Annotated in this window: 59 protein-coding genes (1 of these 59 running past the window's edge); 54 read left to right on the top strand and 5 right to left on the bottom strand. The window is 70.4% G+C overall.

Features of this window, described 5'->3' with window-relative positions; translation table 11 throughout:
• The 12 genes from ACIPKM_RS06065 to ACIPKM_RS06010 all read left to right on the top strand — a co-directional run.
• On the top strand, window positions 1–817 hold the 3' portion of the coding sequence (locus tag ACIPKM_RS06065) for an A24 family peptidase (RefSeq protein ID WP_254789424.1). It extends 59 nt beyond the left edge of the window; 817 of the gene's 876 nt are visible here — the last part of the coding sequence; its start codon lies off the left edge, out of view; it ends in the stop codon at window positions 815–817.
• 39 nt (window positions 818–856) lie between these two features.
• The gene (pilM, locus tag ACIPKM_RS06060) at window positions 857–1,909 is read left to right on the top strand and encodes a type IV pilus assembly protein PilM (RefSeq protein WP_070417672.1); all 1,053 of its coding nucleotides are present in this window, start codon (window positions 857–859) and stop codon (window positions 1,907–1,909) included.
• Window positions 1,906–2,643, top strand: a complete 738-nt coding sequence (locus ACIPKM_RS06055) for a hypothetical protein (RefSeq protein WP_402736366.1) — start codon at window positions 1,906–1,908, stop codon at window positions 2,641–2,643. The genes pilM and ACIPKM_RS06055 overlap by 4 nt, the downstream gene beginning before the upstream one ends.
• Complete coding sequence (gene pilO / locus ACIPKM_RS06050; protein WP_071295206.1) at window positions 2,640–3,332, top strand: type 4a pilus biogenesis protein PilO; 693 nt, start codon at window positions 2,640–2,642, stop codon at window positions 3,330–3,332. Before ACIPKM_RS06055 ends, pilO begins: the two co-directional genes overlap by 4 nt.
• 176 nt (window positions 3,333–3,508) lie before the next feature.
• The gene (locus ACIPKM_RS06045) at window positions 3,509–4,252 is read left to right on the top strand and encodes a hypothetical protein (RefSeq protein WP_402736365.1); all 744 of its coding nucleotides are present in this window, start codon (window positions 3,509–3,511) and stop codon (window positions 4,250–4,252) included.
• 25 nt (window positions 4,253–4,277) lie between these two features.
• Entirely contained in the window at window positions 4,278–4,736 is a 459-nt protein-coding gene (locus tag ACIPKM_RS06040) for a DUF6121 family protein (RefSeq protein WP_070417675.1), read from the top strand.
• 34 nt (window positions 4,737–4,770) lie between these two features.
• Complete coding sequence (locus tag ACIPKM_RS06035) at window positions 4,771–5,907, top strand: hypothetical protein (RefSeq protein WP_402736364.1); 1,137 nt, start codon at window positions 4,771–4,773, stop codon at window positions 5,905–5,907.
• A gap of 451 nt (window positions 5,908–6,358) precedes the next feature.
• On the top strand, window positions 6,359–6,727 hold the full coding sequence (gene rpsL / locus ACIPKM_RS06030; RefSeq protein WP_017885540.1) for a 30S ribosomal protein S12: 369 nt from the start codon (window positions 6,359–6,361) through the stop codon (window positions 6,725–6,727).
• A gap of 4 nt (window positions 6,728–6,731) precedes the next feature.
• Window positions 6,732–7,202: a 30S ribosomal protein S7 gene (rpsG, locus tag ACIPKM_RS06025; RefSeq protein WP_022903294.1), complete on the top strand. Its 471-nt coding sequence runs from the start codon at window positions 6,732–6,734 to the stop codon at window positions 7,200–7,202.
• An 87-nt stretch (window positions 7,203–7,289) separates the two neighbouring features.
• Window positions 7,290–9,404, top strand: coding sequence for an elongation factor G (fusA, locus tag ACIPKM_RS06020; protein WP_070417677.1), 2,115 nt, complete (start codon window positions 7,290–7,292; stop codon window positions 9,402–9,404).
• 134 nt (window positions 9,405–9,538) lie between these two features.
• Complete coding sequence (tuf, locus tag ACIPKM_RS06015; RefSeq protein WP_070417678.1) at window positions 9,539–10,726, top strand: elongation factor Tu; 1,188 nt, start codon at window positions 9,539–9,541, stop codon at window positions 10,724–10,726.
• A gap of 178 nt (window positions 10,727–10,904) precedes the next feature.
• Window positions 10,905–11,162: an Rv0909 family putative TA system antitoxin gene (locus ACIPKM_RS06010; protein WP_071295208.1), complete on the top strand. Its 258-nt coding sequence runs from the start codon at window positions 10,905–10,907 to the stop codon at window positions 11,160–11,162.
• A gap of 131 nt (window positions 11,163–11,293) precedes the next feature.
• On the opposite strand, the gene ACIPKM_RS06005 is transcribed toward ACIPKM_RS06010, so the two are convergent.
• Window positions 11,294–11,860, bottom strand: a complete 567-nt coding sequence (locus ACIPKM_RS06005) for a GNAT family N-acetyltransferase (protein ID WP_402736363.1) — start codon at window positions 11,858–11,860, stop codon at window positions 11,294–11,296.
• Between the two features lie 255 nt (window positions 11,861–12,115).
• Here ACIPKM_RS06005 and ACIPKM_RS06000 point away from each other — a divergent pair, with 255 nt between their 5' ends.
• The 26 genes from ACIPKM_RS06000 to map all read left to right on the top strand — a co-directional run bounded on the left by ACIPKM_RS06000 (window position 12,116) and on the right by map (window position 35,763).
• Window positions 12,116–20,725, top strand: coding sequence for a hypothetical protein (locus ACIPKM_RS06000; protein WP_402736362.1), 8,610 nt, complete (start codon window positions 12,116–12,118; stop codon window positions 20,723–20,725).
• A 155-nt stretch (window positions 20,726–20,880) separates the two neighbouring features.
• The gene (locus ACIPKM_RS05995; RefSeq protein WP_071295234.1) at window positions 20,881–21,858 is read left to right on the top strand and encodes a DNA topoisomerase IB; all 978 of its coding nucleotides are present in this window, start codon (window positions 20,881–20,883) and stop codon (window positions 21,856–21,858) included.
• A gap of 80 nt (window positions 21,859–21,938) precedes the next feature.
• Entirely contained in the window at window positions 21,939–22,751 is an 813-nt protein-coding gene (locus ACIPKM_RS05990; RefSeq protein WP_070417683.1) for a DarT ssDNA thymidine ADP-ribosyltransferase family protein, read from the top strand.
• A 521-nt stretch (window positions 22,752–23,272) separates the two neighbouring features.
• The gene (gene rpsJ / locus ACIPKM_RS05985) at window positions 23,273–23,581 is read left to right on the top strand and encodes a 30S ribosomal protein S10 (RefSeq protein WP_022903286.1); all 309 of its coding nucleotides are present in this window, start codon (window positions 23,273–23,275) and stop codon (window positions 23,579–23,581) included.
• Window positions 23,582–23,594: 13 nt separating this feature from the next.
• Window positions 23,595–24,248, top strand: a complete 654-nt coding sequence (rplC, locus tag ACIPKM_RS05980) for a 50S ribosomal protein L3 (protein ID WP_070417684.1) — start codon at window positions 23,595–23,597, stop codon at window positions 24,246–24,248.
• 2 nt (window positions 24,249–24,250) lie between these two features.
• Entirely contained in the window at window positions 24,251–24,910 is a 660-nt protein-coding gene (gene rplD, locus ACIPKM_RS05975) for a 50S ribosomal protein L4 (RefSeq protein WP_071302489.1), read from the top strand.
• Window positions 24,907–25,206: a 50S ribosomal protein L23 gene (gene rplW / locus ACIPKM_RS05970; protein ID WP_022903283.1), complete on the top strand. Its 300-nt coding sequence runs from the start codon at window positions 24,907–24,909 to the stop codon at window positions 25,204–25,206. The genes rplD and rplW overlap by 4 nt, the downstream gene beginning before the upstream one ends.
• An 18-nt stretch (window positions 25,207–25,224) precedes the next feature.
• The gene (rplB, locus tag ACIPKM_RS05965; RefSeq protein WP_070417686.1) at window positions 25,225–26,064 is read left to right on the top strand and encodes a 50S ribosomal protein L2; all 840 of its coding nucleotides are present in this window, start codon (window positions 25,225–25,227) and stop codon (window positions 26,062–26,064) included.
• A gap of 11 nt (window positions 26,065–26,075) precedes the next feature.
• Entirely contained in the window at window positions 26,076–26,357 is a 282-nt protein-coding gene (gene rpsS, locus ACIPKM_RS05960) for a 30S ribosomal protein S19 (protein WP_022906343.1), read from the top strand.
• Between the two features lie 25 nt (window positions 26,358–26,382).
• Window positions 26,383–26,775 carry a 50S ribosomal protein L22 gene (gene rplV, locus ACIPKM_RS05955; RefSeq protein ID WP_022906344.1) on the top strand — a complete coding sequence of 131 codons (393 nt, stop codon included), beginning with the start codon at window positions 26,383–26,385 and terminating at the stop codon, window positions 26,773–26,775.
• Window positions 26,775–27,572, top strand: a complete 798-nt coding sequence (rpsC, locus tag ACIPKM_RS05950) for a 30S ribosomal protein S3 (RefSeq protein ID WP_022906345.1) — start codon at window positions 26,775–26,777, stop codon at window positions 27,570–27,572. Before rplV ends, rpsC begins: the two co-directional genes overlap by 1 nt.
• Window positions 27,573–27,574: 2 nt before the next feature.
• Window positions 27,575–27,994, top strand: coding sequence for a 50S ribosomal protein L16 (gene rplP / locus ACIPKM_RS05945; RefSeq protein WP_022906346.1), 420 nt, complete (start codon window positions 27,575–27,577; stop codon window positions 27,992–27,994).
• Window positions 27,994–28,314, top strand: coding sequence for a 50S ribosomal protein L29 (rpmC, locus tag ACIPKM_RS05940; protein ID WP_022906347.1), 321 nt, complete (start codon window positions 27,994–27,996; stop codon window positions 28,312–28,314). The genes rplP and rpmC overlap by 1 nt, the downstream gene beginning before the upstream one ends.
• Window positions 28,314–28,598: a 30S ribosomal protein S17 gene (gene rpsQ, locus ACIPKM_RS05935; protein WP_022906348.1), complete on the top strand. Its 285-nt coding sequence runs from the start codon at window positions 28,314–28,316 to the stop codon at window positions 28,596–28,598. Before rpmC ends, rpsQ begins: the two co-directional genes overlap by 1 nt.
• Before the next feature lie 31 nt (window positions 28,599–28,629).
• Window positions 28,630–28,998 carry a 50S ribosomal protein L14 gene (gene rplN, locus ACIPKM_RS05930; protein WP_017885523.1) on the top strand — a complete coding sequence of 123 codons (369 nt, stop codon included), beginning with the start codon at window positions 28,630–28,632 and terminating at the stop codon, window positions 28,996–28,998.
• Window positions 28,999–29,001: 3 nt separating this feature from the next.
• Window positions 29,002–29,361 (top strand): 50S ribosomal protein L24, encoded by a 360-nt coding sequence (rplX, locus tag ACIPKM_RS05925; RefSeq protein ID WP_022906349.1) that lies wholly within the window; start codon window positions 29,002–29,004, stop codon window positions 29,359–29,361.
• Complete coding sequence (rplE, locus tag ACIPKM_RS05920) at window positions 29,361–29,951, top strand: 50S ribosomal protein L5 (RefSeq protein ID WP_022906350.1); 591 nt, start codon at window positions 29,361–29,363, stop codon at window positions 29,949–29,951. The genes rplX and rplE overlap by 1 nt, the downstream gene beginning before the upstream one ends.
• A gap of 153 nt (window positions 29,952–30,104) precedes the next feature.
• Window positions 30,105–30,503 carry a 30S ribosomal protein S8 gene (gene rpsH, locus ACIPKM_RS05915; protein WP_022906351.1) on the top strand — a complete coding sequence of 133 codons (399 nt, stop codon included), beginning with the start codon at window positions 30,105–30,107 and terminating at the stop codon, window positions 30,501–30,503.
• Window positions 30,504–30,509: 6 nt separating this feature from the next.
• Window positions 30,510–31,046 carry a 50S ribosomal protein L6 gene (gene rplF, locus ACIPKM_RS05910; RefSeq protein ID WP_031261772.1) on the top strand — a complete coding sequence of 179 codons (537 nt, stop codon included), beginning with the start codon at window positions 30,510–30,512 and terminating at the stop codon, window positions 31,044–31,046.
• A 2-nt stretch (window positions 31,047–31,048) separates the two neighbouring features.
• Window positions 31,049–31,423, top strand: coding sequence for a 50S ribosomal protein L18 (rplR, locus tag ACIPKM_RS05905; protein WP_031261773.1), 375 nt, complete (start codon window positions 31,049–31,051; stop codon window positions 31,421–31,423).
• Window positions 31,420–32,220 (top strand): 30S ribosomal protein S5, encoded by an 801-nt coding sequence (rpsE, locus tag ACIPKM_RS05900; RefSeq protein ID WP_070417687.1) that lies wholly within the window; start codon window positions 31,420–31,422, stop codon window positions 32,218–32,220. The genes rplR and rpsE overlap by 4 nt, the downstream gene beginning before the upstream one ends.
• Window positions 32,220–32,405 (top strand): 50S ribosomal protein L30, encoded by a 186-nt coding sequence (rpmD, locus tag ACIPKM_RS05895; protein WP_022906355.1) that lies wholly within the window; start codon window positions 32,220–32,222, stop codon window positions 32,403–32,405. The genes rpsE and rpmD overlap by 1 nt, the downstream gene beginning before the upstream one ends.
• Window positions 32,402–32,866: a 50S ribosomal protein L15 gene (gene rplO, locus ACIPKM_RS05890; protein WP_022906356.1), complete on the top strand. Its 465-nt coding sequence runs from the start codon at window positions 32,402–32,404 to the stop codon at window positions 32,864–32,866. The genes rpmD and rplO overlap by 4 nt, the downstream gene beginning before the upstream one ends.
• Window positions 32,867–33,012: 146 nt before the next feature.
• Window positions 33,013–34,335, top strand: coding sequence for a preprotein translocase subunit SecY (gene secY / locus ACIPKM_RS05885; protein WP_022906357.1), 1,323 nt, complete (start codon window positions 33,013–33,015; stop codon window positions 34,333–34,335).
• The gene (locus tag ACIPKM_RS05880; protein ID WP_070417689.1) at window positions 34,332–34,922 is read left to right on the top strand and encodes an adenylate kinase; all 591 of its coding nucleotides are present in this window, start codon (window positions 34,332–34,334) and stop codon (window positions 34,920–34,922) included. The genes secY and ACIPKM_RS05880 overlap by 4 nt, the downstream gene beginning before the upstream one ends.
• Window positions 34,923–34,983: 61 nt before the next feature.
• The gene (map, locus tag ACIPKM_RS05875) at window positions 34,984–35,763 is read left to right on the top strand and encodes a type I methionyl aminopeptidase (RefSeq protein WP_070419353.1); all 780 of its coding nucleotides are present in this window, start codon (window positions 34,984–34,986) and stop codon (window positions 35,761–35,763) included.
• A gap of 229 nt (window positions 35,764–35,992) precedes the next feature.
• On the opposite strand, the gene ACIPKM_RS05870 is transcribed toward map, so the two are convergent.
• Window positions 35,993–37,309: an LCP family protein gene (locus tag ACIPKM_RS05870; protein ID WP_092385287.1), complete on the bottom strand. Its 1,317-nt coding sequence runs from the start codon at window positions 37,307–37,309 to the stop codon at window positions 35,993–35,995.
• Between the two features lie 288 nt (window positions 37,310–37,597).
• Here ACIPKM_RS05870 and infA point away from each other — a divergent pair, with 288 nt between their 5' ends.
• From infA to ACIPKM_RS05820, 10 genes are all read left to right on the top strand, one after another.
• A complete protein-coding gene (gene infA, locus ACIPKM_RS05865) occupies window positions 37,598–37,819 on the top strand; it encodes a translation initiation factor IF-1 (protein WP_017885509.1) in 222 nt (73 codons plus the stop codon).
• 70 nt (window positions 37,820–37,889) lie between these two features.
• Window positions 37,890–38,006 (top strand): 50S ribosomal protein L36, encoded by a 117-nt coding sequence (rpmJ, locus tag ACIPKM_RS05860; protein ID WP_022903266.1) that lies wholly within the window; start codon window positions 37,890–37,892, stop codon window positions 38,004–38,006.
• 162 nt (window positions 38,007–38,168) lie between these two features.
• Window positions 38,169–38,543, top strand: coding sequence for a 30S ribosomal protein S13 (rpsM, locus tag ACIPKM_RS05855; protein ID WP_058728274.1), 375 nt, complete (start codon window positions 38,169–38,171; stop codon window positions 38,541–38,543).
• A gap of 9 nt (window positions 38,544–38,552) precedes the next feature.
• Window positions 38,553–38,951, top strand: a complete 399-nt coding sequence (gene rpsK, locus ACIPKM_RS05850) for a 30S ribosomal protein S11 (protein ID WP_017885507.1) — start codon at window positions 38,553–38,555, stop codon at window positions 38,949–38,951.
• A gap of 208 nt (window positions 38,952–39,159) precedes the next feature.
• Window positions 39,160–40,155, top strand: coding sequence for a DNA-directed RNA polymerase subunit alpha (locus ACIPKM_RS05845; RefSeq protein WP_022906362.1), 996 nt, complete (start codon window positions 39,160–39,162; stop codon window positions 40,153–40,155).
• Between the two features lie 66 nt (window positions 40,156–40,221).
• A complete protein-coding gene (rplQ, locus tag ACIPKM_RS05840; RefSeq protein WP_070417691.1) occupies window positions 40,222–40,788 on the top strand; it encodes a 50S ribosomal protein L17 in 567 nt (188 codons plus the stop codon).
• Window positions 40,789–40,996: 208 nt separating this feature from the next.
• Window positions 40,997–42,115 (top strand): aromatic acid exporter family protein, encoded by a 1,119-nt coding sequence (locus ACIPKM_RS05835; protein ID WP_402736361.1) that lies wholly within the window; start codon window positions 40,997–40,999, stop codon window positions 42,113–42,115.
• A gap of 38 nt (window positions 42,116–42,153) precedes the next feature.
• Complete coding sequence (locus tag ACIPKM_RS05830) at window positions 42,154–42,510, top strand: ArsR/SmtB family transcription factor (RefSeq protein WP_402736360.1); 357 nt, start codon at window positions 42,154–42,156, stop codon at window positions 42,508–42,510.
• 1 nt (window position 42,511) lies between these two features.
• Window positions 42,512–43,000, top strand: coding sequence for an SRPBCC domain-containing protein (locus ACIPKM_RS05825; RefSeq protein ID WP_402736359.1), 489 nt, complete (start codon window positions 42,512–42,514; stop codon window positions 42,998–43,000).
• 40 nt (window positions 43,001–43,040) lie between these two features.
• Window positions 43,041–46,250 (top strand): BTAD domain-containing putative transcriptional regulator, encoded by a 3,210-nt coding sequence (locus ACIPKM_RS05820; protein WP_402736358.1) that lies wholly within the window; start codon window positions 43,041–43,043, stop codon window positions 46,248–46,250.
• Here ACIPKM_RS05820 and ACIPKM_RS05815 read toward each other — a convergent pair.
• Window positions 46,232–47,062 (bottom strand): ABC transporter permease, encoded by an 831-nt coding sequence (locus ACIPKM_RS05815; RefSeq protein ID WP_070417694.1) that lies wholly within the window; start codon window positions 47,060–47,062, stop codon window positions 46,232–46,234. The genes ACIPKM_RS05820 and ACIPKM_RS05815 overlap by 19 nt on opposite strands.
• The gene (locus tag ACIPKM_RS05810) at window positions 47,059–48,048 is read right to left on the bottom strand and encodes an ATP-binding cassette domain-containing protein (protein ID WP_071295214.1); all 990 of its coding nucleotides are present in this window, start codon (window positions 48,046–48,048) and stop codon (window positions 47,059–47,061) included. The genes ACIPKM_RS05815 and ACIPKM_RS05810 overlap by 4 nt, the downstream gene beginning before the upstream one ends.
• Window positions 48,049–48,209: 161 nt before the next feature.
• Between ACIPKM_RS05810 and ACIPKM_RS05805 the strand changes: the two genes are divergently transcribed.
• The 6 genes from ACIPKM_RS05805 (at window position 48,210) to glmM (ending at window position 55,283) form a co-directional block, all read left to right on the top strand.
• Entirely contained in the window at window positions 48,210–49,127 is a 918-nt protein-coding gene (locus ACIPKM_RS05805) for a tRNA pseudouridine synthase A (protein ID WP_402736357.1), read from the top strand.
• Entirely contained in the window at window positions 49,124–49,870 is a 747-nt protein-coding gene (locus ACIPKM_RS05800) for an MBL fold metallo-hydrolase (RefSeq protein WP_071302495.1), read from the top strand. The genes ACIPKM_RS05805 and ACIPKM_RS05800 overlap by 4 nt, the downstream gene beginning before the upstream one ends.
• Before the next feature lie 103 nt (window positions 49,871–49,973).
• Window positions 49,974–52,679, top strand: a complete 2,706-nt coding sequence (locus ACIPKM_RS05795; RefSeq protein WP_402736356.1) for an ExeM/NucH family extracellular endonuclease — start codon at window positions 49,974–49,976, stop codon at window positions 52,677–52,679.
• A 237-nt stretch (window positions 52,680–52,916) separates the two neighbouring features.
• Window positions 52,917–53,363 carry a 50S ribosomal protein L13 gene (rplM, locus tag ACIPKM_RS05790; protein ID WP_022906970.1) on the top strand — a complete coding sequence of 149 codons (447 nt, stop codon included), beginning with the start codon at window positions 52,917–52,919 and terminating at the stop codon, window positions 53,361–53,363.
• A gap of 38 nt (window positions 53,364–53,401) precedes the next feature.
• Window positions 53,402–53,887, top strand: a complete 486-nt coding sequence (gene rpsI, locus ACIPKM_RS05785; protein ID WP_022906971.1) for a 30S ribosomal protein S9 — start codon at window positions 53,402–53,404, stop codon at window positions 53,885–53,887.
• A gap of 22 nt (window positions 53,888–53,909) precedes the next feature.
• Complete coding sequence (gene glmM, locus ACIPKM_RS05780) at window positions 53,910–55,283, top strand: phosphoglucosamine mutase (protein WP_071295217.1); 1,374 nt, start codon at window positions 53,910–53,912, stop codon at window positions 55,281–55,283.
• Between the two features lie 323 nt (window positions 55,284–55,606).
• On the opposite strand, the gene coaA is transcribed toward glmM, so the two are convergent.
• Window positions 55,607–56,551 carry a type I pantothenate kinase gene (gene coaA, locus ACIPKM_RS05775; RefSeq protein WP_071295218.1) on the bottom strand — a complete coding sequence of 315 codons (945 nt, stop codon included), beginning with the start codon at window positions 56,549–56,551 and terminating at the stop codon, window positions 55,607–55,609.
• Window positions 56,552–56,729 lie beyond the last annotated feature (178 nt).

Here is a 56,729-nt window from a genome sequence, read left to right as displayed (position 1 = left end):
CGTCGTCGTCCTCGCCGGCGTGCTCGGCCTGCTCGTCGGCTCATTCCTGAACGTCGTCGTCCACCGCGTCCCCGCCGGCCTCTCGGTGGTGTCGCCGCCGAGCTCCTGCCCCGGGTGCGGACACGCCATCCGGCGTCGGGACAACGTGCCGGTGCTCTCATGGGTGCTCCTGCGCGGACGGTGCCGGGACTGCGCGGAGCCGATCTCGCCTCGGTACCCGATCGTCGAGCTGTCGACCGCACTGCTGTTCGTCGCGGTCGCGGCCGTCGCGGTCTCCGGACCCGTGGTGATCGGACCCGTCCGTGTCCCTGCAGCCCAGGCGGTCCTCCTCGCGGCTCTGCTGTACCTCATGGCGGTCTCCGTCGCCCTCGCGCTGATCGACCTCGAGACGCACACCCTGCCGAACGCGATCGTCTACCCGTCCGCCGTGGTCCTCGCCGTCCTCCTGGTCGTCGTCTCGGTGCTGAGCGGAGACCTCGCGGCCCTCGGCCGGGCCGGGATCGGGGCGGTGGTCCTCGGCGGCGCCTACCTCGCGCTGGCCGTCGCGGTCCCGGGCGGGATGGGGCTCGGCGACGTGAAACTCGCCGTCGTCCTCGGGCTCGTCCTCGCGTACCTCGGATGGGGACCCCTCGCAGTGGGTGCTTTCGGCGCCTTCGTGGTCGGAGGTACCGTCGCGATCGCGCTGGTCACCACACGACGTGCGCGATGGCGCGGTGGCGTGCCGTTCGGGCCGTCGATGCTGATCGGCGCGTGGATCGGCATCGTCTTCGGACACGCTCTCTGGACCGCCTACCTCGGGGTCCTCGGACTCGCCTGACGCCTCCTCCACCGACCACTCCTCGACGAAAGCAGCAACATGGGCAAGAGCATCGTGGGCATCGACATCGCGGGATCCTCGATCCGCGCGGTCGAGGTCGCGAACGCCGACCGCGCACGCCCGACCGTCCTGCGGTTCGCCGAGGTCCCGACCCCGCCGGACGCCGTCAGCCGTGGCGAGGTGCTCGAGCCCAACACGGTCGCGTCGGCACTGCGCTCCCTGTGGTCCATCGGCCGGTTCCGCTCGAAGGACGTCGTGCTCGGCATGGGCAACCAACGCGTGCTCTCCCGCGACCTGACCGTCCCGGCCGCACCGTTGGCGCAGATCCGCGAGAGCCTGCCGTTCCAGGTGCAGGACATGCTCCCCGTTCCCGTCGGCGACGCGATCCTCGACTTCTACCCGACCGCCGAGGCGATGAGCGACAACGGTCCCGTCGTGCACGGCCTGCTCGTCGCGGCGATCAAGGACGCGGTGCTCGCGAACGTCAAGGCCGCGCAGCTCGCTGGCCTCAACCCGGTCGGCGTCGACCTCATCCCCTTCGCCCTGACCCGCGTCCTCGTGGGCCGGCCGGGGCTGCACGGCACCACGGCGCTGGTCCAGCTCGGCGCCGACACGACGACCGTCGTCCTCGTGAGCGACGGCGTCCCCCAGTTCGTCCGCATCATCCCGACGGGCGGGAACGACGTCACCAAGACGCTCGCGGCCGCGCTCGACATCGAGTTCGGACAAGCCGAGGTCGTGAAGCGGCACCTCGGCATCGGTACGGGCGCTCGCACGCCGGACGACGCGCGCGCCGTCTCCGTCATCGCCGACGCCGTCACGGAGCTCATCGCGAGCCTGCGGAACACGATCAGCTACTTCGTCAACACGCGCCCGGGCGACCACGTCGAGCGCATCGTCCTCGTGGGCGGTGGCGCTCGCCTCGTCGGCCTGCCGGAGGCGCTCGCCGCGCACACCCACCTCCCGGTGCAGCGCGGCTCGGCATTCGCGGGGGTCGACCTCGCGCGGTCGATCCCGGTGCAGGACGTGACGGACCACGAGGACGCGATCGCCGTCGCCTACGGGCTGGCAGTGGGGAGTCGAGCAGCATGACCGCCACCGACATCCGGGCCGCAGCGCCCGAGGACACCACCGGACCCGGACGGGGTCGCGCTCCGCGCGGCCCGCGCACGACGGCGTCCACCTCGATCGCGGGGCGTGAGCCGCGAGTCGACCTCCTCCCGCCCGAGGTCCACACGGAGCGCCGCGAACGGGCCATCGCGCGGCGCGCCTGGCTCGGCGTGATCGTCGCCGCCGCGGTCGCGGCCCTGGGCTCCGGCGGCGCGTACGTACACCAGCTCGACACGGCGCAGTCGTACCTGTCCGCGCAGAACGAGACCACCTCGCTCCTACAGCAGCAGCAGCGCTACTCGGAGGTCCGTTCGGCCGAGAACGACACGGCCCTGCTCGAAGCTGCCCAGTCCGTCGGTGGCTCCACCGAGATCGACTGGAGTTCGACACTCGCGCAGCTGAAGTCGGTGCTCCCCGCCGGCGTCTCCATCACCGCGATGACGATCGACTCGGCGGACTCCACCGAGTCCTTCGCGCAGTCGACCGTCCCGTTGCAGGGGTCACGCGCAGCGACGATGCAGCTGACGATCCAGAGCCCGAGCATCCCCTCGGTCCCGGACTGGACCGCACGCCTCTCGCAGCTCCGTGGCTACGTCGACTCGACGATCACCTCGGTCGCGCTCGAGGAGGACACGGGGCAGTACTCGGCGACCATCCAGGCGCACCTCGGCGCAAAGGCGTTCGACGGCAAGTACACGAAGGACGGATCGAAGTGAACAAGAACCGTCTCTCCCTCATCATCGCGTTGGCCGCGACGCTGGCCGTCCTCGCGGGCGGGTGGTTCCTCGGCGCACAGCCGCAGCTCGCACAGGCGTCCGACAACAGCGCTCAGCAGGCTGACATCGACGCGACGAACGCCCGGAACCGCGCCGAACTCCACCGACTCGAGGAGGCGTACACGTCGCTCGACGCGACGAAGGCCGAGCTGGCTGCCCTGCGGGCCTCGGTCCCGTCCTCGACCGACACCGCCTCGCTGCTGAACCAGCTGAACGGCGCGGGCGCTGCCAGCGGCGTCACGGTCACGTCGATCACCATCGGTGACCCCAAGGCGTACGCCCCAGTGGCCGCGGCGGAACCGGCCCCGTCCGCGAGTGCGTCCCCGTCGTCGACGGCGTCCGCGTCGGCAGCGCCGACAGCCGCAGCGACGCCCGAGGCGCCGGCCCCGCACAGCGACGCCCAGATCACGAGCGCGAACTTCGTGGTCGTGCCCGTGACGGCGGCCGTCAAGGGGTCGTACGACCAGGCACTCGCCTTCACGAAGAACGTGCAGAACGGTCAGCGGCTGTTCCTCGTGAACGGGGTCGCGGCGACGAGTTCCGACTCGGGAGGCGACCCGATGGCCGACCAGTCGTGGTCGCTCTCCGGGTACGTCTACGTGCTCGCGGACCCCGCCACGAACGGCTGATCCGACCCCCACCAACTGGGGTCCGACGCGCCACGCCGCACCCTCTTCCGCACGGCCTCCAGCTGTGCTTACGATGCTCCTGAGCCCGCGCTCGCGGCTGCTCGTCCCTCTCTCGAACGGTCGCTCGAAACGGCCGTTCCTCGTCGTGCCCGGAGTCGCGCGTGTTGGCTGGAATCGTGGAGTTCCTCGGTTGGTTCGGAGCGGTAACCGTCCTTGCCGGTTACCTGCTCTTCTCGATGGGCAAGCTCCCGAACGGCCCGGTGTACCAGCTGTTCAACCTCGTGGGCGGGCTCGCCGTGGCGATCAACGTCGCGGCGCACCACGCCGTCCCGTCGACGATCGTGAACGGCATCTGGGCGATCGTCGCGGTCGTCGTGCTCGTCAAGATGGCGAAGGCCCGTCGTGCGGCGAAGCGGGGTGCCCCGTCGACCGAGACGCCGGTGCTCCACGCCGAGCCGCCGGCGACCACGGCGGTCCTGCCGATCGTCGGACCCGCGCTGCGCGACCACGGGGCGGCGGCGACGCTCGCCGTGGCACCCGCGCCGCGCCTCCAGGGCCCGGACGCCGACGGCGACGCGACCAGCACGCCCGACGCGACGCACGCGACCGACGCGACGCACGCGACCGACGCGACGCACGCGACCGACGCGACGCACGCGACCGACGCGACGCACGCGACAAGCACGCCCGACGCGACCAGCACGACCGACGCCCCGACCGTAGCCGCGCCGATGACCGAGTCCATCCCGGTGATCACGGCCACGATCGCCCTCGCGCTCGTCGCCGCAGCGCAGGAGCACGCCGACCAGGCGACCCACGCCGACCCGACCCACGCCGACCCGACCCACGCCGACCCGACCCACGCCGACCAGCAGACGCACGCGAACGAGCCGCAGCGCGCAGACGCCACCCCCGCCTGAGCCCCGCCAGCGATACGATCACCGCATGTCCCGGTGGTTGATCGCGACGATGACGTCGATCCTGTTCATCGCGCTCGTCATCGCGGTGACCGGCTTCGAGGCCCTCCTCGCCGACGTCGAGGTCATCTCCCAGCCCGACGCCACCCCGTACCTCGGCCCCGCGATGGTGCTCGGCGGTGCCGTGGTGGTGTTCCTCGCGACCGCGGTCGGCTCCCGCGAGGGCAACCCCGGCGTCACCGGCCTCGTCGCCGCGGCGACCTGCTACCTGGTGATGCTCGGCGTCGGGGCGGTCGGCTACAGCCTGGTCCGCAGCGACCTCACCGAGCTGCTCGTGTTCCCGGCCGGCTACGCACTCGGCCCGTTCGTCGTCGGTTCGGTGGTCGTGGCACTCCTGTGCGTCGTCGGCGGGATCGCCGCGGCACGGCACCAGTCGCGCGCGTCGGGGGTGCGCCCGGAGCCCGGCGATGACGGTGCCCGCCGGTAGTCTTCCTGCAGCACCACAGGACGACGGGGGACCGATGACCGACCAGCACCAGGCCGACGGATGGGGATCCGTCCCGGCCGTGGACTCGATCCGCGGCACGCGGGACGCACCACCGGCGGGGGCGTCCGGACCGCAGCCCCGGCCCCGTCGTCGACTCGGTCGCGGGCGGCTCGTCAGCATCGTCGCGGGTGGCGCGGCCGTCGTGCTGCTCCTGGTCGCGGGCGTGGTCGGCTACTCGGTCGGCACGTCGACGCACGCCGCCGATCGTCCGGTCCGTGCCTTCCTCGACGACCTCACGGCGGGTCGGGTGGGCGCCGCGCTCGACGTGGCGGGCATCGAGCACGACGAACGCGACCTGCTCCTCACCAAGGCCGCCTACGCGAAGGCGAAGGACCGCGTCACGGGCTACCGGATCGCCGCCACGCGTGCGGACGGCGACACCGCCACGGTCACGGCCTACCTGCGGCAGGCGGGGCGCGACGTCTCGTCCACCTTCACCCTCGACAAGACGGGCACCGACTGGGGTGTGTTCCCGGTCTGGCAGCTCGAGGCACCGCGGCTCGGTGCGGTGGACGTCAGCCTGCGCGGCCCCACGGGCACGAAGGTGTCGGTCGCCGGGCAGTCCGTGGTCACGTCGAAGGACGGCACGGCGACGCTCACGGCCCTCCCCGGCACGTACGACGTCGCGGTGGACGGTGGCGAGTGGTACTCCGCCAAGGCCGCGACGGCGACGGTCACCGGGTTCGGGGGCACCGCCTCGAGCCCCGTCTCGATGACGACGGAGCTCACCGCAGCGGGCAAGCGGTCCGCCCAGGCGGCGGTGGACGCATGGGTCGACGGCTGCATCGCCTCGACCGAGGCGGCACCGGCCGGGTGCAGCTTCTACGCCTACGGGCAGGACGCCGCCTACACGTACACGAACCAGAAGTGGACGCTGGACACCCGCCCCACCGTGTCGATCGGCGGGTGGGTGTCGAACGGCTGGCTCGTCACGACGACGTCCTTCGGCCGGGCCACGTTCACGGCGGACATCTCCGGCCCGGGCGGGGTGGGCACGGCGTCCGCCGGGCCGATGAACGTCAACGCCAGCGGGTACGTCACCGAGTTCACGGACGCGGGGGCGACGTTCCGCTCGGCGGTGGGCAACGGCTCGTCCGACACGGGCTCCTGACGCCGCGCACGACGGCGCCCGGTGCGTCCAGGAGGCGCGGTGCCGGCCCGCCACGTCCGTCCAGCGGCCGTGGGTCCGGTCCACCGCGCCCGGCCAGCGGCCGTGGGTCCGGTCCACCGCGCCCGGCCGGCGGCCGTGTGTCCGGTCCACCGCGCCCGGCCGGGCGGAGCGCCCCGCGCCCCGCGCGACCACCCACGCGACGCCTGTTCGCCCAGGGCACTCGTCACGCGCCTCCAGGGCGACGCGCCCGGATTGATTTCGCCGGGTTACGCGGGTAATCTCTTCCGGGTGTGCGCCTTCGGGCGTGCCCGAAAAGTCCGGTCCGACCAACGGTCGGCCGGAACACTCCGTCCCCCACTCGTCATCCGCCGTCAGGCGGTGATCAGCGTGGGACGAGGAAGTCGGCGGACCGCGCCGGCCGGAGAACACGAGCGAAGAACCAGGAGAACAGTTGCCTACTATTCAGCAGCTGGTTCGCAAGGGTCGTACGCCGAAGGTCACCAAGACCAAGGCGCCCGCCCTGAAGGCGAACCCCCAGCAGCGTGGTGTGTGCACCCGCGTCTACACCACCACCCCGAAGAAGCCGAACTCGGCACTGCGCAAGGTCGCTCGTGTCAAGCTCTCGAACGGCACCGAGGTCACGGCCTACATCCCCGGTGAGGGCCACAACCTCCAGGAGCACTCGATGGTGCTCGTGCGCGGCGGTCGTGTGAAGGACCTCCCCGGTGTCCGCTACAAGATCATCCGCGGTGCGCTCGACACGCAGGCCGTGAAGAACCGTAAGCAGGCACGTAGCCGCTACGGCGCGAAGAAGGGTTGAGCCAATGCCTCGTAAGGGTCCCGCCCCCAAGCGTCCCGTCGTCGCAGACCCGGTCTACGGCGCACCGATCGTCTCGCAGCTCGTGAACAAGATCCTGCTCGACGGCAAGAAGGGCCTCGCAGAGCGCATCGTCTACGGTGCCCTCGAAGGCGTTTCCGCCAAGAACCAGCAGGACGCCGTCGCGACGCTCAAGAAGGCGCTCGACAACGTCCGTCCCACCCTCGAGGTCCGTAGCCGCCGCGTCGGTGGCTCGACCTACCAGGTCCCGGTCGAGGTCAAGCCGCACCGCGCGAACACCCTCGCGCTCCGCTGGCTGACCTCGTACGCCAAGGCCCGTCGCGAGAAGACGATGACCGAGCGTCTCATGAACGAGATCCTCGACGCGTCGAACGGTCTCGGTGCCGCGGTCAAGCGCCGTGAGGACACGCACAAGATGGCCGAGTCGAACAAGGCCTTCGCCCACTACCGCTGGTAGTCCCGGCACCGTCCGGGCGCCGGTGGTCATGAACCCCGGCGCCCGCACGGACGCCAACCTCTCCTACAACTCTTCCGGAGGAACCCTGTGGCACAGGACGTGCTCACCGACCTGAACAAGGTCCGCAACATCGGCATCATGGCGCACATCGATGCCGGCAAGACCACGACGACCGAGCGCATCCTGTTCTACACGGGCATCACGCACAAGATCGGTGAGGTCCACGACGGCGCTGCCACGATGGACTGGATGGCGCAGGAGCAGGAGCGCGGCATCACGATCACGTCGGCCGCGACGACCTGCTTCTGGGACAACAACCAGATCAACATCATCGACACCCCCGGTCACGTGGACTTCACGGTCGAGGTGGAGCGTTCGCTCCGCGTGCTCGACGGTGCGGTCGCCGTCTTCGACGGCAAGGAGGGCGTCGAGCCCCAGTCCGAGACCGTCTGGCGTCAGGCCGACAAGTACGACGTCCCGCGCATCTGCTTCGTCAACAAGATGGACAAGCTGGGCGCCGACTTCTACTTCACGGTCGACACCATCATCAACCGCCTCGGCGCGGAGCCCCTCGTGCTCCAGCTCCCGATCGGCGCCGAGAACGACTTCGTCGGGATCGTCGACCTCATCGAGATGCACGCCAAGGTCTGGCCGGGCGACTCCAAGGGTGATGTCACCATGGGCGCCCAGTACGAGGTCCAGGAGATCCCCGCGGACCTCAAGGACCGTGCGGACGAGTACCGCGCCAAGCTGATCGAGCGCGTCGCCGAGACCGACGACGCCCTGCTCGAGAAGTACTTCGGCGGCGAGGAGCTCACCAAGGACGAGATCAAGGCTGCGATCCGCAAGCTCACGATCGCGTCCGAGGTCTACCCCGTCCTGTGCGGCTCGGCCTTCAAGAACCGCGGTGTCCAGCCGATGCTCGACGCCGTCATCGACTACCTCCCGTCCCCGCTCGACGTGCCGCCGATGATCGGCCACGACGTCAAGGACGAGGAGAAGGAGATCATCCGCAAGCCCGACGCGTCGGAGCCGTTCTCGGCCCTCGCGTTCAAGGTCGCGGTGCACCCCTTCTTCGGTCGTCTCACCTACGTCCGCGTCTACTCGGGCTCGATCGAGTCGGGTGCCCAGGTCATCAACTCGACCAAGGGCAAGAAGGAGCGCATCGGGAAGATCTTCCAGATGCACTCCAACAAGGAGAACCCGGTCGACAACGTGACCGCCGGCCACATCTACGCGGTCATCGGCCTCAAGGACACCACCACCGGTGACACCCTGTGCGACCCGACCAACCAGGTCGTCCTCGAGTCGATGACGTTCCCGGAGCCGGTCATCGAGGTCGCCATCGAGCCGAACACGAAGGCCGACCAGGAGAAGCTCTCCACGGCCATCCAGAAGCTCGCCGAAGAGGACCCGACGTTCCGCGTCGAGCTCAACGCCGAGACCGGTCAGACGACGATCAAGGGCATGGGCGAGCTCCACCTCGACATCCTCGTCGACCGCATGAAGCGCGAGTTCAAGGTCGAGGCGTCGGTCGGCAAGCCCCAGGTGGCCTACCGCGAGACCCTGACCAAGGTCGTCGAGCGTTACGACTACACGCACAAGAAGCAGACCGGTGGTTCCGGCCAGTTCGCGAAGGTGCAGATCGCCCTCGAGCCGATGGAAGTCACGGCCGAGAAGGTCTACGAGTTCGAGAACGCCGTCACCGGTGGTCGCGTCCCGCGTGAGTACATCCCGTCGGTCGACGCCGGTATCCAGGACGCCATGCAGGTCGGCATCCTGGCCGGGTACCCGACCGTCGGCGTGAAGGCCATCCTCAAGGACGGCGCGGCGCACGACGTCGACTCGTCCGAGATGGCGTTCAAGATCGCCGGTTCGATCGCCTACAAGGAAGCGGCCCGCAAGGCCGGTCCGGCGATCCTCGAGCCGATCATGGCCGTCGAGGTCCGTACTCCGGAGGAGTACATGGGCGACGTCATCGGTGACCTGAACTCCCGTCGTGGCCAGATCGCCTCGATGGAGGACGCCTCGGGCGTCAAGGTGGTCCGCGCGAGCGTGCCGCTGTCCGAGATGTTCGGCTACGTCGGCGACCTGCGGTCGAAGACCTCTGGTCGTGCGGTCTACTCGATGACCTTCGAGACCTACAGCCAGGTCCCGGCCAAGGTCGCCGAGGAGATCATCGCGAAGAACGCGGGGGAGTGACGCTCAAGCGTCTCTCCACAGGCGGGGGTGCCCGGCGACGGGCCCCTCGCCACCAAGTACAGTAAAGACACACACTGCACGCCAACGGTTCACGAACCGGGGGCATGCTCTCCGAGTCCTGAGGAGGACCCACAGTGGCCAAGGCCAAGTTCGAGCGGACCAAGCCGCACGTCAACATCGGAACCATCGGTCACGTCGACCACGGCAAGACCACGCTCACGGCGGCGATCACCAAGGTTCTGCACGACCAGTACCCGGACCTCAACGAGGCCCGTGACTTCGCTCAGATCGACAACGCTCCCGAGGAGCGCGAGCGCGGCATCACGATCAACATCTCGCACGTCGAGTACCAGACCGAGAAGCGCCACTACGCGCACGTCGACGCTCCTGGTCACGCTGACTACGTGAAGAACATGATCACGGGTGCGGCGCAGATGGACGGCGCGATCCTCGTGGTCGCCGCCACCGACGGTCCGATGCCCCAGACGCGTGAGCACGTGCTGCTCGCCCGCCAGGTCGGCGTCCCCTACATCGTCGTCGCGCTGAACAAGTCCGACATGGTGGACGACGAGGAGATCCTGGAGCTCGTCGAGCTCGAGGTCCGTGAGCTCCTCGGCTCGCAGGAGTTCGACGAGGACGCCCCCGTCGTGCAGGTCTCGGCGCTCAAGGCGCTCGAGGGCGACGAGAAGTGGGTCAAGTCCGTCCAGGACCTCATGGCCCAGGTCGACGAGCACGTGCCGGACCCGGTGCGCGCCACCGACCAGCCGTTCCTGATGCCGATCGAGGACGTCTTCACGATCACCGGTCGTGGCACGGTCGTCACCGGTCGTGTCGAGCGTGGCACGCTCGACCTCAACTCCGAGGTCGAGATCGTCGGCATCCGCCCGACGCAGAAGACCACGGTCACGGGCATCGAGATGTTCCGCAAGCTGCTCGACAAGGCCGAGGCTGGTGACAACACCGGTCTGCTCATCCGTGGCCTCAAGCGCGAGGACGTGGAGCGCGGCCAGGTCGTCGTGAAGCCGGGTTCGGTCACGCCGCACACCGAGTTCAAGGCGAACGCCTACATCCTGACCAAGGAAGAGGGCGGGCGTCACAACCCGTTCTACGCGAACTACCGTCCGCAGTTCTACTTCCGCACCACGGACGTCACCGGCGTCATCACGCTGCCCGAGGGCACCGAGATGGTCATGCCCGGCGACACCGTGTCGATGGCCGTCGAGCTGATCCAGCCGATCGCCATGGAGCCGGGTCTCCGTTTCGCCATCCGTGAGGGTGGTCGCACGGTCGGCGCCGGTACGGTCGAGGAGATCGTCAAGTAACTCCGGTTACCACGCGTCAGCGGGGTCGGACCTTCGGGTCCGGCCCCGCTTTCCGTTTCCCGGGAGTTCGCTCGCGTTCGGCGGACAGGTCGCGGGGATCGGAGCACGATGTGGGCCAAGCGGCCGGATCGACCGGCCATCGAACGGCCGGGTCACCTCCGGCCGGCAGGGAGGCAGCATGGCCGGCTTCGACGACATCCAGAAGAACGTCTCCGCCAAGGCGGAGGAGGTCACCGACCGCGCGAAGGCGTTCGTGGACGAGAACAAGGACAAGATCGAGGAGGCGCTGCAGAGCGACAAGGCGGAGGACGTCTCCGACAAGATCATCCACGGCCTGGCCGACGGCATCAAGAAGGTCACGGGCGGCAAGTTCGACGAGCAGATCGACAAGACCGCGCAGGACCTGGACGACAAGATCGGCAACAACGGCGAGTAGGTCCGACGCCGACGGCGGACTGGAGGCGCGGGGGGCCCCCGGGGGCGCCCCCCCCCCCCCGGGGGGGGGGGCGGGGGGGGGCCCCGGCGGGGCCCCCCGCCTCCAGTGCCGTCTCGGGGCCGGCCCGATCGTCAGGCCGGTTCGACCGTCGTGGTGACGACCCAGCGGTGCTTGCCGATCGCACGCTGGCGCGCGAACCCGAACCGCTCGAACGTCGAGAGCGCGCCGTGGAAGAGGAAGCCGGCCGGCACCGTCCCGGCGGGTTCCGGGTAGCCCTCGACGGTCCCGCCGCCGGCGGCGGCGATGAGCGCGAGCGCACCGCCGAGCGCCTCGGTGGCGACCCCCTGTCGGCGGTACCCGGCGCGGACGTAGGTGCAGCCGATGCGCCAGGCGGGATCCGGACCGACCTGCGTCCGGTCGTACACGCGACGGTTCTTGATGCGGACGACCTCGGGGACCGGCCCGTACTGGCACCAGCCGACGCACCGCTTCCCGTCGAGGACGAGCGCAGCGTGGGTGGTGCCGGCGAGGACGCGGGCGCGCTTGCGCTCCCGGTTGCACGCGGCGTCCCGTGTCGGCCCCTCGTCGTGGAAGCCGATGCAGAAGCAGCCGCTCGGGAAGCCGTCGCTCGTGCGGCAGAGCTCGTCGAAGGCGTCCCACGTGGACGCGTCGAGAGGACGTACGGTGTACGGCGCCATGGCGGCAGCGTAGACGTGCCGGAGGCCTCCTGGGAGGACCGCCGCAGTTGTCCCCACAAGGTGGGACGCGATGTACCCCACTCGGGGTGTTGTTGCGGTTTCCCGCGACTCGATACCGTGGAGTCGCGAGGCCGACCCGGCCTCTCGTGGTGACCCGAACACCCACGCACGCGCGCCCAGGGATCCCTGCCCGGACGGTGCCGCATCGCTGCGCTGTGCTCGGCGTCGCCCGACGACGACCCGAGAGCACACCCGATGCGTCCTGCCCTGTTCCCCGCCCGTCCGCGCGCCCTGGCGATGCTCGTCGTGACGGCGCTCCTCGCCGGACTCCTCGCGGTCCTGGCGGTCGCGCAGCCCGCGGCGGCGGACTCGGTCGTGACGGTCACCGCGAAGGCTCCGGCCACGGCGCTGAGCGGGGACCCGGTGAACGTCACGCTCACCGCGACGAACAGCACGCCGGCGTCGGGCGGGACACCGCTCTACAACCTCGGGTACTCCTACCTGCTGCCGGCCGGGGTCACCTACGTCGCCGGTTCGGCGAAGGCATCGGGCGTCGCGCTGCCGGACCCGACCACGAGCACCCCGACGGCAGGCGGGCTGCTCCTGGTCTTCTCGAACGTGTCCGACCTCGTCGCGGGTGACGAGAAGTCGATCACCTTCCAGGTCCAGCCCTCCACGATGACCTACCCGGTGGGTTCGTCGTTCGCCGGGACGGTCCAGGTCGCCGGCAGCGGGAACGCGCGGAACGTGCCGACGTTCGACCCGACGACCGGTGCCCCGGCGACCAACGCGACGAACGCCGCCACGGCGAAGTCGACCACGACCGCGATCGCCGCGATCAAGGTCACGAAGGCCGAGGCCAGCCCGGAGAACGAGCTGGTCCGCGGCGTCCACGACCACCCGACGGTCTACACGCTGACGGTGCAGAACACCTCGACCGCACCGAGCAACGGCGTGACCGTCACGGACTACCTGCCGGCGGGCCTCGAGTTCCTGCAGTGCGGCGCGGTCGACAACACGACCTCCGGGCCGGAGTACGCGGGAGCGCCCGACCTCACGGCAGCGACCGCGGCGAAGGCGTCCGGGACCCTGACGCCGGCGAACTGCCTCACGCCCCAGAGCGTCACGACCGTGAACAACGTCCCGGGCAAGGGGACGGCCGTCTTCACGAAGGTGGTCTGGAACCTCGGCCAGCTGACGAACGCGCCCGTGACGATCCAGTACCTCGCCGCCGTGCCGCTGCGCGAGAACACCATGACCTTCGCCACCGGCAGCCAGACGCCTGCCGCTCCGACCACGGCGGCGCTGGCCAGCACGGCGAACCTCGACAACAACACCGGCGCGTCGACCAGGCAGAACACCTCGGACACGACGTCGAACGGCCGCGGCCAGACGAACACGGTCACCGCTGCCGGCACGTACACCGGCAAGGTCGACGGAACGGCGACGCCGGCGCAGAGCTCGACGGCGTCGATGACCGTCGAGGCGATGGACCTCGCGGTGGCGAAGTCCGTGACCACGCCCGTCGACGGGAACGTCTTCGCCGCGGGCCAGCAGGCCACGTACTCGCTCTTGATCCGCACGAGCGAGTACGAGTCGTCCGCCGGCATCACGCTGACCGACACGATCCCGGACGGACTCTGCCCGGCGTTCCCCGCCGGGACGAAGACCACCGGGACCATCCCCGCGGACTGCGACCCGAACACCGTCAGCGCGCTGAACCAGCCGATGACGAACGGGACCGTCGACCAGGTCGCCTACGACGCCGCGGCGGGCACGTTCACGATGACGTTCCACGTCGCGGACCTGGCCACCGACGGTTCGGTCACGGTCTCGTACAAGGCGCTCATGCGGGACAAGTACTCGGTCACCGGCTCGGGCGGCCCGACCGCCGCCGGCGACGACTTCACGAACAAGGTCCGGATCGCGGGGACCTCGACCGGTGTCCACGGTGACACCGGCTCGACGGCGGTCGTCGACGACTCCGCGGCGACGATCGTGTCGAACTCCCCGAGCATCGCGAAGTCCGTGCTGCCGCGCGCTTCGAGCGACGGCGTGCAGAAGTCCACCGACTGCACCGCGACGACGCGCACCGGGTACCAGACGACGACCCCCACCGCCCCGTTCCAGCTCGGCGACGTCGTCTGCTTCCGACTGCAGGTGGACTTCCCGGCCGGTGTCCAGAGCCGCAACGCGACGATCACCGACATGCTCCCGGTCGGCACCACCGCGGCCGGTGCGACGTGGACGGAGGGCACCGACTGGACCTACGGGTCGGAGAGCTCCGTCCCCGCATCGGACGTCACGCTGAAGTCGTCGAGCGCGACCACGGCGTCGTTCGCGGTCGGTCACACGATGTCCGGCGCGAGTGGCACCTACGTCGACGGTGACGGCCAGGCGGTGCGCCTCGTCCTCTACGTCGCGGCGACCATCAGCACCCAGGGCTCGAGCAGCACGAAGGTCGACCTCGTCGACAACCTCATGAAGTTCGCGCAGCAGAACACGAAGGGCTCCGTGACGAGCCTGCGGTCCTCGGTCGGCTACACGGTCGCCGGCACCCCGACCGCGACGCTCGCGAAGGACATCGTCAAGGCGGACGGCACCACGGTGTCCAACCCCACCACCACCACCGAGGGCCAGGTGCTCAGCTACCGGCTGAACGTCGGCAACACCCCGGCCACGGGGACGACGTCGGCCATCGGGAGCGTCACCGTCTGGGACGCCCTGCCGTCGAAGGTGACCTGTGCGATGGTCACGAACATCTCCGACCAAGGCGCCTGCGGTGCGGCGCCCACCGGGGCGGCGACCAAGTTCACGGGTGTGCAGTACCTCACCTGGACGATCCCGTCGATCGCCGCGAGCACGACGAAGAGCCTGACGTACGACGTCCAGACCCCGTCACCGGGCTACGTCGGGACCACGTTCCCCAACTACTCCTCCGTCGTCTCCTTCACGACCGCGACGGACTCCGGTGCCACGACCACGTGGATCCCGAAGCGCGGGACCAACGCCACCGCGTCCTCCACCCCGGCGGCCGGTCAGGGCACCGCACCGCAGGCCGACGCGAACCGTTCGGTCGCGATCCCCGCTGTCACGGTCGCGAAGTCCGGGGCAGCGGTCGCGGACTCGACGCTGACGAACCTGTCCGGTGACGCGGCCGCCCCCGGTCAGACGCTCGGGTACAAGTACTCGGCGACGATCGCGGACCGCACGAGCGCCGCGAACGCGACCCTCACCGACCCGCTGCCGACGGGCGTCGGCCGGACGGCTGCCACCTCGTGGACCCTCACCTTCCCGGATGCGACGACCATCACGGTGCCGGCGAGTGCGCAGGGCACCGACGTCACCGGGACGTACGGCGGGCAGACGTTCACGCTCACCGGGACCGGCAACGCCAACGGTGCCGGCGCCGTCCTCTTCCCGGCGACGTTCGACAACACGACCGGTGCGCCGGTGAAGTTCGAGGTCGTCGTCACCGGGCTCCGCGCGACCGCGGGCGTCGGGACGTACCCGGCGTCGGACGGCACGGGCTTCACGACCGCGGCACCGAAGAACACGGCCACCTTCACCTCGAAGCCCTCCGGCGTCACGGCGTACACCGCGACCGCGTCGAAGACGGTGACCGTGCAGGCCCCGGCCGTCGCGATCGACAAGTCCGACGACCTCGGTGGCCGCACGGTCGCCGGTGGCGACACCGTCACGTGGACCCTGAGGACGACGAACACGGCCACGAGCGCGGACGCACGGTCCACCCTCGTCGGCGACTGCTTCCCGGACGCGTTGACGCTCACGTCGAGCTCGGCGGCCGAGACCACCCCGACCTCCGCGCAGCGCGCAGCGTTCGGCAGCTGCCCGACCGGCACCACGCTGCACGTGTGGAACGCGACGAGCGACGGCGTCCTCGCCGCCGGAGCGTCCGCCACCATCACGGTCGTCGCGACGGTCAAGCAGGACGCTCCCGCCGGCCAGACCTACCGGAACACCGCGCGCGTGCTGGCGTCGAGCCTGACGACCGACTACGCGACGGCGAACAGCTCGTACGTGCAGCTCGCGAGCGACACGGACGACGTCACCGTCACCGGTCCCTCCGTCACCAAGCGGCTGACGGCACCGACGTGGAACCCCGGGACGGGGGCGTCGACCGGCACCGCCAGCACGGACCCGTCGGACACCGCTGCGCTGCAGGTCCGCCCCGGTGACGGCGCGACCTACACGATCACGACCACCATCCCGGCGAACGTCGCGCTCTACGACGCCCGGATCACGGACGTCCTGCCCGCGGGCACCGCCGCGACCGGCACGCCGACCGCGACGAGCTCCGACGACGCCGTGACCGCGACCCCCTCGGTCGACGGTGCCTCCGTCGTGGTCCGGCTGTCGGACATCCCGACCGGCATCGACCACCCGGTGACGATCACGACGGCGATCCCGGTCACGGTCGGCACCGACCAGGTCGCGGGCACGGGGCTCGCGAACACCGCCACGCTCGCGTGGAACCGGACGAGCAAGGGCGCGGCGCCGACCGACGCGTCGGTCACGTCGAACGCTGCGAACGGCAGTGTCGTCGCGCCGTCGCTCGCGATCGCGAAGACCGCGACGGTGGGCTCGCAGACGTCCACGACGATGAACGTCGAGCCGGGCCAGACGATCACCTACCGGGTGACCGTGACGAACTCGGGCTCGCCGGCCTACGGCACCCCGGTCACCGACTGCGTGCCGAACGGCATCACGGTCGACCCCGCGTCGCTCACCGCCGACGGCGCGGAGATCGCCGCCGACGCGGACTGCGGCGGCGGGCGGATCACCTGGCCGACGGCGGTCATCGGTGCCGGCGCGACGGTCACCCACACCTACACGGCGAAGCTCGCCGAGGACGCCACCCTCTCCGGCAGCCCGCTGGTGAACACGGCGTCGACCGGCGTCTACCACTCGCTCGCCGCGGGCGGAGCGGACTACGCCGCAGCGCGGGCGACCGCGAGCGTCACGCCGTCGTTCCCCCGCGTGGCCGTGACGAAGTCGAACGACACGATCGGCGGACTGTCCTACGTGGGCGTCGCCTCGGACTTCAGCGTGACGTTCTCGAACACCGGGAGCGCTGCCGCGTCGGTGCGCGTGCAGGACGTCCTGCCGGCGAACTGGTCGTACGTGTCCGGCAGCGCGACGGTCGCACGTGACGGTGGTGCCGCGTCCGCCGTGGCCGACCCGACGCGCAGCGGCGGCGGGACGACCCTCACGTGGGCGGACCTCGGCGCGCTCGGTGCCGACCGGTCCCTCGTGCTGCACTACCGCGCCGTCCCCGGCACCGGTGCGACGACGGACCCCGGCGCCGGTACCTCGATCGCCCACACGAACCACGTGACGGCGACGGTGACGAGCGCATCGGGCGGTACCGGTTCGGCGAAGGGCTCCTTCGTCTCGTACCCGAACGGCGGTGACGACGCCACCGCGACCGCACGGATCGCGGCGGCCGACCTCGCCCTGACGAAGACCGCCACGACGTCGAAGGTCGTCGCCGGTGCCACCACCGCGAAGGCCTGGACCATCCGGGTGACCAACACGGGCCCCGACGCCGCGCACGGCACGACCGTCGTGGACGCCCCGACGGGCCTGGCCACCGGTGCGACGCTGGCCTTCACGGGCAGCGGCTGGACCTGCACGCCGGACGACGGCACGTGGTCCTGCGTCAACGGCGCCACCGTCGCGGCGGGCGACTCGTTCCCCGAGCTCGACGTCGCGCTGACGCTGCCGGCCAACGCGCCGCTCACCGCCGTCCGGAACACCGCCACGATCCACCAGGGCACGGGCCAGACCTTCGACCCGGAGAGCGGGAACGACAGCGACACCGCGAGCGTGACCCCGGTCGCGATCGCCGACCTCGCGATCACGAAGACCGGTCCCTCCGGGACGGTGCAGGCCGGCCGGACGATCTCGTGGAACCTCTCCGTCGAGAACCGCAGCGACCCGACGACCCAGAGCGTCTCGGACGCACGTGGCACGGTGACCGTCACGGACACGCTGCCCGACACGGTGACCCTCGTGGGTGCGACCTCGGACGACCCCGCGTGGACCTGCGCCACGGACGACGACACCGTGACCTGCACGCGCGACGGCCTCGCGAACGGCACCACCGCCGGCGCGATCACCGTCACCGCGACCGTGCACCCGGACGTCACCGCCTCGCAGTCGATCGTGAACACCGCGGGCGTCGCGGTCGACCCGACGCGCACGACGGACCCGACCTCGTCGAACGACGACGCGGAGGCGACCACCGGCGTGGACGACACGACCTCGCTGACGATCGCCAAGGCGTTCGGCTCGACGGCGCAGACCGCGCCGGACGCGACCGAGCGCGCGGCCCTGGTCGCGGGCGAGTCCGCGGACTGGACCATCCGGGTCACCAACACCGGCACGGCCGATGCACGCACGGTCCGGGTCTCGGACACGCTCGAGTCCGGCACGCGGCTCCGCGCCGACGGGCCGGTCGACGAGGCGACCGACACGATCACCCAGACGGACGGCGCCTGGACCTGCACCGCACCCGCCGCCGACGGGAACGACGTGACCTGTGTGCTCGACGGCACCCTGGCCGCCGGGAAGAGCACGACGTTCACCATCACGGTGACGACCCCGTCGTCGATGTCCGGCACCCTGCTGAACACGGCCGTGGTGACCGCCGACAACGCGGCGCCCGCCGAGGCGCAGGGCCGCAGCGACGCCACCCAGACCGCCGGCCTGTCGGTGACGAAGACCGCGGACGTCGAGACGGTCGACGCCGGGAAGGACGTCACCTACACGATCACGGTCGCGAACCCGACCGGCCCGTCCGACCTGCCCGCCGGTGACGGCACCTCGCCGAGCGTCCGCGTCCAGGACACCCTCCCGGCCGGCGTGGAGTTCCGCGGGCTGACCGCGGCGACCCAGCAGCACTGGACGCTCGAGTCGAACGAGGACGGCGTGCTCACCCTGTCGAGCGCCGACGGGATCGCGGCGGGCGCGACCGACCCGAACACGATCGTCCTGACCGTGCACGTGCCGGCGTCCTTCCGCGGATCGTCGATCGTCAACACCGCGACCGCGGCGCCCGTCACGGCCACCGGCCCGACCGCGCACGACGAGGCGACCGTCGACGTCACCACGCACGCCGACCTGTCGATCACGAAGCAGCGCACGAGCGCCCCGAGCGCCGACGCCGGCACGACCGTCACCTACGACGTCACCGTGACGAACGACGGCCCCTCGGACGCGCAGGACGTCACGTGGACCGACACACCGCCCGCGGGGATGACGGTCACGAAGGTCACGACGGACGACACGGCCTGGGAACAGGGCGCGGATCCGAGCACCTGGTCGACCGACGTGGTCGCGAACGGTGCGACCACGGTGTTCCACGTGACCGCCTCGATCGCGTCCGGCACTCCGGCCGGCACGCTCCGCAACACCGCGGTCGTGTCGAGTGCGACGCCCGACACGGACCCGACGAACGACACCGCCGGTGACGACGTCACGGTGACGACGCACGCTGCGCTCCGCCTGACCAAGACCCCGGTCGAGAAGCCCGGGTCGACGACGGCCGCGAAGCGCGTCACCGCCGGCGCCGAGCAGACCTGGTTGCTCCAGGTCAGCAACGAGGGTCCGTCGGACGAGCAGCCCACCACGGTCGTCACCGACCAGCTGCCCGAGGGGCTGACGTTCACCGGCGCCTCGAGCGACGGAGCGGTGTGGACCTGCGACGGCACGACCGACCCGACCCTGGTGACGTGCTCGCTCCCGACGACGATCGTCGCCGGGACGGACGCCCCCGGCCTGTGGATCACCACGAAGCTCGCGTCCGGCCACACCGCCGGCACGATCGAGAACCGCGCGGTGATCACCGGCCAGGGCACCACCCCGCCGGTCGGGACGAACGACGAGCCGGTGACGAGCCCCCTCGACGTCGACGAGGTGGCGAACGTGGCCATCACGATCGGGCACGACGGCACCGCGGTGATCGGCAAGGACCTGCCGGAGACGATCCGGGTCCGGAACGTCGGCCTCTCCGACGCCGCGGCGGTCACCGCGACCTACACGCTGCCGAAGGGCCTGACGTACGTCGGGGCCGAGGCCGACCCCGCGTGGACCGTCACGTCCGTCACGAAGAACGCCGACGGCTCGACCACGGTGTCGTTCGCCCTCGCGGGCACGCTGCCGGCGGGCTCGCTCGCCCCGGCGATCACGGTGCACCAGACGCCGACGGCCGCCGCCTACCCGGGCGTGCAGCCGAGCGCGACCGTGGCGACGAGCACGACCGAGACGACGCTCGCCGACAACGACGACTCGGACGAGCTGGCCGTCGACCCCGCGTCGAGCCTGGCGGTCACGAAGACGCACACCGGGCAGCTGGTCCGCGGGGAGACCGTCGGGTACACCATCACGGTGCGCAACGACGGCCCCACCGAGGACCCGGGCCCCGTGGTCGTCACGGACCGTCTGCCGGCCGGCCTCACCCTGGTGAGCGTGAACGACGCGAAGGCGGCGACCTGCACCACCGGGCAGACCGTCACCTGCACCCTGACGGGTCCGCTCGCCGTCGACGGGAAGGTCGCGTTCCAGGTCACGGCGAAGGTCGCGACGGACGCACCGGACCGCATCACGAACGTCGCCATGGTCGAGTCGCCGACGACGCAGGTGGTGCCGGTCGCGGGATCCGCCAGCCCGACGGACCCGATGCGCGCCAGCGACCCGGCCCCGGTGCGCGACGCACCGGAGTCGGCGAGCGAGCTCGCCTTCACGGGTGCGGCCGGACTCGGCATCGGTGCGCTGATCGCGCTCCTCGCGATGGCGGCCGGTGGCGTCCTGCTGGTGACGCGCCGACGTCGCCGAGCGTGACCACCTGACGGACGGGAGGCGCGGTGCCGGCTGGCACCGTCCCTCCCGTCTCGGCCGTCACCCCGCTGGCGCGGTGCGCCGGAACCGGCGGGTGGGGCCCACCTCCCGTCCGTCGCCGGGCCGGGTCACAGGCGGTGGCGAGTTGCATCGAGAGCGTGACCCGTCTCCGCCGCTCCGCGACCAACGGTCGCGGCTACCACCGCGTCCGCAGCGGGCGTGGCTTCTCCTACCGCGACCCGGACGGCACCACCGTCACCGACGCCGCGGTCCGGCAGCGTCTCGAGGACCTCGTCATCCCGCCCGCGTGGGACGACGTGTGGATCTCGCCGTACGACAACGGGCACGTGCTCGCGACCGGCGTCGACGGCGCCGGTCGGCGGCAGTACATGTACCACCCGTCCTGGCGCGAACGGATGGACCGCATCAAGTACGACCGTGCCCTGGCGCTCGCCGAATCGCTGCCGGTCGCACGACGCGGGGTCACGATGGACCTCCGGCGGCCGGAGCCCGACCGGCAGCGTGCCCTCGCGGCGGCCTTCCGGATGCTCGACCAGGGGTCCCTGCGGGTCGGGTCGGAGCGGTACGCCACCGAGCACGGCAGCCGCGGCCTGTCCACCCTGCTGTGCGCGCACGCCCACGTCTCCGGCGACGACATCGAGCTCGACTTCCCGGGCAAGAGCGGCCAGGAGTGGTCGTCCTCGATCCACGACCCCGACCTCGCGACCGTCATCGCGGGCATGAAGCGGCGCGGACCGAACGCCCGGCTGCTCTCGTTCCGTGCACGCCGCGGCGCCGAGTGGGAGCCCCTCTCCGCCGAGGACATCAACGAGTACGTGAAGGAACGTGCCGGTGACGAGTTCACCGCGAAGGACTTCCGCACCCTGCACGGCACCGTCGCCGCCGCGGTCGACCTCGCGGCGACCGGACCGCAGTCGTCCGTGGCGAAACGGAAGAAGGCGGTGTCGCACGCGGTGAAGGTCGCGAGCGAGGAACTCGGCAACACCCCGACGGTGTGCCGGCAGAGCTACATCGACCCGCGCCTGCTCGACGCCTACGACCACGGCGAGACCATCGACCCCGACCGCACGCACGCGGCCGAGTCGGAGGTCCGCGCACTGCTCTACCGACAGTGACCGGGAAGGGGCCGGGATGACGTACCGTTGGACCTCGTGCCCGAACACCCCCACCCGGGCACGGAAGGACCCCACCAGTCGTGACTGACGAGTGCATCCACGGATTCCCCACCGAACTCTGCGACATCTGCGCGCCACGGCAGCGCGAGGCCGCAGAACTCCCCACCACCCCGACCCCGCGCCGCACCCGGATCACCACCTCGCTCCGGACCGTGCCCGGCCAGGCGGCGACCCCGGCGTCCTCGCTGCGGTCCCCGGTGCCCGACCTGCCCGAGGCGCGTGACTTCGCCTCGCTCCGCGCGCACCACGTGACGCACGTGGACAACCTCGACGACATCGTGGGGTCCGGTGCGATCCTCGCGTCGGACGCCGTGACGCCGGTCGTCGACGTCGCCTCCGCCGCTGCCCGGGCCGCCCGCGCCGAGGCACACGCCCCCGACGGCTCCCCGGTCGCTGCGCACGTGCCGTTCACGCTGTCGCCCGACGCGACCCGCTGGGACGAGCTGCGCACCGGCGCCGAGGGCGAGCGGTGGTCCGACGCGGCCCGCCGGACCCGGGCGACGGAGTACATCATGCTCGTCGTGCCGGTGTCGGCCTTCGGGGCGTCGGTCATCGTCGCCGACCAGGACGCCGACGCCGAGGACGTCCGGTTCGCGGTCGGGCCCGAGGCCGCGACGAACCTCATCCGTCGCACGGACTTCACCGACCCGGAGATGCTCGGCCTCGAGCTGCTCGCCGGCCCGAGCGTGCCGTTCTCCGCCGTCGCGGTCATCGGTGTCCCCAACGACCGCGTCCGCCAGACGGTCAAGGCCGTGCTCAAGGACCACGGCGGACACGCTCCCCGGGTCGCGGTCTTCCCCCCGTGGTTCGTCCCCCCGGTCGTCGCGGAGTAGCCCCGACCGACCCCTGCGACGTGCCCTCCGGACCGGCTCCGGAGGGCACGTCGTGCGTCGGGGGCGACCCGCGCCTCCTGGCCCTCGATCCGCGTGGATCCGGGGAAGCGGGCCGATCCCGACACGCCCGTGATTCGCGACACGCCCGGGTTGCACGGATGCCGTGCCTATGCGAGACTTGTCCGGTTCCGAAATTCCGCGCGCGTTCGCGTGCGCAGGATCACTGCTCTGGCAGTGCACAACCCCCCTGTCCAGCAGGGCTGGGTTGGGCCGCAGGCAGCAGAACACGATCGACTCCCCACCAAGCGTGACGGGCACTGCTGTGCCCAGAGCGTGCGGGAGACGACATGCCCACGCTGAACGGCCCAGGTCGCTCCGCGCGGTTGACACGAGAACAGCGGTCATCCCCAGCGGATGCGGCCGGTTGGTTCACAGAAAACAGCCAAGCCTTGCAGGAATGCACGGTGGCGGCGGCGTCAGGCGGCCCGAGGGTGCGCGGCGCAGAGAGGACAAAGAGACACATGGCGGGACAGAAGATCCGCATCCGGCTCAAGTCGTACGACCACGAGGTCATCGACACGTCGGCCCGGAAGATCGTCGACACGGTGACCCGTGCCGGTGCGACCGTGGTCGGCCCGGTGCCGCTCCCCACCGAGAAGAACGTGGTCACCGTGATCCGTTCTCCCCACAAGTACAAGGACTCGCGCGAGCACTTCGAGAAGCGCACGCACAAGCGGGTCATCGACATCGTCGACCCGACGCCGAAGGCCGTCGACTCGCTCATGCGACTCGACCTCCCGGCCGACGTCAACATCGAGATCAAGCTGTAAGGGGGCTGGACTGATGGCGAACTCAACCAAGACCGTCAAGGGCCTCCTCGGCAAGAAGCTCGGGATGACCCAGGTGTGGGACGAGAACAACAAGTTCATCCCCGTCACCGTGATCGAGGTCGGCCCGAACGTGGTCACCCAGATCCGCAACGTCGAGCGCGACGGCTACGAGGCGATCCAGATCGCCGCCGGCGCCATCGACCCGCGCAAGGTCAACAAGCCGGCCGCCGGCCACTTCGAGGCAGCCGGGGTCACCCCGCGCCGCACCCTCACGGAGATCCGCACCAACGACTCCGCTGAGTACACGCTCGGCCAGGAGCTCACCGTCGACACGTTCGAGGCGGGCCAGAAGGTCGACGTCGTCGGCACCTCCAAGGGCAAGGGCTTCGCCGGTGTCATGAAGCGCCACGGCTTCGCCGGTGTGTCCGCTTCGCACGGTGCCCACCGCAACCACCGCAAGCCCGGTTCGATCGGTGCTTCGTCGACCCCGTCGCGTGTCTTCAAGGGCATGCGCATGGCGGGTCGCATGGGTGGCGAGCGTGTGACCGTCCTCAACCTCACGGTGCACGCCGTCGACGCCGAGAAGGGTCTGCTGCTCGTCAAGGGCGCGATCCCCGGTGCTCGCGGTCGCTCCGTCTTCGTCCGCACCGCCGTGAAGGGTAAGTGATCATGGCCACCACGACCGCAACCACGATCGACGTCCTCGACGCATCGGGCGTCAAGTCCGGCACCGTCGAGCTCCCCGCCGAGCTCTTCGACGTCGAGACCAACGTCCCGCTGATCCACCAGGTCGTCACCGCGCAGCTCGCAGCCGCGCGTCAGGGCACCCACAAGACCAAGAACCGCGGCGAGGTCCGCGGTGCTGGTCGCAAGCCGTTCAAGCAGAAGGGCACCGGCCGCTCCCGTCAGGGTTCGGTCCGCGCTCCGGAGCACACCGGCGGTGGCGTCGTCCACGGACCGACCCCGCGCGACTACTCGCAGCGCACCCCGAAGAAGATGATCGCCGCTGCTCTGCTCGGCTCGCTCTCGGACCGCGCCCGCGGTGGCCGCATCTCCGCTGTGGAGGGCTTCGTCTCGGCCGAGGTGCCGTCGACCAAGACCGCCCGCACGCTCATCGAGAAGGTCGCGCCCGTCAAGCACGTGCTCGTCGTGCTCGAGCAGGACGACGAGCTCACGCTCAAGTCGATCCGCAACCTGCCGAACGTCCACGCGCTCTCGTACGGCCAGCTCAACGCCTACGACGTGCTCAAGGCCGACGCGCTCGTCTTCAGCAAGAGCGCACTCGACGCCTTCATCGCGTCGAAGACCGCGAAGGAGATCTCCGCATGAGCGGCTTCAACAAGGACCCGCGCGACATCATCATCTCGCCGGTCGTCTCGGAGAAGAGCTACGGCCTGATCGACCAGGGCAAGTACACGTTCATCGTGGACCCCCGTTCGAACAAGACCGAGATCAAGCTCGCCATCGAGAAGATCTTCGACGTCAAGGTCGCGAGCATCAACACGCTGAACCGTCCGGGCAAGACCCGTCGCACGCGCTTCGGCATGGGCAAGCGCAAGGACACCAAGCGTGCCATCGTGACGCTCAAGTCCGGTTCGATCGACATCTTCACGGCTGTCGGCTGAGGACCAGAGGGATAAATCATGGCTATTCGTAACTACAAGCCGACGACCCCCGGTCGTCGCGGCTCGTCGGTCGCCGACTTCGCTGAGATCACCCGTTCGACGCCGGAGAAGTCGCTGCTTCGTCCGCTGCCGAAGACCGGTGGCCGCAACAGCTCCGGCCGCATCACCACCCGTCACATCGGTGGTGGCCACAAGCGTCAGTACCGCGTGATCGACTTCCGTCGTCACGACAAGGACGGCATCGACGCCAAGGTCGCGCACATCGAGTACGACCCGAACCGCACGGCGCGCATCGCGCTCCTGCACTACGTGGACGGCACGAAGCGCTACATCATCGCGCCGAACAAGCTCAAGCAGGGCGACGTCATCGAGCAGGGCGCCGGCGCGGACATCAAGCCGGGCAACAACCTGCCGCTGCGCAACATCCCCGTGGGTACCGTCGTGCACGCGATCGAGCTCCGCCCCGGTGGCGGCGCCAAGCTCGCGCGTTCGGCCGGCGCCTCGGTGCGTCTCGTCGCCAAGGACGGCCCCTACGCGCAGCTCCGTCTGCCGTCGGGCGAGGTCCGCAACGTCGACGCACGCTGCCGCGCCACGATCGGCGAGGTCGGCAACGCCGAGCAGTCGAACATCAACTGGGGCAAGGCCGGCCGCATGCGCTGGAAGGGCGTCCGCCCGACCGTGCGTGGTGTCGCGATGAACCCGGTCGACCACCCGCACGGTGGTGGCGAGGGCAAGACCTCCGGTGGCCGTCACCCGGTCAGCCCGTGGGGTCAGGCCGAGGGTCGCACGCGCAAGCCGAACAAGCCGAGCGACAAGCTCATCGTCCGTCGCCGTAACGCCGGCAAGAAGCGCAAGTAGGAGTTCAGAAGATGCCACGCAGTCTGAAGAAGGGCCCCTTCGTCGACGAGCACCTGCTCCGCAAGGTCGTCACGCAGAACGAGGCCAACACCAAGAACGTGATCCGCACCTGGTCGCGTCGCTCGATGATCATCCCGAACATGCTCGGGCACACGATCGCCGTGCACGACGGCCGCAAGCACATCCCGGTGTTCGTCACCGAGTCGATGGTCGGTCACAAGCTCGGCGAGTTCGCGCCGACCCGCACCTTCCGTGGTCACGTGAAGGACGACAAGAAGGGCCGTCGCCGCTAAGGCGGCGACGCAGAGGAGGAACGAAATGGTGGAGTCGATCGCACGCGTGCGACACATCCGCGTCACGCCTCAGAAGGCCCGTCGCGTCATCGAGCTGATCCGCGGCAAGCAGGCCCACGAGGCCCTCGCCATCCTGAAGTTCGCCCCCCAGGGCGCTTCGGAGCCCGTGTACAAGCTGGTCGCCTCGGCGATCGCGAACGCACGGGTCAAGGCGGACTCGACGAACAGCTTCCTCGACGAGCGTGACCTCTACGTGAGCCGCGTCTTCGTCGACGAAGGTACGACCCTGAAGCGGTTCCAGCCGCGCGCCCAGGGCCGCGCCTTCCGCATCAACAAGCGCACCAGCCACATCACGGTCGTCCTCGCGACGCCCGATGAGGTCGAGGCTGCCGCGACGAGCAAGAAGGCGAGCAAGTAATGGGCCAGAAGGTCAACCCGTACGGCTTCCGTCTCGGGATCACGACGGACCACGTCTCGCACTGGTTCACCGACAGCACGAAGCCGGGTCAGCGCTACGCCGACTACGTGGCCGAGGACATCAAGGTGCGCGAGTACCTGAAGAAGACCCTCGACCGCGCCGGCGTCGCCCGCATCGAGCTCGAGCGCACCCGTGACCGCGTCCGCGTGGACATCCACACCGCGCGTCCGGGCATCGTCATCGGTCGCCGTGGCGCCGAGGCGGAGCGCGTCCGTGGCGAGCTCGAGAAGCTCACCAAGAAGCAGATCCAGCTCAACATCCTCGAGGTCAAGAACCCCGAGACCGAGGCCCAGCTCGTCGCGCAGGGCATCGCCGAGCAGCTCTCCGCTCGTGTCGCGTTCCGTCGCGCCATGCGCAAGGGCCTGCAGGGTGCACAGCGCGCCGGCGCCAAGGGTGTCCGCATCCAGGTGTCGGGTCGTCTCGGCGGCGCCGAGATGTCGCGCTCGGAGTTCTACCGCGAGGGCCGCGTGCCCCTGCACACGCTCCGCGCGAACATCGACTACGGCTTCTACGAGGCCCGGACCACGTTCGGCCGCATCGGCGTGAAGGTCTGGATCTACAAGGGCGACATCACGAACAAGGAGCTCGCTCGCGAGCAGGCGAACCAGCGTTCGTCGCGCCCGGAGCGTCGTGGCGGCCCCCGTGGCGAGCGCGGCGACCGCCGTGGCGGCGACCGTGGCGGCCGTCAGCAGCAGGCCCCGCAGGACGCGCCGGCCGGCGCAGGAGTTGAGGCGTAACCATGCTTATTCCCCGTCGAGTCAAGCACCGCAAGCAGCACCACCCGAAGCGTTCGGGCCAGGCCACCGGTGGCACCAAGGTGTCGTTCGGTGACTACGGCATCCAGGCGCTGACGCCCGCCTACGTGACCAACCGTCAGATCGAGTCCGCTCGTATCGCCATGACGCGTCACATCAAGCGTGGCGGCAAGGTGTGGATCAACATCTACCCGGACCGTCCGCTCACGAAGAAGCCCGCCGAGACCCGCATGGGTTCCGGTAAGGGTTCCCCCGAGTGGTGGGTCGCCAACGTCAAGCCGGGCCGTGTGCTCTTCGAGCTCTCCGGCGTCAACGAGGACATCGCCCGTGAGGCGCTGACCCGTGCAATCCACAAGCTGCCCCTCAAGGCACGCATCATCAAGCGCGAGGAGGGCGACGCATAATGGCGATCGGTTCCAAGGAGCTCCGTCCGACGGAGCTCGACACGTTCGAGAACGAGCGTCTTGCTGACGAACTGAAGAAGGCCAAGGAGGAGCTCTTCAACCTCCGCTTCCAGTCGGCCACCGGCCAGCTGGAGAGCCACGGTCGTCTCCGTGCCGTCAAGCGCGACATCGCTCGCATCTACACCGTCCTCCGCGAGCGCGAGCTCGGCATCCGTGCCACTCCCGCGCCCGTCGAGACCGCCCCCAAGGCCAAGAAGACGACCAAGAAGGCTGAGAAGCCGGCTGAGTCGGCCGAGGCCGAGACCGCCGAGGAGAAGTAATGGCGAACGAAGAGAAGACCTCCGCCGCCTCCGCTCGCGGCTACCGCAAGACGCGTCGTGGCTACGTCACGAGCGACAAGATGGACAAGACCATCGTGGTCGAGGTCGAGGACCGCGTGAAGCACGCGCTCTACGGCAAGATCATCCGTCGCACGTCCAAGGTGAAGGCCCACGACGAGCTCGGCACCGCTGGTGTCGGCGACCTCGTCGTGATCAGCGAGACCCGTCCCCTCAGCGCTTCCAAGCGCTGGCGCCTGGTCGAGATCCTCGAGAAGGCCAAGTAGGCCCCGGCCTGCTTCGGAATAGGAGACAGCAGTGATTCAGCAGGAATCCCGCCTCAAGGTCGCCGACAACACGGGTGCCAAGGAGATCTTGACCATCCGCGTGCTCGGTGGCTCGGGTCGTCGCTACGCCGGTCTCGGTGACGTCATCGTCGCCACGGTGAAGGACGCCATCCCCGGCGGCAACGTGAAGAAGGGTGACGTCGTCAAGGCGGTCATCGTTCGCACCAAGAAGGAGACCCGTCGTCAGGACGGCTCCTACATCAAGTTCGACGAGAACGCGGCAGTGATCCTCAAGGCTGACGGCGACCCGCGCGGCACGCGCATCTTCGGTCCGGTCGGTCGCGAGCTCCGTGACAAGAAGTTCATGAAGATCATCTCGCTCGCGCCGGAGGTGCTGTAAGCCATGGCGAACATCAAGAAGGGTGACCTGGTCCAGGTCATCACGGGTGCCAAGCAGGAGCGCGGCGGTGACCGTGGCAAGCAGGGCAAGGTCATCGAGGTCCTCAAGGACAAGAACCGCGTCGTCGTCGAGGGCGTGAACTTCGTCACGAAGCACGTCCGCGTCGGCCAGACGCAGCGCGGCTCGAAGACCGGTGGCATCGAGCAGCACGAGGCTCCGATCCACGTGTCGAACGTCGCCATCGTCGACCCGAAGACCAAGAAGCCGACCCGCGTCGGTTTCCGCAACGAAGAGGTGGAGAAGGACGGCGTCAAGAAGACCGTCCGAGTCCGCTACGCCAAGAAGTCGGGTGAGAAGCTCTGATGACCGACACGACTGCCGCGCCGGCGACCAAGGTCGAGCCGCGCCTCAAGCAGAAGTACAAGAACGAGATCAAGGCTGCCCTCACCGAGCAGTTCGGGTACGCGAACGTCAACCAGGTCCCCGGCCTGGTCAAGGTCGTCGTGAACACCGGTGTCGGTGAGGCCGCTCGCGACTCGAAGATCATCGAGGGGGCCATCAAGGACCTCACGGCGATCACGGGTCAGAAGCCCCAGGTCACGAAGGCCCGCAAGTCCATCGCGCAGTTCAAGCTGCGTGAGGGCCAGGCCATCGGCGCGCACGTCACCCTCCGTGGTGACCGCGCGTGGGAGTTCATCGACCGTCTCGTGACCCTCGCACTGCCCCGCATCCGCGACTTCCGCGGTCTCAGCGACAAGCAGTTCGACGGCAACGGCAACTACACGTTCGGTCTCACGGAGCAGTCCGTGTTCCACGAGATCGACCAGGACCGCATCGACCGCGTGCGTGGCTTCGACATCACCGTCGTGACCACCGCGAAGTCGGACGACGAGGGCCGCGCGCTGCTCCGCCAGCTCGGGTTCCCGTTCCGTTCTGCCGAGCAGACGGTCTAAGATACTTCGGGCGGTGCGGGCCGGAGGATTCACGTCCTCCGGCCCGCACGCACGAACACACCGATCCAGGGGAATCGCCCCAGGATCACCCGATCGCTCAGGTCGGCATTCGTGGAACGGGTGTCGAAACCAGGCGAAGAATGGACGACCATCATGACGATGACCGATCCGGTCGCAGACATGCTGACCAGATTGCGGAACGCGAACTCGGCGCACCACGACGCCGTCTCGCTTCCCAGCTCCAAGCTGAAGAAGAACATCGCTGAGATCCTCAAGCGCGAGGGGTACATCAGCGAGTGGAAGATCGAGGACGCCCGCGTGGGCGAGACCCTCACGATCGACCTGAAGTACGGCCCCGAGCGCGAGCGTTCGATCGCCGGCATCAAGCGCGTCTCGAAGCCCGGTCTCCGGGTCTACGCGAAGTCGACGGAGATCCCCCAGGTCCTCGGTGGCCTCGGCGTGGCGATCCTCTCGACCTCGTCGGGACTGCTCACCGACCGTGAAGCCGAGCAGAAGGGCGTGGGTGGGGAAGTCCTCGCCTACGTGTGGTGATCGACAATGTCTCGTATCGGACGTCTTCCCATTGACATCCCCGCTGGCGTGACCGTCTCCATCGATGGTCAGAACGTCGCGGTCAAGGGCCCGAAGGGCGAGCTCGCGCTCGTCGTCGCCGAGCCCATCCAGGCCAAGGTCGAGGAGAACCAGGTCCTCGTCACCCGTCCGGACGACGAGCGCAGCTCGCGTGCGCTGCACGGCCTGACCCGCACCCTCATCGCGAACAACATCGTCGGCGTGACCCAGGGCTACTCCAAGGGCCTCGAGGTCGTCGGCACCGGTTACCGCGTGCAGGCGAAGGGCAACAACGTCGAGTTCGCGCTCGGCTACTCCCACCCGATCACGGTCGAGCCGCCCGCGGGCATCAGCTTCGCCGTCGAGGGCAACAACAAGCTGACCGTCAACGGCATCGACAAGCAGTCCGTCGGCGAGGTCGCTGCAAACATCCGCAAGCTGCGCAAGCCCGAGCCCTACAAGGGCAAGGGTGTCCGCTACGCCGGCGAGATCGTGCGCCGCAAGGCCGGAAAGTCAGGTAAGTGATCATGGGTCTCCTCAAGACACGAGGCAAGAGCAAGTCGGCCGCCAAGGCGCGCCGTCACAACCGCCTCCGCAAGAAGATCACCGGCACCGAGGCCCGTCCGCGTCTCGCTGTCACCCGTTCGGCGCGTCACGTGTTCGTCCAGGTCATCGACGACGCCAAGGGCCACACGCTGGCCAGCGCGTCGACGATGGAGGCCGACCTCCGTACGTTCGACGGCGACAAGACCGCCAAGGCCCGTCGTGTCGGCGAACTCCTCGCCGAGCGCGCGAAGGCCGCTGGCGTCGAGGCCGTGGTCTTCGACCGCGGTGGTAGCAAGTACGCCGGTCGCGTCGCCGCGATCGCCGATGGTGCCCGTGAAGGAGGGCTGAACCTGTGAGCGACATCGCGAACACGAACGAAGACGCCAACGTCGAAACGACCGAGGCCGCTGAGGCGACCGAGGCCGAGGCCACGAGCACCACGGCCCCCGCGGCCAAGGAGCCCGAGGTCCCCGTCGTCGAGCGCCCCGTCGAGACCGCAGCCGGTTCGGCATCGAACAACCGCGACTCCGCCGACAACCGTGGCCGCCGTGGTGGCGGTCGCGACCGTCAGCAGGGTGGCGGCCGTGGCAACGACCGCAACGGTCGGGGTGGCGACAGCCAGTTCCTCGAGCGCGTCGTGACCATCAACCGCGTCTCCAAGGTCGTCAAGGGTGGTCGTCGCTTCAGCTTCACCGCGCTCGTCGTCGTCGGTGACGGCAACGGTCTCGTGGGTGTCGGCTACGGCAAGGCCCGCGAGGTCCCGACCGCCATCTCGAAGGGCGTCGAGGAAGCGAAGAAGAACTTCTTCCGCGTCCCGCGCGTCGGCAACACGATCCCGCACCCGGTGCAGGGCGAGGCTGCTGCCGGCGTCGTGCTCCTCCGTCCGGCCGCTGCCGGTACCGGTGTCATCGCCGGTGGTCCGGTCCGCGCCGTCCTCGAGTGCGCCGGTATCCACGACGTGCTGAGCAAGTCGCTCGGTTCGTCGAACACCATCAACATCGTGCACGCGACCGTCACGGCGCTGCAGCAGCTCGAGGAGCCCCGTGCGGTCGCAAGCCGTCGCGGTCTCCCCGTCGACCGGGTCGTCCCGGACCGTCTGCTCCAGGCCGAGGCCGCTGCTCTGCGTGCCGCGTCCGAGAAGGCAGGTGCGTGATGGCGATGCTGAAGATTACGCAGACGAAGTCCGTTATCAGCGAGAAGCAGTACCAGCGCGACACGCTCCGCAGCCTGGGTCTCAAGCGCATCGGCCGTACGGTCCTGCGTGAGGACAACGCCCAGAACCGCGGGTACGTCGCAACGGTCGCGCACCTCGTGAAGGTCGAGGAGGTCGACGCATGAGCGACGAGAAGAACGAGCGCGTGCAGGTCCTGAAGCTGCACCACCTCCGTCCGGCAGAGGGCGCCAAGAAGGCTCGCACCCGCGTCGGTCGTGGTGAGGGCTCCAAGGGCAAGACCGCCGGCCGTGGTACCAAGGGCCAGAAGGCTCGTTACCAGGTCAAGGTCGGCTTCGAGGGTGGGCAGATGCCGCTGCACATGCGCACCCCGAAGCTCCGCGGGTTCAAGAACCCGTTCCGCGTCGAGTACCAGGTCGTGAACCTGGACAAGATCGCGGAGCTCTACCCCAACGGTGGCGACGTCACCGTCGCGGACCTGGTCGCCAAGGGCGCCGTCCGCAAGAACGAGAAGGTCAAGGTTCTCGGTCAGGGTGACATCAGCGTGAAGCTCACGGTCTCGGTCGACAAGGTCTCGGCGTCCGCCGCCGAGAAGATCGCGGCTGCTGGCGGCACCGTCTCCCAGTAACCCCGTCGGCGGCCCGTGCGTTTGCGCACGGGCCGCCGTTACGGTTTCCTTGACAGTGGTCGGCGTCCGCCGGCCAGGTCGGTCCTGCCGACCACACCGGTGACGGCCCCTCGACGGGCCGCCGGTCCCAGAAGTTCGGAGTCCTCGTGTTCAGAGCGGTCGCGCGCATCATGCGCACCCCAGATCTTCGCAAGAAGATCGGCTTCACCCTCGCGATCATCGCGCTGTTCCGCCTGGGGTCGTACATCCCCGCGCCGTTCGTCGACTACGCATCCGTGCAGACCTGTCTCGCCAGCGCTTCGTCGCAGCAGGGTCTGTACGACCTGATCAACCTGTTCTCCGGCGGCGCGCTGCTGAAGCTCTCGGTCTTCGCGCTCGGCATCATGCCGTACATCACGTCGTCGATCATCGTGCAGCTGCTCCGCGTGGTCATCCCGCACTTCGACGCCCTCTACAAGGAGGGGCAGTCCGGTCAGGCGAAGCTGACGCAGTACACGCGCTACCTCACCATCGCGCTCGGCGTGCTGCAGTCCACCACCCTGATCACGGTCGCCCGCTCCGGTGCCCTGTTCGGCACCAACGCCTCGGCCTCCTGCTCGTCGATCATCTCGAACGACAGCTGGTACGCGATCATGCTCATGGTCGTCACCCTGACCGCCGGTACCGGCCTCATCATGTGGATGGGCGAGCTCGTCACCGAGCGCGGCATCGGCAACGGCATGTCGCTCCTCATCTTCACGTCCATCGCGGCGCAGTTCCCCTCGGCGCTCTGGGCGATCGAGCAGTCGAACGGCTTCGAGCTGTTCCTGTTCGTCATCCTCGTCGGCCTGGTCATCATGATGGCCGTCGTGTTCGTCGAGCAGTCGCAGCGGCGCATCCCCGTGCAGTACGCCAAGCGCATGGTCGGTCGCCGCACCTACGGCGGCAACAACACGTACATCCCGATCAAGGTGAACATGGCCGGCGTCGTGCCCGTCATCTTCGCCTCGTCGCTGCTGTACCTGCCGGCCCTGGTCGCGCAGTTCAACCAGCCCTCCGACGGCAGCGAGCCGGCGGCGTGGGTGACCTGGATCCAGAACAACCTGACCTCGGGTGACAACTGGTTCTACATGGTCCTGTACTTCCTGCTCATCGTCGGATTCACGTACTTCTACGTCGCGATCACCTTCAACCCCGAAGAGGTCGCCGACAACATGAAGAAGTACGGCGGCTTCATCCCGGGCATCCGGGCCGGTCGTCCGACGGCCGAGTACCTCGACTACGTTCTCACCCGGGTGACGTTGCCCGGCTCCCTGTACCTCGGTCTCATCGCCCTGATCCCGCTGGCGGCGCTGGCGTTCTTCGGTGCGAACCAGAACTTCCCGTTCGGCGGCGCGAGCATCCTCATCATCGTGGGTGTCGGCCTCGAGACCGTGAAGCAGATCGACTCGCAGCTGCAGCAGCGTCACTACGAAGGGCTTCTCCGTTGAGCGCACGTCTCATCATCGTCGGACCTCCCGGAGCAGGGAAGGGCACCCAGGCCGGTCGCATCGCCGACGCGTTCGGGATCCCCGCCGTCTCGACGGGTGACATCTTCCGCAAGAACGTCGCAGAGGGCACCCCGCTCGGCGTCCAGGCGAAGGCGATCATGGACGCGGGCGACTACGTCCCCGACTCGCTCACGAACGAGCTCGTGAAGTCGCGCCTGCACGAGGCCGACGCCGAGAACGGCTTCCTGCTCGACGGCTACCCCCGCACGGTCGGGCAGGTCGAGTACCTCGACGCGCTCCTCGCCGAGCAGGGCACCGGCATCGACGCGGTCGTGCAGCTCGTCGCTGACCAGGACGAGCTCGTCGGCCGCCTCCTGAAGCGCGCCGAGGAACAGGGCCGCAGCGACGACAACGAGGAGACCATCCGTCGTCGGCAGCAGGTCTACACCGAGCAGACCGCTCCGATCGTGGCGGCGTACGGCGAGCGTGGGCTCGTCGTCGACGTCGACGGCCTCGGTGGCATCGACGAGGTCGGCGACCGGATCCAGGCCGCGCTGTCGTCGCGTGGGCTGACCGCGGGCGTCTGACGCCGGCGTGGTGCGGTTCCGCAAGCCCTCGATCTACAAGACGCCGGACGAGCTCCGCGCCATGGTGCGTCCGGGTCTGCTGACCCACGACGCACTGGCGGCGGTCCGCGACGCGATCCGTCCGGGCATCACCACGGGCGAGCTCGACGCGATCGCCGAGCGGGTCATCCGTGACGGCGGCGGCATCCCGAACTTCCAGCTCGTCCCGGGCTACCGGCACACGCTCTGCGTGTCGGTGAACGACGAGATCGTGCACGGGATCCCGGGGGAGCGTGTGCTCCAGCCCGGTGACGTCGTGTCGGTCGACGCCGGTGCCGAGGTCGACGGCTGGAACGGTGACAGTGCCTTCACGGTCGTCGTCCCGGGTGGTGACGCCGGTGTCAGTGCGGCCCGGCAGACGCTCTCGGACACCACCGAGCGCGCGCTCTGGCACGGCATCGCTGCGCTCGCGCACGCGAAGCACCTGCACGAGGTCGGCGCCGTCATCGAGGACGCCATCGACGAGACCGGCGCGTGGGGCATCGTCGAGGACTACACCGGCCACGGCATCGGCCGCTCGATGCACGAGGACCCGCCCGTCTTCAACTACCGCGTCCGCGGTGCCGGTCCGGCGGTCAAGCCCGGACTCGTGGTCGCGATCGAGCCGATGGTCACGGCCGGCACGATCGACAGCTCGACGGACGACGACGACTGGACCGTCCGCACGCTCGACGGTTCCGACGCGGCGCACTGGGAGCACAGCATCGCGGTGCACGCCGACGGCATCTGGGTGCTGACGGCGGCCGACGGCGGTGCTGCGGGCCTCGCCCCGCTGGGTGTGACGCCGGTCCCGATCCCGTAGGTCGCGCCTCCCGTCGGTCGCGTCTCCCGCAGGCGGCACTGCCTGACCCGGCGCGTGAGCGCCGTCGCGTCCGGTCCCGTCGGACGGCCAGGAGGCGCGGTGCGGCCCCGCCACGCGCCTCCGGTCCGCACCTGCGCACGTCCACGACGTCTGCGCCGTGTGGACCACGTGCACTCGTCGTCAGCGTGCGCACCCGCGCACGCCGTGCGACGGGCGCAGCGCGCCGGTCTCAGTCGTTGCCGACGGAGCAGGTCTCCTCAGACGCGCTCTGTCCGGTGATCGACGAGGGCAGCGGCGTCGCCGAACCGGTCGCGGCGCTCGTGGCGGTGCCGGACGCCGATCCGGACGCCGTGCCGGTGCCGGCCGCGGTCCCCGAGGACGTCTCGGCCGAGGACCCACCGGCCGACGATGTCCCGGTCGAGGTCCCCGTGGACGGAGCAGCGGTCGCCGTCCCGCTCGACCCGGAGGACTCCTCCGACGCACGCCCCGTGCTCGAGTCGCTCAGCGAGGTCTTCTGGTCGTTCTGCAGCGCGACGTTGAGGGTGTGGGCGGCGTCCTGGTCGACGATCACGCGCGCGCTGTCCTCGGGGTCGTCCGCGACCGGGTACTGCACGAAGAGCATGTTCGCCGTGCTCATCCCGCGCAGGGCCCCGGCCAGTCCGACGAGCGTGCGCGCCTGGGCGAGGCCGTCGGACAGCGTCATGTTCGACAGCGCGGCTCCGGCGAGCTTGTAGAGCGTGATCGGGTTCGAGAGCGTCCCGTCCGAGGTGACCTTGCGCAGCAGGGCCGACAGGAACACCTGCTGCGAGCTGATGCGCGCGAGGTCGCTCCCGTCGCCGACGCCGTGCCGGGTGCGGAGGAACGCGAGCGCGTCCGTGCCCTCGAGCTTGTGCGAGCCGGCCGTCAGGTGCAGGTTCGTGTAGGAGTCGTTGATCGGGTCCGCGACGCACACGTCCACGCCGCCGAGGGCGTTCGACATCTCGATGACGCCGTCGAACGTGATGAGCCCGGCGTACGGGATGCTCAGGCCGGTGAGGTTCTCGACGGTGTCGACGACGCACGAGACCCCGCCGTTCCCGAGTGCCGTGTTGAACTGCGCGGACGTGGCCGCCGGGTACGTGGTCCCGCTCTCGGGGTTCGTGCACGCCGGGATCGGCACCATGAGGTCGCGCGGGAAGCTCACCGCGGTCAGCTGGGTGTGGTCCTGCGAGATGTGGATCAGCATCGTGACGTCGTTGCGGGCGCCCTCGACGTCCTCGTCCGAGTCGAACTGTCCGATGCGGGTGTCGCTGCCGATGAGCAGGATGTTCGCACCGCCCTTGATGGCCGTGATGTCGGCCGTCTGCGCGGTGCTCTGGTCGTCCGTGCTGAGCTTGACCGTCCTCGGCGCCGTGGCGAGCTGCGCACCCGCGATGGCGGCGACGCTCGTCCCGCTGACGAGGACGACGGCGAGGGTGGACGCCACGATCGACGCGAGCGTGCCCCATCCGCGGCGGCGCGGGAGGCGGCCGTGGCGGGCGAACGGGCGTCGGGTGGCGTCGGGCACGTGGTCTCCGTTCGGTGGTCCGTGCGGCGCGGTCTGCACGGGCGGGGGCGACGGCTACGCTAGGGGCCGGTGACCAACGGGACCCCGGAGCGCGCCGTCAAACCACTGTGGAACGCTCAGACAGCGCTGTGAAGCCCCAGACGTGGGGACTTCGCCGTCTCCACTTGGCAATCCTGGGTTTACCACATAGGATCGATCTTTGGTGTGTCATGCCTACTGGGCGTGGCGCCCGACCCGCAGACCGGCTCGGGGATCACACCGGTAATCCAACCAAGCGACAGTGAGGCTATGGCCAAGAAAGACGGCGTCATCGAGATCGAGGGCTCGGTGCTCGAAGCTCTGCCCAACGCGATGTTCCGCGTTGAGCTGACCAACGGACACAAGGTCCTTGCGCACATCTCCGGGAAGATGCGCCAGCACTACATCCGCATCCTCCCCGAGGACCGCGTGATCGTGGAGCTGAGCCCGTACGACCTGACCCGCGGCCGGATCGTCTACCGCTACAAGTGATCCGCGAGCTGGAAAGGAACGGCCCGGCAACCCTGCCGAGCACGAAGCCAGCGAGCACGAGGAAAGAACAATGAAGGTCAACCCCAGCGTCAAGCCCATCTGCGAGCACTGCCGTGTCATTCGCCGCAAGGGCCGCGTCATGGTGATCTGCAAGAGCAACCCGCGTCACAAGCAGCGCCAGGGCTAGTCCCGGCTGCCTGACGCGATCGCCCTCGGGCGGCTGCGAGCAGGATCCACAACTCAACATCGAACGCAGTACCAAGATCCGCGCGAGCGGGGACACCTCGGGTCGGAGGCCCGAGCACCGGTACTGCTCCACACCTCCATCGACAACAGGAGCAGCCATCACATGGCACGTCTAGCAGGCGTCGACATCCCGCGCGAGAAGCGCGTGGAGATCGCACTCACGTACATCTACGGCGTCGGCCGTACCCGCGCGGTCCAGGCACTCGCCGAGACCGGTATCTCCGGTGACATCCGCGTCAAGGACCTGACCGACGACCAGCTCGTCGCCCTCCGTGACTTCATCGAGGGCAACTTCAAGGTGGAGGGTGACCTCCGCCGTGAGGTCGCAGCCGACATCCGCCGCAAGGTCGAGATCGGTAGCTACGAGGGTCTTCGCCACCGTCGTGGTCTCCCGGTGCGCGGTCAGCGCACCAAGACCAACGCGCGTACCCGCAAGGGACCGAAGCGCACCGTGGCAGGCAAGAAGAAGGCTCGATAGGAGACCCCGATGGCTACCCCCAAGACTGCCGCGCGCAAGCCGCGCCGCAAGGAGAAGAAGAACGTCGCCGTGGGCCAGGCCCACATCAAGAGCACGTTCAACAACACGATCGTCAGCATCACCGACCCGTCGGGTGCCGTCCTCAGCTGGGCGTCCTCGGGTGCCGTGGGCTTCAAGGGTTCGCGCAAGTCGACGCCGTTCGCGGCGCAGCTCGCCGCCGAGTCCGCTGCGCGTCAGGCGCAGGAGCACGGCGTCAAGAAGGTCGACGTCTTCGTGAAGGGTCCGGGTTCGGGCCGCGAGACCGCGATCCGCTCGCTCCAGGCCGCTGGCCTCGAGGTGGGTTCGATCAACGACGTCACGCCGCAGGCGCACAACGGGTGCCGCCCGCCCAAGCGCCGTCGCGTCTGACGCGAGGAGCAACCGGCCGCGCCCTGCTCGTCCCCTGACGGGAGCGAGCAGGGCCCGCGGCCATTCCTGGTCGTTCGATCGCGCAGGCCGTGCCGTCCTGGCAAGCGCGTGCGCGTGATCACAACTCAACAGACCCGTCGGGGCCCGGTCGGCCCCGTCGTACCGCCGAGTGTCATATAGCGGACACTCCGCCGAAAGGAATCCCACAGTGCTCATTGCACAGCGCCCCACCCTGACCGAGGAGACGATCTCCGAGTTCCGCTCGCGCTTCGTCATCGAGCCGCTCGAGCCGGGCTTCGGTTACACCCTCGGCAACTCGCTGCGCCGCACGCTCCTCTCCTCGATCCCCGGCGCGGCTGTCACCAGCATCCGCATCGACGGCGTCCTCCACGAGTTCAGCACCGTTCCCGGTGTCAAGGAAGACGTCACCGAGATCATCCTCAACATCAAGAGCCTGGTCGTCTCCAGCGAGCACGACGAGCCGATCACGGCGTACCTGCGCAAGCAGGGTGCAGGTCAGGTCACCGCAGCGGACATCTCCGCTCCGGCCGGCGTCGAGATCCACAACCCGGACCTCGTCATCGCGACCCTGAACGACACCGCGCGCTTCGAGCTCGAGCTGACGATCGAGCGTGGCCGTGGCTACGTCTCGGCGACGCAGAACCGTTCGGAGTTCAGCGAGGCCGGTCAGATCCCGATCGACTCGATCTACTCGCCGGTCCTCAAGGTCACCTACCGCGTCGAGGCGACGCGTGCCGGTGAGCGCACGGACTTCGACCGCCTGGTCGTCGACGTCGAGTCGAAGCCGGCCATCACGCCGCGCGACGCCATCGCGTCGGCCGGTCGGACGCTCGTCGAGCTGTTCGGGCTCGCCCGCGAGCTCAACACCGCGGCCGAGGGCATCGAGATCGGCCCCGCGCCGGTCGACGCCGTGCTCTCGAACGAGCTGCAGACCCCGATCGAGGACCTGGACCTGTCGGTCCGCAGCTACAACTGCCTCAAGCGGGAGGGCATCAACACGGTGTCCGAGCTCGTCGCCCTGTCGGAGACGCAGCTCATGAACATCCGCAACTTCGGTCAGAAGTCGGTGGACGAGGTCAAGGACAAGCTCACCGAGCTCGGCCTGTCCCTCAAGGACACCGTCCCCGGATTCGACGGCGCCCACTTCTACAGCGGGTACGACGAGGACGAGTCCAACAACTGACCTCGCGCTGACGCGCACGCGCGCCGCTGACGCAGCGCGCAACACTTTCACCACTGGAGAACTGACATGCCGAAGCCCACCAAGGGCCCCCGCCTCGGTGGCGGCCCCGCCCACGAGCGCCTGCTCCTGAGCAACCTCGCCAACGCCCTCTTCACGCACGGTCGCATCACGACCACCGAGACGAAGGCCAAGCGCCTCCGTCCCGTCGCCGAGCGTCTCATCACGTTCGCGAAGCGTGGCGACCTGCACGCGCGTCGTCGCGTGATCAGCATCCTGCGCGACAAGTCCGTCGTGCACACGCTGTTCACCGAGATCGCCCCGCAGGTCGAGGACCGTCAGGGCGGCTACACCCGCATCACGAAGCTCGGTTTCCGCAAGGGCGACAACGCTCCCCTCGCGTCGATCGAGCTCGTCCTCGAGCCGGTGTCGAGCACGCCGGCCCCGGTCAAGCGCGACGCGGCCCCGGCCGCTGCTGCTCCGGTCGAGGAGCCCGCCGCCGAGGACACCACCGACGAGGCCCCGGTCGAGGAGACCGAGACCACCGAGGAGTCCGCTCCCGTCGCCGAGGAGACCGAGACCGAGGCAGCTGCCGAGGTCGAGGCCGACGCTGCCGAGAAGTCGGACGACAAGTAGTCACAGCCCCACCACGACGAAGCCCCCGCAACACGCGTTGCGGGGGCTTCGTCGCGTCCTGGGGGTGACCGGACGGCGGCCTGGAGGCGCGGTGCGGGCCCGCCCCGTTCCTCCTGGCCCACAGGCGGCCGAGCCGCAGAACGCGGACCGGCTCCGTCTCACAGGCGCGGCACCGTATCGTGACCGGCCGACACGACGAGAGGGACCGATGCAGTTCGAGCACATCGCGGGGGTGGGGACCCGGGTCTGGCGGTGGAGCCGGACCTCCGGGACGCAACCGCGCCTGCTCCACGCCGCGAAGGCCGCCGTCGCAGCCGTGCTCGCGTGGTTCATCGCGCGACACATGCCCGGGGTCGCGGCGGAGTACCCGTACTACGCACCGCTCGGTGCCGTCGTGGCGATGCAGACGACGGTGTTCGCGGGCATCCGGAGCGGGGTCCAGACGCTCGTCGGCATCGCGCTCGGCATCGTCATCGCCGGGTTCACGATGTGGGTCGGTGACCCTGGTTTCCTGGCGATCGCGCTGGCGGTCGGCATCGGGGTGCTCGTCGGCGGGTTCCGCGTCCTCGGCGAGGGCAGCTCCTGGGTGTCCACCGCCGCGCTCTTCGTCCTGCTCGTCGGTGGCGCCCACGCCGAGGGGTACTCGCTCGGGTACCTCGTGCAGATGGCCGTCGGGGTCGTGGTGGGCCTCCTGGTGAACTTCCTCGTCTTCCCGCCCCTGCGCTTCTGGGACGCCGAGCACCGGATCGACGCGGTCAACCAGGTGCTCGCGGACCACCTGGACGGGCTCGCCGAGGTCCTCGCAGGGGGCGAGCGCGACGAGAAGGCCTGGGACCGTCAGCAGGACCGACTGGACCGTGCCATCGCCGACGTCCGCTCCCGGGTGTCGATCGCGCACGAGAGCCGGCGGCTGAACCCGCGCGGAGCACTCCGTGGGTCCCGGGCACGGCTCGAGCAGGACGGTGCCCGCTTCCGTGCCCTCGAGCGGGTCGCCTGGTACACGACGGACCTCACCGAGCTCGTCGCGCGGTCGGGTCCGGTGTCGGAGGGGCTCGGGCGACCGGACCCCGAGTTCGCCGAGCCGCTCGCGACGGCCCTCCGTGAGCTCGCGTGCATGGTCCGCGGCGAGTGCCCCGAAGAAGCGGGCGACGATGCGATCGCCGAGGTCGAGCGGGCGCTGGACGCGTCGCGCGAGGACCCGTCGCACGTCGCGGTCACCTCCGCCGCACTCGTGGCGATGCGCGGCATCGTGGAGTCCGAGCGCCGGGCGACGAACGACCTCGACACCCGCACGGGGCCGTCCGCATTCCGGAACGCCCGCGGCTGACCCTCGACTTCATAACACTGCGGTTATAGAGTGTCGACGTGCACGCGTTCGACATCCTCGGTGACCCCGTCCGACGCCGGCTCACGGAACTCCTCGCCGAGGGGGACCGGACGGCCGGTGCGCTGACCGACGTCATCAGGGCCGAGTTCGGCATCTCCCAACCCGCGGTCTCCAGGCACCTGCGCGTCCTGCGCGACGCCGGGTTCGCCACGGCGGCACCGCGGGGGACCGCACGCGTCTACCGACTGGAACCCCGCGCCGTCGAGGAACTCGACCGCGCCGTCGAACGGTACCGCGCCCTCTGGCGGCAGCGGCTCGACGCCCTCACGACCGAGATCGCCCGGGGCCGACGTGCTCCGGGCGCCCCCGCCGACGTCCATCCCGAGGAGCACTGACATGCGCACCACCGACGGCACCGTCGAGGACTCGCCCTCCGGCGGTTACCTCATCCGATTCGCCCAGACCTACCCGACGACCGTCGAGCACCTCTGGGACGCCATCACCGACCCCGAACGGCTCTCGCGCTGGATGGCCCCGTACGAGGGCGACTTCCACCTCGGCGGACGCTGGCTCGCGCGGTACGACGACGGCACGGTCTTCACCGAGGGGACCGTCACGGCGTGCGACGCTCCGCGCACGTTCACGACCACCTGGCACGCCCGCGACGAGCACGAGACGACGATCACCGTCACGGTCGAGCCGGTCGAGGACGGTGCCGCCCTCCGGCTCGAGCACGACCGTGTCGGCGGCCGGGACTACGCACCGGGGTGGCACACGTACCTCGAGCTGCTCGAACTCGACCTCGCCGGGGACCTCGACGGCATCGCGACCTTCGACTGGGACACGCGCTACGCCGAACTCCGGCGGCGGTACCCGGTCACGTGATCCCGGGCCGGACGCGTGCGGTCGTCCGTAGACTCGTACCGTGTCCGAACTGCCGCGCGTCGCCGTCCTCGGGCCAGTGACCGTCGCGGATCCGACGGGAGCGCCGACGGCGGTGCCCGGGGCCCTGGCGCGGGGGTTCCTCGTCGCGCTGGTGCTCGCGCGCGGACACGCCGTGACGACCGAGGCGCTCATCGACGAGCTCTGGGGCGACGACCAGCCGCGGGGTGCCCGTGCAGCGCTGCAGACCCTCGTCTCCCGGCTCCGGCGCAGTACGGCCGACGGTGTCGTCGTGTCGACCAGCACCGGGTACGCACTCGGGGTCGACCCCGGCTCGGTCGACCTGACGGCCGCCGAGCGCGCGGCTGCCAGCGAGGACGTCGCGGTGGTCCGGGCAGCGCTCGACGGCTGGCGGGGCGACCCCGGCGCGGACGTCGACGGGGACCTCGGCGCCACGCTCGCCGACCGCGCGGCCGGCGCCCGCCGTGCGCTCCGACGCCGGCTGGGCGAACTCCTCCTCGACCGCGGGGACGCGGCGGAAGCGGCCGCGCTGTGGCTCGCAGAGTCCGAGGCGAACCCGTTCGACGAGGTCGCCGTCGCCGGGTGCATGCGCGCGCTGGTCGCCGCCGGCCGGAACGCCGAGGCGCTCGCCGCGTTCGCGACGCACCGCGACCGCCTCGCGGACGAGCTCGGCGCGGACCCCTCGGCCGACCTGGTGCGGCTGAACGCCGATCTGCTCCGCCGGTCCGCCGCCGACTCCGGTCGTGCTCGTCGGGTCGGGCTGCGGGCCGCGCCGAACACGCTCGTCGGACGGCAGGAGGACCTCGCCGCCGTCACGGACCTCCTGTCCCGCAACCGGCTGGTCACGATCCTCGGTGCGGGTGGGCTCGGCAAGACCCGCCTCGCGCAGGCGGTCGCCGCCGGTGTGCCGCCGACCACCGGCGTGGTGGTGTTCGAGCTCGCGCCGATCGCCACCGCCGAGGACGTCGTCCCCGCGCTCGGTGCCCTGCTCGGGGTGGCCGAGTTCCGCTCCGCCCGGGCGCTGCGGGAGGTCGTCGTCGCCGACCTGCGTGCGCGGGTGGGGCGGGCGCTCGGGGAGGCCCCGACGATCCTCGTCCTGGACAACTGCGAGCACCTCGTCGGCGACGTCGCCGGGTTCGCCGCCGACCTGCTCGCGAGCATCCCCGACCTCCGGATCCTCACGACGTCGCGTGCACCGCTCGCGATCGCCGGCGAGGTCGTGGCGCCCCTCGCGCCCCTCCCTGTCGAGGCCGACGGCGCCGCGGTCCGGCTGTTCACCGAGCGCGCCCGGGCCGCCCGACCCGGGGCCGTGCTGCCCGTGGACACCGTCCGCCGCATCTGCACGCGGCTCGACGGGTCGCCGCTCGCGATCGAGCTGGCCGCGGCGCGGATCCGGGGGATGAGCATCGACGAGATCGAGCGCCGGCTCGACGACCGCTTCGCGCTGCTCCGGGGCGGCGACCGCAGCGCGCCGGAGCGGCACCGCACGCTCCTGGCGGTCATCGAGTGGAGCTGGCGCCTGCTCGACGCGGGCGCGCAGGACCTCCTGACCCGCCTGGCACTGTTCCCGGACGGCCTGGCGGTCGACGCCGTCGAGGCCGTGGCCGCGCCGGACCGCCGGGACGATGCGCTCGACGACCTTGCCGAACTCGTCGAGCAGTCCCTCGTGCAGCTCGTCGAGGTCGAGGGGGAGCCGGTCCGTTACCGCCTGCTCGAGACCGTCCGCGAGTTCGGGGCCGCACGGCTCGACGAACGCGGCGCCACCGAGGCGGTGCGCACGGCGATGATCCGCTGGGGGCGGGACTTCGCCGCCGCCAGGAACCTCTTCACGCTCACCGGTCCGGAGCAGCTCGACCGCTTCCACGAGGTCCAGCGCGAGGCCGACAACCTCGTGACCCTGCTCCGCTGGAGCCTCCGCGCCGACGACGCCTCGGCGACCGCGCACGTCTTCGCCGCCCTCGGGGCCTACTGGACGCTCCGGGGTGCCCACGGCGAGGTCACCGCGATCGCGTCCGACGTGGTCGCGGTGCTGCGCTCGGGTCCGCCCGCGGCCGAGGACGTCGCCGCGGTGCACGTCGGACTCGTCGTCGCCGGGGCGTCCTCGGCGTTCGACGACCGCCGGACCGCCGCCTGGGCGATCTCCACGCTCCGGCGCCTCCGCCGTGTCGGGACGACGGGGTTCCCGGTGCTCGACGCACAGGCGGCCCTGCTCCTGACGCTCGGGCGTCCGGCGGCGGGCACCGCGCTCCTCGCGCGCCTCCGCGACGATCCCGACGAGGGCGTGGCCGGCACCGCCAACATGCTCAGCGCGCCCCTCGCCGAGAACGACGGCGAGTTCGCGGCGGCCCTCCGGTACGCCACCCGGGCGCAGACCCTCGCGGAGCGCACCGCGGACGCGTGGACGATCGGCACCGTGGCCGTCACCATGACCCAGCTCCTCGCCCAGACCGGCCGGTACGCGGACGCCCTCGCGAACGCCGACCGCGCCCGTGAGCAGCTCGAGCGCTTCGGCGCCGAGGACGACCTGTACGAGATCGGCTGGACCGTCGGGCTCTGCTCGGCCGCGACCGGCGCCGTGGACACCGCCCGGTCGATCGCCGCCGAGCTGGAGCACCGACCGGTCGCGGGGCGGGGCGGCTTCGACGGCGACCGCTCCCAGATCGGCGTGCTCGCGGTCGCGATCGGCGCGGAGTGCCTCCGGTTCGAGGGCGACCTCGATGCCGCTGCCGCGCAGTACACGGCCGCGTGGGACTGGGTGCTGCCGCACCGGAAGGCGACACCGCACTGGACCGTGATGGCGGGCGCGGCGCGGATCGCAGCGGTCGACGAGGCGGCGCTCGGCGCGCCCGACGGAGCCGCACCGCGCCTCCAGGCCGACGAACGCGCGGTCGCTCGCCGCATCCGGAAGGCCGCACTCGTGATGATCCGAGTCCACCCGTGGTGGCTCGACCTGCCCGTCATCGGCACGACGCTGGCGGGACTCGCGGTCGCGGCGGCGCGCAGCGACCGTCCGGCCGAGGCGGCCCGGTGCTGGGGTGCCGCGATGCGGTTCGGCACCCGGCAGGACTTCGCGGTGCTCGCCCACGGACGGCTCCGACCGCTCCTCGTCGACGCGCTCGGCGCGGCCCGCGTCGCGGACGCCGAGACGGCCTCGGCCGGATGGGACCGGACCGAGGCCGTCGCGCGGGCGAGGACGCTGCTGGAGGACCTCCGCTACGCCTTCCGCATGTAGGCGCGGACCGTCAGCGGCGCGAACACGGCGACCACCACGGCGGCACCGAGCAGGCTGATCCAGAGGTCACCGGTGACGGCGCCGTGGTTGATCAGCTCGCGGACGGCGGTGATGAGGTGCGAGATCGGGTTGACCTCGGTGAACCAGCGCAGCCAGCCGGGCAGGGTGTCCGTGGGGACGAACGCGTTCGACAGGAACGTCAGCGGGAAGAGCACCAGGTTGGCGATGCCGGAGACGCTCGACGCGGTGCGGGCGACCACGCCGAAGTAGGCGAAGATCCAGCTGATCGACCAGGCGACGACGATGACGAGCACGCCGGCCAGCACGACCGCCGCGGCACCGCCCTCGGGACGCAGGCCCATGATGATCCCGACCGTGAACGTGATGGCGGTGGCGATCGCGTACCGGACCGTGTCGGCGAGCAGCGCACCGGCGAGCGGCGCGATGCGGGCGATCGGCAGGGACTTGAAGCGGTCGAACACGCCCTTGTCCATGTCCTCGCGGAGCTGGACACCGGTGACGATCGAGGACGTGATGTTCGTCTGCACGAGGATGCCGGGGATGATGACGGGCAGGTAGCTGGACACGTCGCCGGCGATCGCGCCGCCGAAGATGTACGTGAACATGACGGTGAAGACGATCGGCATGAGCGTCACGTCGAACAGCTGCTCGGGCGTGCGACGGACCTTCACCAGGCCGCGGTACGCCATCGTGAAGGACTGTCGGACGGTCGCGCCGAGTCCGGAGCCGCCGATGCCGGGGCGTGGGGCGACCCGTGGCGCCGAGGTGGGGGTGGGGGCGATGGTGGTCATGCGATGCTCCCTTCGAGCTCGCGCGTGGTGTCGTCGTCGGTGGTGGCCGGGGCACCCGTGATGGTCAGGAACACCTCGTCGAGCGTCGGCTTCTGCACGCTCATCTCGGCGAGGGAGATGCCGGCGTCGCGGAACGACACGAGCAGGTCGGTCACGCGGTCCGGGTCGGACATCGGCGCGGTGAGGCGCGAGCCCTCGGGGCTGGCCACCGCGTCGACGCCGAGGCTGTTCCGCACGATGGTGCGGGCGGCGTCGAGCCGGAGCGGGTCGGCCAGCCGGAGCTGGAGCGAGCTCGACCCGATGGACGCCTTCAGCTCGTCGCCCGTGCCCTCGGCGACGACGCGGCCGTGGTCGATCACGGCGATGCGGTCGGCCAGCTGGTCGGCCTCGTCGAGGTACTGCGTCGTCAGCAGGACGGTGGAGCCGGTCGCGACGAGCTCCCGGATCGTGTCCCACATCTGGGCGCGGGTGCGGGGGTCGAGACCCGTCGTGGGCTCGTCCAGGAACAGCAGCGGGGGCTGTGCGATGAGGCTCGCGGCGAGGTCGAGACGACGACGCATGCCGCCGGAGAAGTTCTTCAACGGACGCGACGCAGCTTCGGTCAGCCCGAAGCGCTCGAGCAGCTCGGCGGCCTTCCGCTTCGACTCGGCGCGGCCCAGGCCGAGCAGGCGCGAGAAGATGACGAGGTTCTCGGTCGCGCTGAGCGTCTCGTCGACGCTCGCGTACTGGCCGGTCACGCCGATGAGGGAGCGGACGGCCTGCGCCTCACGGCGGACGTCCCGTCCGAAGATGCGGGCCTCGCCGGCGTCCGCCTTGAGCAGCGTCGCGAGCATGGAGATGGTGGTGGTCTTGCCGGCGCCGTTGGGGCCGAGCACGCCGTAGACCGTGCCGGCCTCCACGCGGAGGTCGACACCGTCCACTGCGCGGTTCGTCCCGAAGGTCTTCACGAGGCCGGTGGCCTCGACCGCGAGCGGTGTGGTGGTCATTCGCGCAGGTCCTTTCGTGGTGACTCGACGTGGTTCGTCGATGTCGAGGACGATGGTGCCGCGGCCCGCTCACGCGGCACTGACGTGGCACTGACACCGGGGCGGGGCGCGTGTCAGCACGGGGGCCAGGAGGCGCGGTCCGGCCCCGGTACGGTGGCCTGGTGGACGAGACGGCGGGCCCGCAGGGCGGCGGTGACGGTGGCGGCGTGCGGCTGCGGTTGGACATCGCGTACGACGGTGCGGCGTTCTCCGGGTGGGCCCGGCAGCCGGGTCTCCGGACCGTGCAGGGCGCGCTCGAGGCCGCGCTCGCCACCGTCTTCACCCGGTGGGGCGAGCCGCCGCTGCTCACCGTGGCCGGGCGCACCGACGCGGGCGTGCACGCCACCGGGCAGGTCGCCCACCTCGACCTCACACCGGCGCAGTGGGACGCGCTGGCCGCCAAGCGGGGGTCGGGGCGCTCGCCGTTGGACGGGCTCGTCAAGCGCGTGAACGGCATCGCGGCGCCGGAGGGGGACGTCGTCGTCACCCGGGCCTCGGTCGCGCCGGAGGGGTTCGACGCCCGGTTCTCGCCGCTGTGGCGCCGCTACTCGTACCGGATCGCGGACGCCGACGCCCCGCGCGATCCACGTCGACGGGGGCACACGGTCTGGCACCCGACGCGGTTGGACCCGGCGGCGATGGAGCGCGGTGCGCTGCGGCTGCTGGGGCTGCACGACTTCGCGACGTTCTGCAAGCCGCGCGAGGGGGCGACGACCATCCGGACGTTGCAGGAGTTCCGCTGGGACCGCGAGCCGGACGGCGTGCTGGTGGCGCGCCTCCAGGCCGACGCCTTCTGCCACTCCATGGTGCGCGCGATGGTGGGGGCGACGATCGCCGTCGGCGAGGGCCGGTTCGGCGCCGACCGGCTCGAGGAGCTGCGGGTCGCCGAGGCTCGGACGAGCGAGTTCACGGTCGCGCCGGCGAAGGGCCTCACCCTGACCGAGGTCGGGTACCCGGCCGACGACGACCTCGCGGCGCGGGCGTCGCAGACCCGCGCGCGACGCGGAGCGCCCGGCGACGGCGGTACCGTCGGGGGATGACCTCCCGCGAACCCCGCTCCGTCGTGTCCGTCGCACCCGGGGTGGTGTTCGTCGAGGGGCCCGTCTCGAACTGGGTGGTCCTCGCCGAGGAGGACGGTGTCGCACTGATCGACGCCGGCTACCCGGCCGACACCGACCTCGTGCTCGACACCGTGCGGTACGCCGGCCACGAGCTCGACGACCTGCGCCGGGTGTACGTCACACACGGGCACGTCGACCACGTCGGCGGCATCCCCGGCATCCTCGAGCGGTACCCGCACGTCGAGGTGCTCGCCCACGCCGACGAGCTCGACAACGTGCGCGGGCCCGCGCGGCAGCAGGTGACGCCGGCCGAGATCGGTGGACGGCTGGCCGCACCCCGGGTCCTCCGGTGGCTCGCCCGCGCAGTGCGCTCCGACGCGCTGCGACCCACCGCGGTGCCGACCGCCCGCGCGTTCACGGGTGCGGACTTCGTCGGCCGGGCGATCGCGCCGCTGCCGGCCACCGGGCACACCGACGGGTCCACGGCCTACCTGCTGCCCGCCGCGAACGCGATCGTCACCGGGGACGCCGTCGTCAGCCGGCACGACACGCAGCCGTCGTCGTGGGAGCCGCGGCCGCGCATGATCACGTCGTTCTTCACGGCCGACCAGGAACGAGCGCTCGAGTCCGCGCGGGCGCTGCCGATCCCGGACGTCCTGCTCCCCGGACACGGGCCGGCCGTGCACCGCGTCGGGTCCACCTGGCGGCCGATCGGGTCCTGATCCCCGGGCACCGCGCACCGCCGCCTGCACCCCGATCAGGGGTGGAACGGATCGTTCACCCGCCGGAAACCTGAGGGGCCCCGCAGGTCGGTACCGTGCGACCATGCACAGATCCGTCGGGCGCACTCTGCTGTGCGCCGCCGCTGCAGCCGCGCTCGTCGCCGCTCCGCTCGTCTCCGTCTCCACGGCCACCGCGAACCCCCAGGGCACCGGGCTCGTCATCGCCGAGGCCTACCTCAAGGGCGGCAGCGCGAACCAGCCCTTCACGAACAAGTTCGTCGAACTCGGCAACCCCACCGACAGCCCCGTCAGCGTCGACGGCTGGTCGGTGCAGTACCGCGCGGCGACCGGTACCGGAGCGCCCTCGGTCGGCAAGCTCGCCGGCTCCGTGCCCGCACACGGCACCTACCTCGTGCAGATGGGCTCGAACGGCACGAACGGCGAGGCGCTGCCCGAGCCGGACGCCGTCACCGGGCTGAACCCCTCCGGCTCGACCGGCACCCTCGTCCTCGCCGACCAGGCGACGGCGCTGACACTCCCCGCCGGCGCCGTGACGACGGGCACCCCCGGCGTCGTCGACCTGCTCGGCTACGGCACGTCGAACACCTTCGAGACCGCGGTCGCACCGACCGGCACGGCGAACGCCGTCCCGGACGCGCTCACCCGTCAGGGCACGACCGACACCGACTCGAACGCCGCCGACTTCCGGGTGACGACGACCGTCACGCCGGAGAACGCCGCGGGCGAGACCACGCAGCCGACGGACCCGACCGACCCCACGGACCCCACCGACCCCGGTGACGGCGGCACGACCCCGGCCGAACGGGTCACGATCGCGCAGCTCCAGGGCACCGGCGACGCCTCGCCGTACGCCGGGAAGACCGTCACGACCGACGGCGTCGTCACCGCGGTGTACGCCACCGGCGGCTTCAACGGCTACACGGTCCAGACCGCCGGCACCGGCGGCGCGCTCGACCTCGGGAAGCACACCGCCTCCGACGCCGTCTTCGTCTACTCGTCGGCGACCGTCGGCAGCGTGGCGATCGGGGACGCGGTGCGCCTCACCGGCACGGTGTCCGAGTTCAACGGCCTGACCGAGCTGACCGTGCCCACCGCGTCCGGCCTGACGAAGCTCCCCGCCGCGGGGGTCGTCCAGCCGGTCCCGGCCACACTGACCTTCCCGCGCACCGACGCACAGCGTGAGTCGCTCGAGAGCATGCTCGTGGCGCCGCAGGGCGACTACACCGTCGCGGACAACTACACGACGAACCAGTACGGCGAGGTCGTGCTGGCATCGGGGAAGCAGCGCCTGCTCCAGCCGACCGAGGTCGCCCGTCCGGGCAGTGCCGAGGCCGCCGCCGTGACCGCGGACAACGCGGCGCGCAAGGTCGTCCTCGACGACGGTGCGAGCACGAACTTCCTCAGCGCGGCGAACCAGTCGATCCCGGTGTCGTGGCTCACGCAGGGCCCGGTCACGGTCGGTGCCGCGGCGACCTTCCGCGAGCCGGTCGTCCTCGACTACCGGAACGACTCGTGGAAGTTCCAGCCGACGTCGCCGATCACCGGCGCCACCCCGGCTGCCGACCTGCCGGCGTCGTTCTCGGACGTCCGCACCGCAGCCCCGGAGAACGTCGGCGGTGACATCCGCCTCGCCGGGTTCAACGTCCTGAACTACTTCCCGACGACCGGCGACCAGCTCACCGGCTGCACCTACTACACCGACCGCGACGGCGACCCCGTGACCGTCCGGGGCGGCTGCGACGCCCGCGGTGCCGCGAACGCCGACGACCTCGCCCGCCAGCAGGTGAAGATCGTCAAGGCGATCAACGGCCTCGGCGCCGACGTCGTCTCCCTCGAGGAGATCGAGAACTCGGCGCGCTTCGGCCAGGACCGTGACGCGGCCGTGGCGACCCTCGTGGCCGCGCTCAACGCCGCGACCGGCAAGGACACCTGGGCGTACGCGAAGTCCCCGTCGAAGCTCCCGTCGAGCGAGGACGTCATCCGCCTCGCGCTCATCTACAAGAAGGACCGCGTGCAGCCGGTCGGCTCGTCGACGATCCTCACCGACTCGACGGCGTTCACGAACGCCCGCCAGCCGCTCGCGCAGGCCTTCGCCCCGGTCGTCGCGAAGCCCGGCAAGGGCAAGGGCGCGCAGAAGCCGAGCGCGAAGGACACCTTCCTGGTCATCGCGAACCACTTCAAGTCGAAGGGCTCCGGCGAGGGCGTCGACGCCGACCAGGGCGACGGGCAGGGTGCGTCGAACCACTCGCGCGTCGAGCAGGCGAAGGCGCTCGTGACGTTCTCGACCGCGATGCAGCGCCAGGCGCGGACCGACAAGGTGTTCATGCTCGGCGACTTCAACGCCTACAGCGAGGAGGACCCGGTCGTCGCCCTCGAGGACGCCGGCTACACGGACCTCGGCCCGACCGAGGACGCGTCCGAGTGGTCGTACGTCTTCAGCGGGCTGAGCGGCTCGCTCGACCACGTGTTCGCGTCCCCTGCTGCGCTGGAGACCGTCACCGGCGTGGACATCTGGAACATCAACTCGGTCGAGTCGGTCGGCCTCGAGTACAGCCGGTACGACTACAACGTCACGGACCTGTACCAGGACGACGTGTACCGGGCGAGCGACCACGACCCGGTCGTGGTCGGCATCGACCTGCCGGGCGTCGGCACCCCGGGAGGCGGGAACCCCGGACACGGCGGCGACCCCGGACACAGCGGGAACCCGGGCCACGGCGGTCCGGTCGCGGACGCGCTGGCGGCGCTCGCCGCCCTGCTCGCGTGGTTGCGGAGCCTCTTCGGCTGACGTTCGCTGCACCGGACGGGAGGCGCGGTGCCAGCCGGCACCGCGCCTCCCGTCCGTCCTGTCTCCGTTTGACCGCCGTCACGTGCGTCGGGTAGGCTCTCACCTTGGTCTGCGCGCTCTGTGCGCCGGACAGTCAGATGAGCCCTCCACCGGGCCGTTCACACGGGTTCTCCCACGTGAACACCCACCGGAGCGGGATTCACGGACTCCTCACCTCGACACGAAAGCAGCACCACTGTGACTCGTACGTTCTCCCCGAAGCCGGCAGACGTCCAGCACGACTGGATCGTCATCGACGCGACCGACGTCGTCCTCGGCCGCCTCGCCACCCACGCCGCGGCGCTCCTGCGCGGCAAGCACAAGGCCACCTTCGCCCAGCACATGGACATGGGTGACTACGTCATCATCGTGAACGCCGACAAGGTCGCCCTGACCGGTTCGAAGCTCGCGAAGAAGGTCTACTACCGCCACTCGGGGTACCCGGGCGGCCTCACGGCGACCTCCTACCCGGAGATGCTCGAGAAGCACCCGACCCGCGCCGTCGAGAAGGCGATCCGCGGCATGCTCCCGAAGAACACCCTCGGTCGCGAGCAGCTCAAGAAGCTGAAGGTCTACGCCGGCGCGGAGCACCCGCACTCGGCGCAGCAGCCCAAGGCGTACACCTTCGACCAGGTCGCACAGTAGTTCCGGCCACGACGACTTCCAAGGACTAGGTAAAACTCATGGCTCAGATCGCTGACTCCCTCGACCAGACCCCGGAGAGCTTCACCACGGAGAGCGCACCCGCCGCTTCCGAGGCTGCTCCCCGTCAGATCCTCAACGTCTCGGGCGGTGCCGTCGGGCGCCGCAAGGAGGCCATCGCACGCGTCCGTCTCGTCCCGGGCTCCGGCTCGTTCGTCGTGAACGGCCGCTCGCTCGAGGACTACTTCCCGAACAAGCTGCACCAGCAGCTCATCAACGACCCGTTCAAGGTGCTCGAGCTGCTCGGCGCCTACGACGTCGTCGCCCGCATCACCGGTGGTGGCCCCTCGGGTCAGGCTGGTGCGCTCCGTCTCGCCATCGCCCGTTCGCTGAACGAGATCGACCGCGAGAACAACCGCGCCACCCTCAAGAAGGCCGGCTTCCTCACCCGCGACGCCCGCGTCATCGAGCGCAAGAAGGCCGGTCTCAAGAAGGCCCGCAAGGCTTCGCAGTTCTCGAAGCGCTAGTCGTCACCGGCTGAAGATCGCAATGCCGCGTCTGTTCGGTACCGACGGGGTTCGTGGTCTCGCCAACGGCGAGCTGACGGCCGCGCTCGCACTGGGTCTTGCCCAGGCGAGCGCGGCCGTCCTCACACACGGACACCACGCGGACGCCCGCCGGGCGTCCGGTCGACCGCGCCCTCGTGCGGTCCTCGCGCGCGACCCGCGCGTCTCCGGCGAGTTCCTCGGTGCCGCGGTCGCGGCCGGGCTCGCCTCCGCCGGCGTCGACGTGCTCGACGCCGGGGTCATCCCCACCCCCGCTGCGGCGTTCCTCGTCGCGGACATCGACGCCGACTTCGGCGTGATGATCTCCGCGTCGCACAACCCCGCTCCCGACAACGGGATCAAGTTCTTCGCCACGGGCGGCCGGAAGCTCCCGGACGAGGTCGAGGACCGCATCGAAGCGGCCATGCACGACCACTCCGCACCGACCCCCACCGGTGGCGACGTCGGCCGGATCACCCGGTTCGCCGACGCCGAGGACCGCTACGTCGTCCACCTGCTCGGCACGCTGCCGCACCGGCTCGACGGCATCCACGTCGTGCTCGACTGCGCGAACGGCGCCGCCGCGGGTGTCTCGCCCGAGGTGTTCGTCAACGCCGGGGCCCGCGTGACCCTGATCGGTGCCGACCCGGACGGCATGAACATCAACGACGGTGTCGGCTCCACCCACATCGACAACCTCGCCCGTGCGGTGCTCTCGCACGGTGCGGACGTCGGCATCGCCCACGACGGTGACGCGGACCGCTGCCTCGCGGTCGACGCCGCCGGCAACGCGATCGACGGCGACCAGATCATGGCGATCCTCGCGCTGTCGCTGCAGGAGCGCGGGCGCCTGGCGTCCGACACCCTCGTCGCGACGGTGATGTCGAACCTCGGGCTGAAGCGGGCCATGGCGGACGCGGGCATCACGATGCTCGAGACCGGTGTCGGCGACCGCTACGTCCTCGAGAAGATGACCGAGGGCGGGTACTCGCTCGGTGGCGAGCAGTCCGGCCACATCATCTTCAACGAGTTCGCGACCACCGGCGACGGCATCCTCACCGGGTTGCACCTCGTCGCCGAGATGGCCCGGACGGGCAAGACGCTCGAGCAGCTCGCGTCGTGCATGACGGTGTTCCCGCAGGTGCTCGTGAACGTGCGCGGGGTGGACCGGCACGGCCTGGCCGACCAGGGCGTGCAGGACGCTGTCGCCGCTGCGACCGCCGTACTCGGGGACGCGGGGCGCGTGCTGCTCCGGCCGTCCGGCACCGAGCCCGTCGTGCGGGTCATGGTCGAGGCGGCCTCGCAGGCCGATGCCGAGCGGATCGCCGAGGAGCTCGCGGCCGTGGTGCGCGAGCGCCTGGCGCTCGACGCGGCGTAGGCGCGCTGGCGCGCGCTGGCCCGCTCGGCGCGCTCGCACAACCAAAGTCCGTCGGAACCACGCAGATGCGTGGTTCCGACGGACTTTGCTTGTGCGGCGGCGGCTCGAGCCGCCCCGCGGCGGCGGCGCGCGGCGCCGGCCGCACCGGCGGCCCGGGCGGCAGCCGCCCGGCCGAGCCGCGTCGAACCACGGATGCGACATCGCACCAGCCCCCTCGCCCGGTTCCACGTCGGATTCGTGGTTCGGTGCAGCGGCCCGCCGCCGGCGGCGCCCCGCGCCCCGCGGCGCCCCGCGCCGCTCGCGGCCCCGCGGCGCCCCGCGCGTCAGATCTTGCGGAGCAACACCGACGACACCTTGTGGTCCGCCGCCTTCTTCAACACGAGGGTCGCCCGGGAGCGCGTCGGCAACACGTTCTCGATGAGGTTCGGCTCGTTGATCGCCCGCCACACCTCGGTCGCCGTCTGCACGGCATCCGACCGGGAGAGCGAGGCGAACCGGTGGAAGAACGAGTCCGGGCTCGCGAAGGCCTCTTCCTGCAGCGCGAGGAACCGGTCGACGTACCAGGCCTCGATGTCCTTCGTCTTCGCGTCGACGTAGATCGTGAAGTCGAAGAGGTCGGACAGTGCCAGCCGCCCGTGCACCGGCGGCGCGAGCACGTTCAGGCCCTCGACGATGAGGATGTCCGGCTGTCGTACCACGATCTCGGCGTCCGGCACGATGTCGTACACGAGGTGCGAGTAGTACGGCGCTCGGACCTCGGTCGCGCCGCTCTTCACCTGGCTCACGAAGCGCAGCAGGGCCCGGCGGTCGTAGGACTCCGGGAAGCCCTTGCGGTCCATGATCCCGCGCCGCTCGAGCTCGGCGTTGGAGTAGAGGAACCCGTCGGTGGTCACGAGCTCCACGCGCGGGGTGTCCGGCCAGCGCTTCGTCAGCTCGCGGAGCAGTCGTGCGACGGTCGACTTGCCGACGGCGACCGACCCGGCGACACCGATCACGAACGGCGTCCGCCCGGCTCGGTCACCCAGGAAGGCCGACGTCGACGCGTGCAGGTTCCGTGCGCCCGCCGCGTAGAGCGTCAGCAGGCGGGACAGCGGCAGGTAGACCTCCTGCACCTCCTGCATGTCGAGGCGGTCACCGAGACCGCGCAGCTGCACGATCTCGGTCTCGGTGAGGGACAGGTGCTCCTTCGGAGCGAGCTGCGACCACTCGCCACGCGGGATCTCCACGAAGGGGGTCGGGTGCGCGACGGTGGTCTCCGGGATCGGCATGGGAACGAGCGTACAGACGGGAGGCGCGGATCACGTGAGCCGACCAGCTCGCGTGATCCGCGCCTCCCGTCCGACGTCAACGTCCGGTGAAGGTGTGGGTGATGGTGTCGGTGCCGGAGGTGAACTTCCAGGTGACACTGTCGGTGGTGTATGTGCCGCCGGTGGTGAAGGTCCAGTC

Origin of the sequence: Curtobacterium sp. NPDC086286 (assembly GCF_044746255.1) — a bacterium.
GTDB lineage: Bacteria > Actinomycetota > Actinomycetes > Actinomycetales > Microbacteriaceae > Curtobacterium.
The sequence above is the reverse complement of the archived record's forward strand: the minus strand, read 5'-3'. Positions and strand labels throughout refer to the sequence as shown.

Excerpts from the sequence above, each read along its gene's own strand:
- rplO (WP_022906356.1), top strand. The coding sequence starts at position 32,402 with ATGAGCGACGAGAAGAACGAGCGCGTGCAGGTCCTGAAGCTGCACCAC.
- ACIPKM_RS05800 (WP_071302495.1), top strand. The coding sequence starts at position 49,124 with ATGACCTCCCGCGAACCCCGCTCCGTCGTGTCCGTCGCACCCGGGGTG.
- rplQ (WP_070417691.1), top strand. The coding sequence starts at position 40,222 with ATGCCGAAGCCCACCAAGGGCCCCCGCCTCGGTGGCGGCCCCGCCCAC.
- ACIPKM_RS06040 (WP_070417675.1), top strand. The coding sequence starts at position 4,278 with ATGTCCCGGTGGTTGATCGCGACGATGACGTCGATCCTGTTCATCGCG.
- pilM (WP_070417672.1), top strand. The coding sequence starts at position 857 with ATGGGCAAGAGCATCGTGGGCATCGACATCGCGGGATCCTCGATCCGC.
- ACIPKM_RS05810 (WP_071295214.1), bottom strand. The coding sequence starts at position 48,048 with ATGACCACCACACCGCTCGCGGTCGAGGCCACCGGCCTCGTGAAGACC.
- rpsS (WP_022906343.1), top strand. The coding sequence starts at position 26,076 with ATGCCACGCAGTCTGAAGAAGGGCCCCTTCGTCGACGAGCACCTGCTC.
- rpsQ (WP_022906348.1), top strand. The coding sequence starts at position 28,314 with ATGGCGAACGAAGAGAAGACCTCCGCCGCCTCCGCTCGCGGCTACCGC.
- rplF (WP_031261772.1), top strand. The coding sequence starts at position 30,510 with ATGTCTCGTATCGGACGTCTTCCCATTGACATCCCCGCTGGCGTGACC.
- rplC (WP_070417684.1), top strand. The coding sequence starts at position 23,595 with ATGGCGAACTCAACCAAGACCGTCAAGGGCCTCCTCGGCAAGAAGCTC.
- coaA (WP_071295218.1), bottom strand. The coding sequence starts at position 56,551 with ATGCCGATCCCGGAGACCACCGTCGCGCACCCGACCCCCTTCGTGGAG.
- rpsM (WP_058728274.1), top strand. The coding sequence starts at position 38,169 with ATGGCACGTCTAGCAGGCGTCGACATCCCGCGCGAGAAGCGCGTGGAG.
- glmM (WP_071295217.1), top strand. The coding sequence starts at position 53,910 with ATGCCGCGTCTGTTCGGTACCGACGGGGTTCGTGGTCTCGCCAACGGC.
- ACIPKM_RS06035 (WP_402736364.1), top strand. The coding sequence starts at position 4,771 with ATGACCGACCAGCACCAGGCCGACGGATGGGGATCCGTCCCGGCCGTG.
- rpsI (WP_022906971.1), top strand. The coding sequence starts at position 53,402 with ATGGCTCAGATCGCTGACTCCCTCGACCAGACCCCGGAGAGCTTCACC.
- ACIPKM_RS06000 (WP_402736362.1), top strand. The coding sequence starts at position 12,116 with ATGCGTCCTGCCCTGTTCCCCGCCCGTCCGCGCGCCCTGGCGATGCTC.
- ACIPKM_RS05795 (WP_402736356.1), top strand. The coding sequence starts at position 49,974 with ATGCACAGATCCGTCGGGCGCACTCTGCTGTGCGCCGCCGCTGCAGCC.
- rpsJ (WP_022903286.1), top strand. The coding sequence starts at position 23,273 with ATGGCGGGACAGAAGATCCGCATCCGGCTCAAGTCGTACGACCACGAG.
- rpsC (WP_022906345.1), top strand. The coding sequence starts at position 26,775 with ATGGGCCAGAAGGTCAACCCGTACGGCTTCCGTCTCGGGATCACGACG.
- rpsK (WP_017885507.1), top strand. The coding sequence starts at position 38,553 with ATGGCTACCCCCAAGACTGCCGCGCGCAAGCCGCGCCGCAAGGAGAAG.
- ACIPKM_RS05825 (WP_402736359.1), top strand. The coding sequence starts at position 42,512 with ATGCGCACCACCGACGGCACCGTCGAGGACTCGCCCTCCGGCGGTTAC.
- rpmJ (WP_022903266.1), top strand. The coding sequence starts at position 37,890 with ATGAAGGTCAACCCCAGCGTCAAGCCCATCTGCGAGCACTGCCGTGTC.
- rplR (WP_031261773.1), top strand. The coding sequence starts at position 31,049 with ATGGGTCTCCTCAAGACACGAGGCAAGAGCAAGTCGGCCGCCAAGGCG.
- rplE (WP_022906350.1), top strand. The coding sequence starts at position 29,361 with ATGACCGACACGACTGCCGCGCCGGCGACCAAGGTCGAGCCGCGCCTC.
- ACIPKM_RS06005 (WP_402736363.1), bottom strand. The coding sequence starts at position 11,860 with ATGGCGCCGTACACCGTACGTCCTCTCGACGCGTCCACGTGGGACGCC.
- rplB (WP_070417686.1), top strand. The coding sequence starts at position 25,225 with ATGGCTATTCGTAACTACAAGCCGACGACCCCCGGTCGTCGCGGCTCG.
- rplX (WP_022906349.1), top strand. The coding sequence starts at position 29,002 with ATGGCGAACATCAAGAAGGGTGACCTGGTCCAGGTCATCACGGGTGCC.
- rpsH (WP_022906351.1), top strand. The coding sequence starts at position 30,105 with ATGACGATGACCGATCCGGTCGCAGACATGCTGACCAGATTGCGGAAC.
- ACIPKM_RS05835 (WP_402736361.1), top strand. The coding sequence starts at position 40,997 with ATGCAGTTCGAGCACATCGCGGGGGTGGGGACCCGGGTCTGGCGGTGG.
- rplD (WP_071302489.1), top strand. The coding sequence starts at position 24,251 with ATGGCCACCACGACCGCAACCACGATCGACGTCCTCGACGCATCGGGC.
- rpmC (WP_022906347.1), top strand. The coding sequence starts at position 27,994 with ATGGCGATCGGTTCCAAGGAGCTCCGTCCGACGGAGCTCGACACGTTC.
- ACIPKM_RS06055 (WP_402736366.1), top strand. The coding sequence starts at position 1,906 with ATGACCGCCACCGACATCCGGGCCGCAGCGCCCGAGGACACCACCGGA.
- map (WP_070419353.1), top strand. The coding sequence starts at position 34,984 with ATGGTGCGTCCGGGTCTGCTGACCCACGACGCACTGGCGGCGGTCCGC.
- rpsG (WP_022903294.1), top strand. The coding sequence starts at position 6,732 with ATGCCTCGTAAGGGTCCCGCCCCCAAGCGTCCCGTCGTCGCAGACCCG.
- infA (WP_017885509.1), top strand. The coding sequence starts at position 37,598 with ATGGCCAAGAAAGACGGCGTCATCGAGATCGAGGGCTCGGTGCTCGAA.
- rplW (WP_022903283.1), top strand. The coding sequence starts at position 24,907 with ATGAGCGGCTTCAACAAGGACCCGCGCGACATCATCATCTCGCCGGTC.
- rplP (WP_022906346.1), top strand. The coding sequence starts at position 27,575 with ATGCTTATTCCCCGTCGAGTCAAGCACCGCAAGCAGCACCACCCGAAG.
- rplV (WP_022906344.1), top strand. The coding sequence starts at position 26,383 with ATGGTGGAGTCGATCGCACGCGTGCGACACATCCGCGTCACGCCTCAG.
- rpmD (WP_022906355.1), top strand. The coding sequence starts at position 32,220 with ATGGCGATGCTGAAGATTACGCAGACGAAGTCCGTTATCAGCGAGAAG.
- ACIPKM_RS06010 (WP_071295208.1), top strand. The coding sequence starts at position 10,905 with ATGGCCGGCTTCGACGACATCCAGAAGAACGTCTCCGCCAAGGCGGAG.
- ACIPKM_RS05815 (WP_070417694.1), bottom strand. The coding sequence starts at position 47,062 with ATGACCACCATCGCCCCCACCCCCACCTCGGCGCCACGGGTCGCCCCA.